Origin of the sequence: Actinosynnema sp. ALI-1.44, from assembly GCF_001984155.1 — a bacterium.
GTDB lineage: Bacteria > Actinomycetota > Actinomycetes > Mycobacteriales > Pseudonocardiaceae > Kibdelosporangium.
Genome location: NZ_MTQO01000054.1, coordinates 633,439 through 691,109, shown reverse-complemented (window position 1 = coordinate 691,109; position 57,671 = coordinate 633,439). Strand labels below are relative to the sequence as shown.

Here is a 57,671-nt window from a genome sequence, read left to right as displayed (position 1 = left end):
TGGCCGAGGCGGGCGTGATCCCCGGGCAGGCCGCTTCGGAAATCGCCGCCGTGCCTGCCGACTTCGACACGGCCGAACTCGGCAGGCAGGCTGTCAGCGTGGGCAATCCCGTTGTTCCCTTGGTGCGCCGGCTACGCGAACGCGTATCCGCCGACGCGGGCCGGTATGTCCACCTCGGTGCAACCAGTCAGGACATCATGGACACCGCGGCGATGCTGGTGGCCAAGAACGCTGTCGACGGCATGCTGGTTGATCTGAGCGCCGCTGCCGACGCCTGTGCTTCGCTCGCTCGTGAGCACCGCGACACCGTGATGATCGCGCGAACGCTGATGCAGCACGCGCTGCCGACGACGTTCGGGCTGAAGTGCGCCGGATGGCTTGTGTCGCTGGACGAGGCAGCGGAGAACCTGCGGCGCCTCCGGTTCTCCGCCCAGTTGGGTGGAGCGGTGGGGACGCTCTCGGTCTTCTCCGACACCGCTGTTCCCCGGTTGTTCGCCGCGGAACTGGGTCTGGACGAACCGGTGATCCCGTGGCACACCAACAGGACCCGGATGGGCGAACTGGCCGGGGCGTTCGGTGTGCTCGCCGGTGTGCTCGGCAAGATCGCCCTCGACGTCACGTTGCTGGCCCAGACCGAGGTCGGCGAGGTGGCCGAGTCGTCAGGCGGCGGGTCGTCCACGATGCCGCACAAGCAGAACCCGGTCCGGTCGGTGCTGATCACGGCCGCTGCCAAGCGGATCCCGGGGCTGGTGGCGACCATGCTCGCCGCGATGCCGCAGGAGCACGAGCGCGCGGCGGGTGCCTGGCACGCGGAATGGGAAACACTGAATTCACTGTGCGGAACGCTGAGCACAGCATGCGCACGGACCCGCGACCTGATCACAGGACTGCGGGTGGACCGCGACCGGATGCGTGCCAACGTGGACATGACCGGTGGCCTGGTGATGGCCGAGGCAGTCGTGACAGCGCTGGCGCCGAGCATGGGCCGCGCCACGGCATCCGAGGTCGTCACCGAACTGGCCACCTCCGGGCGGCCGTTCCGGGCGGCGCTGCTGGCCGACCCCCGGATCTCTCTGTCCGAAGAGGACATCGACAGGGCGCTGGACCCGGCCGGGTACCTGGGTTCGGCGAACGAGTGGACGGATCGGGCGTTGCGGCGATGAGCGACTTCGTGCAGTCATTGGAACGCGGTCTCGCGGTGATCCGGGCGTTCGACGCCGACCACCCGGAGATGACGCTCAGCGACGTCGCCAGGGTCACCGGCCTGACCAGGGCCGCGGCCCGCCGGTTCCTGCACACCCTGGTGGACCTCGGCTACGTGCGCAGCGACGGGCGACTGTTCGCGTTACGCCCCAAGGTGCTCGACCTCGGTTACTCCTACCTGTCCAGCCTGGGCCTGCCCGACGTGGCCCAGCCCCACCTGGAGAAGCTGGCGGGTGAGGTCCACGAGTCCTGCTCGGTCTCCGTGCTCGACGGCGCGGACATCGTCTACGTGGCGCGCGTACCCACCAAGCGGATCATGAAGGTGATGATCGACATCGGTACCCGCTTCCCGGCGCACGCCACGTCCATGGGCCGGATCATGCTCGCCGCCCAGGACCAGAGCTGGCTGGACTCGTTCCTCGGCGCGACACCGCTCACCCCGTTGACCGAACGAACCATCACCGACGTGACCGAACTCCGCGCGGAACTGGCCAAGGTGAGCGACCAGGGCTGGTGCATGGTCGACGAGGAACTGGAAAGCGGGCTGCGCTCCATCGCGGCCCCCATCCACAACCAGGGCAAAGTGGTGGCGGCCGTGAACATCTCCACCCACGTCAGCCGACCGGTCGAAAGCGTGCAGACGGACCTGCTCCCGGCACTGCTCGCCACAGCCAAATCAATCGAATCCGACCTGTCCACCGGTACCCCCTCGTGAGTACCTTCCCGGGTTCAAACCCTGGCAACACCCACGAGGGTCTACAGGAACCGGATGTCGCTGATCTTCCAGACGTCCCCGCTCTTCACCGCGCTCACCAACAGCTGAGCCGCGCCTGACTCGTGCTTGTCGCCCTTCACCAACTGCCGGTCGACGAACACCAGCAGTCGCGCCGAGTCCGGCCGCAGGTCCACCACACCGACCGACCGCACGGCCGTCGTCAGCACCTGCTTGTTATCCGTGGCCTCTTTCCTGGCCTGCTGGAACTGCGTGTTGTACTGCTCGATCGCCGCGCCGACCAGCACGTCCTGGGCGGCGACGGCAGTCCGGTCCATCTGACTCGGGTCGTACGAGAACACCGTGCGCAGCGTCCGACCGACCTGATCGGTCACGGCATTGGTCGCGGCCAGGTCGACCAACGCGACGTTCTCCGGCCCTCGCGGCCTCGCGACCGTGAACCACACGGTCAGGCACACACCGACGACGAGGACAGCCGCCGATATCCCCGCAGCGGTCGGCTTCACGTCCCGACCACCTCCAGCGCGCTGACCTTCCAGCCCGAGTCGGTCCTCGACAGGTCCACGTCCCACCGGGAAACGCCCGCGGTGGGCTGTGCGCCGTTCTGGCTCACGGACACCTCGACCGCGGCGATCACGTTCGCCGTCCCCGTGTAGGTGTTCATCGTGGTCACCGCCGCGCTGACAACCCGTGCCTTGGCAACGGTCTTCGTGCTCAACGTGGTCTGCCGGTCGGTTTCCCGGTTGCGGACGAGGCGGTCGAGCAACGGCCCGGTCGACGCCGCACGCCACCGGTCGAAGTCGGCGTCCAGGTTCTGGAAGTCCACTGTGTTCAACTCGACCACGTGCCGTTCGCCGACCGCGAGCACGTTGTCCCGTTGCTCGGCGATGTCCGCTTCGGCGCTGTTCGACGAGTTCCACCAGCGCCAGCCCGTGAACCCGGCAGCAGCCACCGCGAGCACCGCCAGCACAGCGAGGATACGACCGATCACCCGGGCAAACCTAGCAACTGGCCGATGTTCTGCAAACCACTCCCGCCCCGGTTCAGGCCGAGCACGCCGGGCATCTTCGGGGCCGGATTCGGCGTTCCACCGGGGGAAACGTGCTTGGGTACGCCCGCGAAGGGCGCGTTCTGGGCACCGCGCACGCCGACCGGGCTGTTGGGTGGCTCGGCGCAGTACGCGTTGCGGTTCACCGGACTGGGCTCGGTCTGGCTGGCGTTGCGCTGCTTCGTGCCCTCGTAGCCCTTCACGCACGGCGGCGGGTCGAAGAAGTTCAGCATGATGCCGAGGTGTCCGGTGCCGTCCGGTGCCGTGCTCGGGGTGAAGGCGGAGATCACCGGGTAGGCGACCATGAACTGCTCTATCGCGGCTGTCCGGCTGGTCGTCACCGTCGTGGTGGTCAGCAGGTTCGCGAACACCACACCCAGGTCCGGCCCCGACTTGCGCAGGATGTCCACCACGTCGTCCGCCACACCCGGGGTGACCTCGATCAGCTTGCGGATGTCCGGGTCGGACGTCTTGAGCTGCTCGGACAGCTTGCGCAGGCCCGAGCTGAACGCGATCAGCTTCTGCGCGTCGGCCTGCTGGCGTTCCAGCACCGTGCGGCCGGTGCTGAGCAGGCTCTTCGTCTGCGGCAGGTGTTGGGTCGCCGCGGTCGTGAACTGACCGGCCGAGTCCAGCAGCAACTGCAGGTCGGTGCCGGTCCCCGCGAAGGCGGTGTTCAGCTCGTCCACCACGGTCCGCAGCGAGTCGACCGGGACGCTGCGGACCAGGCCGTCCAGATTGGACAGCATGGTGTCGGTGGACGGCGGGATGCTCGTGCGCTCCTGGGTGATCACCGACCCTTCGGCCAGGTACGGCCCGCCGTCCCTGGCCGGCTGCAGGTCGACGTACTGCTCGCCGATCGCGGACCGGTTGGCCACGACGGCCTTCGTGTCCGCCGGGATCGACTGGTCGGAGTCCATCACCAGTTCCACGTCGATGCCGCGGTCGACCAGGTGCATCCGCCCGACCCGGCCGACGGTCACCCCGCGGTAGGTGACCTCGGCGTTGGTGAAGATCCCGCCCGAGTCGGGCAGTTGCACGGTCACGGTGTACCCGCTGCCGCCGAACAACCGGTCCAGGCCCGCGTACCGGGCCCCGGCGTAGGTCACGGCCACCACCGCGATCATCACGAACGCGACGATCCTGAGCCGCACGCCCCTGGTGAGCATCATCCGCCTCCCAGCAGCGTCCCCAGCAACCCGCCGAGCAGGCCCTGGTCGGGTTTGGGATTGCCGTTCTTCGGGATCAGGTCGGGGATGATCGGCACCGGGATCGGCAGCGGAAGCGGACCGGTGCCGTTTCCATCTGGCTTGTTGCCGTACGGCTGGCCCGGTGGCGCCAGCAGGGTCTGCCCGGAGTTGGACAGGTTGTTGATCATCTCGGTGAAGTCGAGGCTCAGCTTGGCGTCCACGTTGAAGTAGTCGCCGCGCACGGCGTTGACCGCGTACGACGGGTACGGGTACGTCACCAGGTAGTCCAGCGCGACCGGGAGTTTGTCCCCGGTCTCGACCAGCTTGCGCAGCGTCGGCTCAAGCAGCTTCAAATCCGCGACCAGGTCCTTCTTGCTGCGGTTCACGGTGTCGACCGCGACATCCGACAACGTGTCCAGCGCGGTGAGCATGCCGGTGAGCTGCGTGCGCTGCTGTTCGAGTACCTTCAACCCCGGCGACAAGTTGTCCAGCGCGTTGGTGAGGTTTCCGGTCTGCGCGACGAGCGTGCCCGACAGCTTGGCCAGACCGTCGATCGCGCGGACGATGCTGTCCCGTTGACCGTCCAAAGTCGACACCAACGTCCTGACGTTGGACAGCAGCTCCCGGATCTGCGCCTCGTTGCCCGACAACGCGTTGTTCATCTCACCGACGATCGTCCGCAACTGCTCGATGCCACCGCCGTTGAGCAGCATCGACAACGCCCCGAGGACCTCTTCGACTTCGGGATTGCGGTTCGTCCGGTTCAACGGGACGACAGCACCGTCGGTCAACCGGCCCTGCGGCTGCTCCCCGACGGGTTCGCGCAACTGGACGTACTTCTCCCCCAGCAGGCTCGACTGGCGCAGTTCGGCGCCCGCGTTGGCCGGCAGCGAAACGGCGCCGTTGACCACGAGCGTCACCAGCGCCATCTTGTTGTCCGGCGTCAGCTCGATCTTCGCGACCCGTCCGACGGCCACGTCGTTGACCTTGACGCTCGCCTGCGGCACGAGGTCGAGCACGTCACCGAACTGCGCGGTGACCTGGTAGGGGTGGTCGCCGATGTCCGCGCCACCCGGCAGCGGCGTGTTGTACAGCCCGCCGAAACCGCCCTCCGTGCATCCGGCGAGCAGCAGCGCCACGAGGACAAGGCCGATGCGTTTCATTTCCGCAGCACCTCGAGCAAGGGCACCGGCAGCGGCGGCAGTGTCCCGTTCTGCAGCGCGGTCAGGGTCTCCGCGACGGTCGGCAGTTTCAGCGTGCCGTCCAGCACCGGCGCCAGCGACTTGCAGACGTCGGTCAACGTCGCCGGGATTGCCTTCGGCGTGCCCTGCTCGATCAGGCGGCACACCATCAGGATCGGCGGGTGGGTGAACTCGTTGAGGTCCGCGCGGACGCCGATCGAGCCGGACGCCGCGTCGTAGGAGTTGACCAGGTTGGTCGCGCCGACCGGCGCGACGTCCAGTATCTCGGCGATCGCCCCGCGCTGGTCCACGAGCGCCTTCGTCACCCCGGTCAGCTTCTCCACATTGGACGCCAGCAGGTCCTTGTTCTCCGCGACGAACGACTTGACGTCCCCGAGCGCCACGGCGAGCGAGCTCAGCGCCTCAGCGACTTCCTCGCGGTCGTCGGCGAGGAACGTGCTGACGTCGGCCAGTCGTCCGTAGAAGTCGTGCACCGCCTTGTCGTTGTCGGCCAGTGCCTTGGTGAACTTGCCGAGGTTGTCCACGGTGGCGAACAGGTTGTCCTTGGACCCGGCGAGCGTGTCGGCGGCCGCGGCGAGTTGGCGGACCGTGTTGTTGAGGTTCTGCCCGTTGCCCTTCAGCGTTCCCGCCAGGGTGTCCAGCAGGTCCGAAACGGCGCCGTCCTTGTTGGCACCGTTGGGCCCGAGGTCGTTGCTCAGCTTGTTCACGCTGGCGTAGAGGTCGTCCAGTTCGACCGGCATGGCGGTGTCGGCGCGCTGGATCACCGCGCCGGACGCCATCACCGGGCCGTCGGTGTAGGCGGGCGCGAGCTGGACGTACCGGTCGCTGACCAGGGACGGCGCGACGATCACGGCCTTCGCCGACGCGGGCACCTGGACGCCCGAGTCGAGCACCATGTCGACCTTGACCTGCTCGCCTTCGGGTCGCACGTCGACGATCTCCCCGACGGGAACACCGAGCACGCGGACCGCCGAACCGGAGTACACACCGACTGTCTTGTCGAAGTACGCCGTGACCCGCGTCCCACTCGGTGCCCGCAGCAGCCACCAGATCGCGCCTGCCAGGAGCAGGCCGAGCACGCAGGCGAGCGCGACCACCCTGGCGGCGTTGAGCTGGCCCTGTGTTCGCACGGTCATCGGCCACCTCCGGTGAGCGGCGGCAGACAGCCATCCGGGTTGATCGTCAGCCCGTTCGTCTTGCCTGGCCCGAGGTTGATGTACGGCGGCAGCAGGCCGCACAGGTACCCCTCGAACCAGCGGCCGTTGCCGGTGGTGTTGGTGGAGATCCGGACGAACGGCGCGAGCGCGGCGAGCCCACGGCTCAGGTTGTCCTGGTTGCGCTGCAGCATCGCGGTCACTTTCTCCATCTGCTGCAGCGTGGGTTTGAGCTGCGTCCGGTTGTCGGCGACCAGGCCGCGCAACTCGTTCGACAGGTCGCGCGTTCCCCTGAGCAGCTGGTTGATCGCGTCCTTGCGGCGTTGGATCTCGGCCAGCAGCAGGTTGCCGTCGGTGATCAGCTTGACGATCTGGTCGTTGCGGGCGGCCAGCGTGCCGGAGACCTTGCCGGTGTTGGCGAGCAGCTCGGCGAGCGCCTTGTCCCGTGTGGAGATCGTCTTCGACAACGCCGACAGGCCGTCGAGCGCGCCGCGCATGTGCTCCGGGGTGTCCTTGAGCGCTTCCGTGACCACTTTGAAGCTGTCAGCCAGTTTCGCTGTGTCCAAATTGTTCACCGTCTTGCTCAGCTCGCCCAGCGCGGCGTTCACGTCGAACGGGGTCGTGGTGCGCGCGCGGGGGATCGTGTCGGCCGGGTCCTGCGCACCGGCGCCGTTGGGCTCCAGGGCCAGGTACTTCTCGCCGAGCAGGGTCTTGATGCCGATCGCGGCCCGCGTCTGGTCGCCGAGCCGGACGTCGCGGACCTTGAACCGCACCCTGACCTGGTTGCCTGCCAGCACCACAGTGGACACTTCGCCGACCTTCACACCGGCGATCTGCACCTCGTTGCCGTCGGCGAGCCCGGCGGCCTCGCTGAAGAAGGCGGAGTACGTGGTGCCGGTGCCGATGATCGGCAGGTCGTCGGAGAAGAACACCGCGAGGGAGGACAGCACGATGAGCGCCAGCGTCGCGGCGCCGACCGTGGCCTGGTTGCGTTCCTTGAGGGGCTTCACGCGCCGCACCTCTCCGGCATCTGCGTCGTCGGCACCGGCAGCAGCGCCATGTTCAGGTTCAGCCCTGAAATGCCGACGTTTCCGGACATCCGGCACAGGTAGAAGTTCAGCCAGCTGCCGTAGCTGACCGTGCGGGTGAACGTGTCTGCTCGCTGTTCGAGGCCTTTGAGCATGCCGTCGAGCAGCGGTTCCTGCTTGTTCAGGTTCTCCGACAACGTGCCGAGCAGGCCGATGTCCTGCTTGAGCGACGGCCTGGCCTGCTGCACCAGACCGGCCGTGGTGTCGGTGAGCGAGCCGAGCGCCGAGACCGCCTCACCGATCGGCTGCCGGTCGGCCGACAGCCCGGACACCAGCTGCTGCAGGCTCATGATCAGGTCGGACACCTGGTCCGTGCGGCCGTTGACGGTGCCGAGGACGTTGTTGAGGTTGTCGACCAGATCACCGATCACCTTGTCCCGCCCCGCGATGGTGGAGGTCAGCGTCGCGGTGTGCCGCAGGATGGCGTCGACGGTCCCGCCCTCGCCCTGTAGGACCTGGATGATCTCGAAGGCGAGCTTGTTGACGTCCTCCGGCTTCAGCGCCTGGAACAACGGCTGGAACCCGTTGAACAGCACAGTCAGGTTCAGCGCGGCCTTGGTGCGTTCCAACGGGATCGTCCCGCCCGGTGCCAGCAGCTCGGCACTGCCCGTGCCGGTGCCGAGCGCGAGGTACCGCTGGCCGACCAGGTTGCGGTACTTGATGGACGCGGTGGCCGACACGGGCAGCCGCCTGCCCGCGTCGATGTCGAACCGGACCTCGGCGTACCTGTCCTGCACGACCGACAGCGAATCGACCGTGCCCACCTTCACCCCGAGGATCCGCACGTCGTCACCGACCTTGAGGCCGGAGGCGTCGGCGAACCGGGCGCGGTAGGCCGACGTCGACCCGAAGTTGCTGTTGGCGATCGTCGCACCGAGCAGCGCGGTCAACGTGACGGTGACGACCGCGAACAGGGCCATCTTGACGATCGGCCCGGCGATGTTCCTCATTCGACAGTCACCTCCGCGCCCCGGTACACCGGCGCCATCAGGAAACTGGTCCACCGGGGCACGTCCTCCGGCGCCACGCCGACCTTCTGCGCCAGCAGTACCGACACCAGGTCGAGCTCCTGCGGCGTGTTGGCCACGCCCCCGGCCGCCTGCGGCGAGGTCGACCCGGGGATGATGCTGGTCGGGGCCTGGTTGCGCGGTGGCGGTGGTTTCACCGAACCGTCCTTGATCGGTCCGCCCGGCGGGTACTGCGGGAACACCGCGGGCAGCTTGACCTGTTCGTAGCAGCGAGGTCCGCGCTTGTCGTCGAAGCGCGGAGTGTCCACACCGGGCAGGTACTTGCCGCGGTTGCCGGTGAACTCCAGCGTCACGCGCATCATGTTCGGGTGTGCCTGGCCCTTGCCGAACGCCGCCTCCGCCGCGGGCACCCGGTCGGCGATCTGGCCGAGCATGCACGGGTACTCCGGCGCGTACCTGGCCAGCACCTCGAGCGTGGGGCGGGCCGTGACGACCAGGTTGACCAGATTGTTCTTGTTGACCTGGAGGAAGTTGCCGAGGTCGACCGACGCGTTGGTGACCGAGCCGAACAGCGTCCGCAGGTTCGCCTGCTCGTCCACGATCGTCTTCGTCGTCGTGGTCAGGTCCGACAACGCCTGCAGCAGGTCCGGCGCGGCCTGGTTGACCGTTCCCGAGACGGAAGCAAGCGCTTGGATGTCGGCGGTCAGGTCCGGCAGCGACGGGTTGATCTGCTTGAGGTACTCGTTGAGCTGCACCAACGTCCGGCCGAGCTGCTCGCCCCTGCCCTGCAGCGCGGTCGAGATCGAGTTCAGCGTCATCGCCAGCTTCTCCGGCTGCACGGCCTGCAGGACCGGCAGCACGTCGTTGAGCACGCGTTCCAGCTCGATCGCCGAGGAACTGCGGTCCTGCGGGATGACGGAACCCTCGGCCAGTCGCCTGGTCTCCGGCTGGGGCGGCAGTTGCAGCGCGACATAACGTTCACCGAACAGCGTCTTGGGCAGCAGTCGCGCGGAGACGTTGGCGGGGATGACGCCGACCTTGTCCGGCTGCAGCGCCAGGCCCAGCACCGCGTGGTCGCCCATCGCACGGATCGTGCGCACCTCGCCGACGACCATGCCGCGGACCTTGACGTCCGCGCCCTCCCGCATCTGGTTGCCGACCTTGTCGGTCTTCAGGCTGACCGTCACCACCGGCGTGAAGGCCTTGCGGTACCCGGCGATCGTCAGCGCGAGGAACAGCGCGATGATCACAAGGAACACCAGTCCCAGCAGGTGGTAGCGGTAGCGGGCGATCATCCGGCGATCCGCACGGTCGTCGTCGATCCCCAGATCGCGAGGCTGAGGAAAAAGTCCAAGATGGACAGCATGACGATCGCCGCGCGCACCGCGCGCCCGACCGCCACGCCCACTCCGGCGGGGCCGCCGGACGCGGTGTAGCCGTAGTAGCAGTGCGTCAGGATCACGACCACGCTGAACACGATCACCTTGAGGAACGACCAGAGCACGTCCTCCGGCGGCAGGAACAGGTGGAAGTAGTGGTCGTAGGTGCCGGCGGACTGGCCGTAGAAGTAGACCGTGACGGCACGGGAAGCCAGATAGGACGACAACAGGCCGACCGCGTACAACGGGATCACGGCCGCGATCCCGGCGAGCACACGGGTGGTCACCAGGTACGGCATGCTGGGCACGGCCATCGTCTCCAGCGCGTCGATCTCCTCGGAGATCCGCATCGCGCCCAGCTGCGCGGTGAAACCGCAGCCGACCGTCGCCGACAGCGCGAGCCCGGCGGAAAGCGGCGCCACCTCACGGGTGTTGAAGTAGGCCGACAGGAACCCGGTCAGCGCGCCCGTGCCGAGCTGGTTGAGCGACGAATAGCCTTGCAGGCCCACGATCGTGCCGGTGAACAGGGTCATCCCGATCATCACGCCGAGCGTGCCGCCGATGACCGCGAGCGCGCCCGTGCCGAAGCTGACCTCGGTCAGCAGCCGCAGGACCTCACGGGAGTATCGCCGAAGCGTGCGCGGCGCCCACAGCAACGCCCTGCTGTAGAAGGACAACTGCCTGCCCAGGCGCTCGAGCCCGTTGAACGGCCGCGCGGCGAGGTCCAAGATCGCCCCGCGGGGCTCTTGGTCTCGTGGTTGCACGGCTGTCATCAGAAGCCCTTCGGCGGCACGATCCGCAGGTAGATCCCGGTCAGCACGACGTTGATCAGGAACAGCAGGAGGAACGTGATCACCACGGCCTGGTTGACCGCGTCGCCGACGCCTTTCGGCCCGGCGGCCGGGTTGAGACCGCGGTAGGCCGCGATGACCCCGGCAACGAAACCGTACAGCAGCGCCTTGATCTCGCTGATCCACAGGTCCGGCAGCTGCGCCAACGCGTTGAAGCTGGCGAGGTACGCCCCAGGCGTACCGCCTTGCATGATCACGTTGAAGAAGTAGCCACCCATCGTGCCCACCACGCTGACCAGCCCGTTGAGCAACACGGCGACCACCATCGCGGCGAGCACCCTCGGCACGATCAGGCGTTGCACCGGTGACACGCCGAGCACTTCGAGCGCGTCGATCTCCTCGCGGATCTTGCGTGCGCCGATGTCCGCGCAGACCGCCGATCCGCCCGCGCCCGCGACCAGCAGCGCGGTGATCAGGGGGCTGGCCTGTTGCACGATCGCCAACGCGCTGGCCGCGCCGGTGAACGACTGCGCGCCGATCTGCTGCGTCAGCGAACCGAGCTGCAACGCGATCACCGCGCCGAACGGGATCGCCACCAGTGCCGTCGGCAGGATCGTGACGCTGGCGAAGAACCAGCACTGCTGGACGAACTCGCGGAACTGGAAGGGCCGCTTCGGGATGGCCCGCAGCACCTCCCATGCGAGCGTCGAGATCCGCCCCACCTGGCGCAGCGCGGCGACGCCCGGCGTCTTCGACCTCTTCGTGGTGGGAGTCATGAGGCTGTCAAAGTAGTGAGTGTGTCGCCGTGGCGCCACCGTCGGCGACGAATTCCGCTCCAGTGGAGTACGAACTCTCGTCGCTGGCGAGGAACACCTGCAGGTCCGCGATCTCCTCGGGTTGTCCGCACCGGCGCAACGGTACTCGCTTGCCCACCCTGGACACGTCGACTTCCACGCCCTCGACGGCCTCCCGGACCATCTGGGTGTCGATGACGCCGGGGTGGATGGAGTTCACCCGGATGTTCAGGTGGCCGAGTTCCACGGCCGCCGCCTTCGTCATCCCCCGCACCGCGAACTTGCTGGCGGTGTAGGCGATCAGGAAGGCCATCCCGCCGAGCCCCTCCACCGAGGACACGTTGATGATCGAGCCGCCCTTGGCGTCGGTCAGCGCCGGGATGACCGCGCGCATACCGAGGAACGTGCCGAACTGGTTGACCTTGATCACCCGTTCGTAGTCGGCGACCGTGGTGTCGACAATGGACCTCAGGTGCAGGATGCCCGCGTTGTTCACCAACACGTTCAGCGTGCCGAACTCGACGAGCGTCCGCTCGACCGCGGCGGCCCAGTCCCCTTCGGACGTCACGTCCAGGTGGTGGTACACCGCGTGTTCGCCGAGTTCGGCGGCGAGCTCCTTGCCCTGGTCGTCGAGGATGTCCGCGATGGCCACCCGCGCGCCCTCCGCGACGAACCGCCGTGCCGCCGCCGCGCCCTGTCCTCGCGCGGCGCCGGTGATCAGCGCGGTCTTCCCTGCCAGGCGGCCCATCACGTCATCACCTCGGTCAGCGGCGGGCCAGCCCTGAGGCCCATGTCGTCGCGATGTGGGAGCATCATGGCTCTCCTTCTAGGACAGTGACATCGTGTCGAGGCACGCGAAGGTCTTGTTCGGGTCGCGCTCCTCGAAGGCGTCGGTGAGATCGCCGAAGCTGGTGAACGTCTGCTCGACGGTGGGCGCGGCCATCAGCGCGACCGTTCCGCCGTGCACCACGAACACCTGTCCGTTGATCTTGTCCGCGGCGGGCGCTGCGAGGTGGGCGACGAACTCGCCCACGTGGTCCGGCGACAGCGGGTCGTCGCCGGTCGGTGCCTCTCCGAAGACGTCCACAGTCATCGACGTGCGGGCGCGCGGGCAGATCGCGTTCGCCCGGACCCCGTACTTGCCCAGCGACCGTGCGCTGGTCAACGTCAACGCGGTGATCCCGGCCTTGGCCGCCGCGTAGTTCGGCTGGCCGCCTGAGCCGAGCAGGAACGCCTCGGACGAGGTGTTGACTATCCGCGCGTACACCGGGCCACCGGACTGCTTGGACTGCGCACGCCAGTACGCGGCCGCGTTGCGCGACAACAGGAAGTGCCCGCGCAAGTGAACCTTCACGACGAGGTCCCATTCCTCGTCCGACATGCTGAACAGCATCCGGTCGCGGAGCACGCCCGCGTTGTTGACCAGGACGTGCAGCCCGCCGAACCGGTCGACCGCCGTCGACGTCAACGCGTCCGCCGTGTCCCGTTCGGACACGTCACCCTTGACGAACACCGCTTTGCCGCCGAGGTCCTCGATCTCGGCGACCACGTCGGACTCGGTGATGTCGCCGAGCACGACGTCCGCGCCCGCCCTGGCCAGCGCGACCGCCTCGGCCCGGCCGAGCCCGGCCGCGGCACCGGTGACCACCGCGACCTTTCCCTCAAGCGGCCTAGTCAACTCCACGGGCTCACTCCTCGTCGAGCGCTGCTGCGTCGCAGCTCACACTAGAATAGGTTCTCGAGCGTGACAAGTGCTCCGACCAGGAGAATCGCACCAAAATAAGGAACAGGTTCTAAATAAGTCCCGGCGCGCTCACCCTGTTCAACGACAATCACGCGAACAAAGTGACGCGTCATGTCGATGAGTTCCTCCCCCGTTCGACGTTCCATGTGAGTAGGGACGAACATCAGGGAGCAGTCATGAGCAAGGTTTTCGCGGGCGCGAGCATGTCACTGGACGGGTACGTCGCCGGGCCGGGCCAGAGCGGGTTCGACCACCTTTTCGCCTGGAACACCAACGGCGACGTCGAGATGTCGATCGGCGGATCCGGAACACGCCTGACACTGAGGATGTCCCAGGTGAGCGCCGGGCGGTACAGCGCGCTGCTCGAGTCGACCGGCGCACTGGTCGTCGGCCGTTTCCTGTACGACATGACCAACGCTTGGGGCGGGGAGCACCCGCTGCAGCGCCCCGTCGTCGTGCTCACCCACAACCCACCGGAGCACTCCTCCGAACACTTCACGTTCGTGACCGAGGGCATCGAGGCCGCCGTCGCCAAGGCCAAGGAACTGGCCGACGGCAGGAACGTCGGCCTCAACAGCGGCACCATCACCCGCCAGGCGCTGGACGCCGGACTGGTCGACGAGATCGAAGTAGACCTCGTTCCAGTGTTACTCGGCGGCGGCACACCGTTCTTCGGCGAGCTGGCAAAGGCCCCGGTCAAACTGGAAGGGCCGGTGTCCGTTCAGGAAGGTGTCGGCGTGACACACCTGCGCTACCTGGTCACCAAGGCCTGACCCAGGCTATGGTGAACTAGAACGTGTTTCACTCCTGGAGGTCGGATGCGGATCACCCACACGCCCGAGCAGGAGGCGCTGCGCCGTGAACTGCGCGAGTACTTCTCGGCGTTGATGACACCCGAGCGCAGGCAGGCCCTCGCCACGGAAGGCGGTGAGTACGGCGACGGGGCCGCGTACAAGGAAATCGTCCGGCAGATGGGCCAGGACGGCTGGCTGGCGCTCGGCTGGCCGACCGAGTACGGCGGCCAGGACCGGTCCGCCATGGACCAGCTCATCTTCAACGACGAGGCGGCGATCGCGGGCGCGCCGGTGCCGTTCCTGACGATCAACACCGTCGGTCCGACGATCATGCGGTTCGGCACGCCCGACCAGCGCGCGCGCTACCTGCCGGGCATCTCAGGCGGGCAGACGCACTTCTCGATCGGGTACTCCGAGCCGGAAGCCGGGACCGACCTGGCGTCGTTGCGCACCCGCGCGGTGCGCGACGGCGACGACTACGTGATCAACGGCCAGAAGATGTGGACCAGCCTGATCCAGTACGCCGACTACGTGTGGCTGGCCTGCCGGACCGACCCGGACGCGGCCAAGCACAAGGGCCTGTCGATGATCATCGTGCCGACCGGCGCGCCCGGATTCTCGTGGACGCCCGTGCACACCGTGTCCGGTGTGATGACCAGCGCGACCTACTACCAGGACGTGCGGGTACCCACGACGAACCTGGTCGGCACCGAGAACCAGGGCTGGTCGTTGATCACCAACCAGCTCAACCACGAGCGGGTCGCGCTGACCTCGTCGGCACCGATCCGCAACGCGCTGCGGGAGGTGGTCGAGTGGGCCCAGAACACCAAAACCGCCGACGGCAAGCGCGTGATCGACCAGGAATGGGTGCAGCTGCACCTCGCGCGCGTGCACGCCAAGGCGGAGTTCCTCAAGCTGATGAACTGGCGGATCGCCTGGGGCGTGGAGCATTCGCCGAAACCGGCGGACGCGTCCGCGACGAAGATCTTCGGCACGGAGTTCGCCACCGAGGCCTACCGCCTGCTGATGGAAGTGATCGGCACCAACGCCTACGTGCGCACCGGATCACGGGGCGAAGTGCTCGGCGGGCGCATCGAGCGGCTGCACCGAAGCGCGCTGATCCTCACGTTCGGCGGCGGGACCAACGAGGTGCAACGCGACATCATCGCGGGCGCCGACCTGAAACTCCCGCTGCACAAACGCTGACTTCGGCTGGAAAAGGACATCGATGGACTTCTCGTTCTCCGAGGCGCAGGTCGAACTCGGCAAGCTGACCCGGTCGATCATGGCGGCGCTGACCGACGAGCGGCTGCGCGCGGCCGAGTCGGGCGCCGACCGGTTCGACCCTGAACTGTGGGACTCCCTTGCCCAGGCCGGGATCCTGTCGGTGACCGACTTCGGGCTGCTCGAGCAGTGCAGTGTGCTCGTCGAACTCGGCCGCGCGGTCGCGCCCGTACCCTACCTGGCATCCGTCGTCGCCGCGTCAGCTCTGGAACGATTCGGCACGGCGGACAACGCGAACGCGATCCACACCGCCGCCTTGTCCGAAGACGAGGTGTACGCGGAACCGGCGGCGGACGGCTGGCGCCTGACCGGCAGCAAGTCCTGCGTTCCCGCGGGAGCGCTCGCCGAGGTGATCCTCGTCCCCGCTTCGTCGCCGGACGGGGTGAAGGTCCTTGTCGTCAAGCCGTCCGAAGTCGCGATCACCCGGCAGCGGATCGTGGACAGCGACAGCGAGGCCTGGCTCGACTTCGACGACGTGCCAGTGGATTCCACGCGGTTGCTCGGTGGCCAGGAGGTACTCGACTGGCTGCACACGCGGATGACCATCGGGCTGTGCGCGCTGCAGTTGGGAGTCACCGAACGCGCGCTGGAACTGACCACGGAACACGCGCGGACCCGCGTGCAGTTCGATCGGCCGATCGGCTCGTTCCAAGCCGTGGCACAACGGCTGGCGGACGCCTACATCGACGTCGAGGCGATCCGGTTGACGTTGTGGCAGGCCGCGTGGCGGGTCAGCGAAGGGTTACCGGCCGAGGTCGAGGTCGCCGCGGCGAAGTTCTGGGCGGCCGACGCCGGGCACAGGGTGGCCCACACCGCGGTGCACGTGCACGGCGGCATGGGCATCGACACAGATCACCCGTCGCACCGGTATTTCGTTGCCGCGAAACGCAACGAGTTCACGCTCGGCGGCGCCACCGCGCAGTTGCGCAAGATCGGCGCCGCGCTGGCGTCAACCCCTGCCTGACGTCAGCGACCGCGCGTGGCCGAGACGTAGTTCCCCGCGGCCGAACCCAGTGCGAGGATCAGGCCGATCAAGGGCATGATCGCGAAGATGACCGGGAACACCGCCAGTGCGTTCTTGATGCTTTCGAACTGCTCGGTGAACATCCCACCGGTGTCCGTGCCCAGGATGTTGATCAGGTAGTAGGCGCAGATCACCAGTTCCAGGATCGCGCCGACCACGTACAGCGTGCGGGACGTACCGGACATCAACTGGACCGCACCGAAGATCAGCAGGACCAGTCCGGCCAGCTGAGCCAATGCGAGCGCCCAGCTGGCCGCCGCGCTGGCGTCCTGGGCCGACGCCGTGCCGAACAGCGCCGAGAACAGGATGCCCGTGGTGATCAGGGTGATACCGGCCTGGATGAAGCCGAGCACCGCGGCACCGGTGACCGAGCCGGGCTTGGCGGTGGGCTGTCCGCCGTAACCGGTGCCGTAACCACCCGGCCCGCCCGGGTACTGCTGGTGCGCCGGGTACGCGGGCTGACCGCCCGGCGGTGTCTGCGGGTAACCGGACTGCGGCGGGGCGAAGCCCGGCATCGGTGACTGTTGGCCAGGGTGTTGTTGCTGGCCGTACTCATTGGACATGCGGCCTCCTCGGGGCACCGGGATGACGTCGCCGAGTATGTCGCCGGGTCAGGCGATTTCGTGACGTTTCACGCCAACTCAGCCCGCACAGCGGCCAATTGGCCGCCCAAGGCTGCCCTTCCGGGCACTTCGGTCACCGGATACATCACGATTCGGTCAGCGAATCCCCAGGTACCACTTGCTGTCCGGTCTGGTGAGCAACAGGGCCCCGGTGAGCGGGACAGCGAGCGCGAACGGGACCACAACCAGGCCGCTGGGGAAGAACGCGACCGCACACACCGCCGCGGCCGCCGCCTGCAGCAGGAAAGTCCCTTGGTACAGCGCCCAACCCTGACCGGTCATGATCACCACGCTTGCCACCATCATCAGGCCGCCGACAAGCAACTGAGCAACCAACAACACTTGGTATACCTTGTTGTCATACATCCACGGTGCGTCCATGAACACCAAGCCGGTCGTGCCGTACAGCAGCGACAGGATGCCGTGGACGAACCCCAGCATCGAAGCGACAGTGATCTTGGTCGGACGTCCCATACCGACCAACGATGCGTGGTTCCCGGCGTTCTTCCCAGCGTTTGCCCGGAAGTACGCACGCTGGAGCGCTCACATGTTCCTGAGCCGGTCCAGTGTCCGCTTCGTGTCAGCGATCAACTCCGCCATGATCTCGGCGACCGGGCGGACCGCCGACATCCGGCCGACGATCTGGCCGACCGGCATCGAGACCACCGCGGGGTCTCCCGCGTGGTTGATCCGGTTGTGCGCCTCGGCGACCAGCAGGTTCTGCAACGGCATCGGCAACGGTTCGGGCGCGTCGTCGGCCGCCCACGCGTCCGTCCACTTGGTCCTGAGCAGCCTTGCCGGTTTGCCGGTGTAGATCCGGGTCCGGACCGTGTCACTGGACGTCGCGCCCAGCAACGCCTGCTGCATCGCCGATTCGCCGAGCGACTGCGTGTACTCCGCCGTAGTGAGCCAGTACGAGCCCATCCAGACACCCTCGGCGCCCAGCGCCATGGCGGCAGCGACCTGACGGCCGCTGCCGATACCGCCAGCGGCGAGCACAGGCACGTCGACCGCGTCCACGATCTCCGGCACGAGCACCATCGTGGCGATCTCCCCGGTGTGCCCACCGGCTTCGTAGCCTTGGGCCACCACGATGTCCACGCCGTTGGCGACGTGGTTGCGCGCGTGCTCGGCCTTGCCCGCCAACGCGGCCACGAGAACACCGTGTTCGTGTGCCCGTTCGATGATGTCCGCGGGTGGTGATCCGAGGGCGTTCGCGATCAACTTCACCGGGTGTTCGAGCGCGACGTCGACATGCGACCGGGCCACGGAGTGCAGCCAACCGAGCACCCCGTCCCGGCCTTCGCCACCGATCGGTGGCACCCCGAGTCTGTGCAGCGTCCGCTCGACGAAGTCCTTGTGCCCCGGTGGGATCAGCTTGTCCAGGTCGAGCGCCGCGCCCTCGGTCGGGATCTTCGCGGGCATCACCACGTCGACGCCGTACGGTTTGCCGTCGGTGTTGGCGTCCATCCAGTCGAGGGCCTTGGCGAGGTCGGCCGCGTCGTTGAACCGCACGCAGCCCAGCACGCCGAGACCACCGGCCCGGCTGATCGCGGCGGCTACGTGTTCGGATGGCGTGAACCCGAAGATCGGGTGCTCGATGCCGAAGGTGTCACACAGCGATGTCCGCACTATTTCACCACTACCGTCGTGTGTTCGGTGGCTTCGTTCTCCTGCGCGTGCGCCTGCGCCCACCGGTAGTCCGGCTTGCCGCTCGGGGAGCGTTTGATCTCGTCGACCAACCACAGGCTGCGCGGCACCTTGTAGCCGGCGATCGCGCCACGAGCGTGTTCGTCCAGTTCGGACAGTGTCGGCGTCCTGCCGTCACGCGGTTGCACGACCGCGGCGACGCGTTGGCCGAAGCGCTCGTCCGGGACACCGATCACCAGCGCGTCGAAGACGTCGGGGTGCGACTTCAGCGCGCCCTCGACCTCCTCGGGGAAGATCTTCTCGCCGCCCGAGTTGACGCACATGTTGCCGCGTCCGAGGAGTGTGACCGTGCCGTCTTCCTCGACGCGCGCGAAGTCACCGGGAACCACGTACCGCTTCCCGTCGACCTCGACGAACAACGCCTTGGTCTTGGCCTCGTCCTTGTAGTAGCCGAGCGGGATGTGGCCGCCGCGGGCGAGCCTGCCGACGACTCCGGGCTCGACGGGCCGGTTGTCCTCGTCGATCACGGTGTTGTCCGCGTCGATCCTGACCCGGGGGCCGCCGCGGTGCTCGACTCCCCTTTGGACGATGCTGAGGCCGGAGAACCCGGCCTCGGACGACCCGATCGAGTCGGTGATCACCACGTTCGGCAGGGCGGCCAGGTACTGGTCCTTGACCGAGGGCGAGAACAACGCGGCCGTGCTGGCGATCGCGACGACGGAGGACGTGTCGTACTCGCGCTCCTGCAACGCCTCGATCATCGGCCGGGCCATCGCGTCCCCGGTGATCAGGATGACCTGCGCCTTGTGCTGTTCGATGGTGCGCCAGACCTCGTGCGCGTCGAACTGCGGGACGAAGACGACGGTGCCGCCGGAGAACAGGCTCTGGAACGTCGCCCATTGGGTGGCACCGTGGATCAACGGCGGGATCGGGAAGCGGACGAGGCTGTACTGCAGGCCGGTGTTGGCCTGCTGCCACTCGTCCTCGATCCGCGCGCCGGTCATGAAGTCGATGCCGCCGCCGAGCACACGCCACACGTCTTCCTGGCGCCACACGACACCCTTGGGATTACCCGTGGTGCCGCCGGTGTACAGGATGTAGGTGTCGTCCGGGCTGCGGGGCTCGAAGTCCCGGTCCGGGTGGCCCTCGCGGAGGGCTGCCTCGTACTCGCAGCCTTCGTAGTCCACACCGGAGTCATCGTCGACGACGATAACGTGTTTCAGTCTGTCGGTCCGCGCCGCCGCGACCTTGGCGGCGTCACGCCGCTCGTGCACAAGGGCGACCAGGTCGGCGTCGTCGAAGATGTACCGCAGTTCGCTGGCGACATAGCGGTAGTTGACGTTCACCGCGACCGCGCGGAGCTTGTACGCGGCCAGCATGGTCTCGACCGCCTGGACGGAGTTCCGCGAGTACACGCCGACGTGCGAGCCACGCCCAACGCCGTTGGCGGCCAGATGGTGCGCGAGCCGGTTCGCGCGCTGCTCCAACTCGGAATAGGTGACCCGGCGCTCGCCGCAGATCGCGGCGATCCGCTCGGGCACGACATCGACGGCGTGCTCCACGAGATCGGCGATATTGAAGGTCACCACCCCAAAGTAGAACATGTTATCGTTCTGAACAATCCCCCGTTCCGACCGGAAGGAAGTCGATGGACTGCCTGGTAGAGCGGCAAGGGCACGTGCTCATCGTGACCATGAACCGCCCGGATGCGCGAAACGCGTTGTCCGCGGAGATGATGTCGATCATGCGCGACGCCTGGGACGAAGTGGACAAGGACGACGCGATCAGGGCATGCGTCCTGACCGGGGCAAACGGAGCGTTCTGCGCGGGCGCGGACCTGAAGGCGATGACAGCCAGTCACCCGGGGGACAAGGCAGCGGACTGGGACCTCTCGGTGATCGAGCCCCTGTTGAAAGGCAGGAGGCTGACCAAGCCGCTGATCGCGGCGGTCGAAGGACCGGCGATCGCGGGCGGGACAGAGATCCTGCAGGCAACGGACATCAGGGTTGCCGGTGAAAGCGCCCGGTTCGGTGTGTCCGAGCCGAAGTGGGGCCTTTTCCCACTGGGCGGTTCGGCGGTCCGGTTGCCACGGCAGATTCCCTATACGGTCGCCTGTGACCTCCTGCTGACGGGACGGCACATCACAGCGACCGAGGCTCAGCGCATCGGGTTGATCGGTCACGTGGTGCCCGACGGACAAGCACTGCCGAAGGCGTTGGAACTCGCTGAGCTGATAGCAGCCAACGGGCCACTGGCGGTCAAGGCAATCCTCCGAACGATCCGCGAAACCGAAGCCATGCCGGAGAACGACGCCTTCAAGATCGACGCCCGGCTGGGCATAGCCGTCTTCCAGAGCGAGGACGCGAAGGAAGGACCCCGAGCTTTCGCGGAAAAGCGCAAGCCAAACTTCCAAGGCCGCTAAAAGCCCAGCGACAAGCCCGGGGCGCCGGACTGTCAATGCATAGGCGCAAAGCAACCCGCAACGGCCAGCGCGCAAGCGCAGGGGGTTTGCGGCCGCGCACCAGCGCAGGGGGTTTGCGGCTTGCGCGCAAGCGCAGGGGTGGGCTTCGGGGGTGTCTCCTGCCCGTCGGCCTGGGCGAAGCCAACCACGGGCTGTCAAGAGGTCGGCCTGCCCAGGAGCCCCGGCGATGGCGGTACCGATCCTCTTGATAGTCCGTGGTTCCCTGGGGCAGGTCGACGGGCAGGAGGCGCCCTCGCCTCGGGTACACACAACAGGATCTCGGCTGTGGGCAGGGAGTACACCCACCCCATCTCCTGCTTTGAGGTCTGCCACCCGGCGAGGGGCTATCTTTCCCCCGCAGCATCCGAGCCTTGACCAGGAGTAAGGCGTGGTCACCCGACCCGGAATACTCGAGATTCCGGGTCTGAAAAGACAAAAAGAAGGGGTCCCTCGCCGGGAGGCAGACCTCTGAGCAGGAGGTCTTCGCGCCGTGTTCCTCCCGGCGCATACTTTTCATGACCCGGGGTTCAGGGCGCGGGCGTCCCCTGCCCGTCGACCTGCCCCAGGGAACCACGGACTGTCAAGAGGATCGGTATGGCTGTCGCCGGGCTACTTTGGGTGGGCCGACCTCTTGACAGCCCGTGGTTGGCTTCGCCCAGGCCGACGGGCAGGAGACACCCCCGAAGCACCACTCTGCGCTAGCGCGCACGCCGCCTGCCCTGCGCTTGCGCGCACGCCGCCTGCTCTGCGCTAGCGCGCTGGCCGTGGGGGCTGGGTCTACCCGCTCGGTGACCAGGACCGGGCTGCGGTTGCTCTCCGCTAGCTGATTGCCCGTTAAGGCAAGTACTTGGCACGGATCTTTCGCTTATACAGCTTGCCGTTCGGGTCGCGTGGTAGTTCGTCGACATAGTCGATGCTTCGGGGCAGTTTGAACTTGGCGAGGCGTCCGCGTGCGTACTCCAGGAGTTCCTCTGTCAGTGCGTCGTCCGGGCTCACACCCGGCGCGGGCTGCACCACTGCCTTGATTTCCTCGCCCCAGTCCTCGTGGGGGAGGCCGAATACCGCTATGTCCGCGACCTTGGGGTGGACCGCGAGTTCTCCTTCTATCTCCGCCGGGTAGATGTTCACCCCGCCGGAGATGATCATGTCTGCCTTGCGGTCGTGCAGGTACAGGTAGCCGTCTTCGTCCAGGTGGCCGACGTCTCCCAGGGTGAACAGGTCGCCGACGCGGGATGCCAGCGTCTTCTCCTTGTCCTTGTGGTACTCGAAGCTCGAGGTTCCCATCTTCATGTACACCAGGCCTGGTTCGCCGACGGGCATGTCGTTGCCGTTGTCGTCCAGTACGCGTACTACCGAGCCTGGCCAGGCTTTTCCGACCGAGCCTGGTTTGCGCAGCCATTCCTCTGCCGAGATCGATGTCCCGCCGCCTTCTGTTGCCGCGTAGTACTCCACCACCACTGGGCCCCACCAGTCGAGCATTCGGCGTTTCGTCTCCAGTGGACACGGGGCCGCGCCGTGGATCATCACGCGTAGCGAAGACACGTCGTATCGCGAGCGCACGTCTTCCGGTAGGGCCAGCAGGCGGTGGAACTGGGTCGGCACCATGTGGCTGTGGGTCACCTTGTGGTCCTGGATCAGCCTCAGCATCTCCTCCGGGTCCCACTTCTCCATCAGGACCACTGTATGTCCCATTTGGATCGAGATGCCCGCGAAGTTCAGCACCGCCGTGTGGTACAGCGGCGAGCCGCAGATGTGCACGTGGTCGTCGAACGGTTTGATGCCGAATATCCCGAAGAACCACATCGACGCGGGTGGCACGTCATCGGGATCCGTTCCGGTCAACGGCCTCCGCACGCCTTTCGGGCGGCCGGTGGTGCCGGAGGTGTAGACCATCGGTGCGCCTGCCGTGCGATCGGCGGGACGCCCCGAACCCGCCGACGCGCCCAACGACTCCAACGGCGAGAAGCCCGGGATGTCACCGATCGCGAACTTCGCCGCGACTTTCCCGCCCGCCTCTGTCGCCATCTCGGTGAACCGCGAGTGCGCTATGAAGACCTTCGCCCCGCTGTCCTCGATGATGTACGCGACCTCCGGTCCGACCAGGTGCCAGTTCACCGGCACCACGTACAGGCCGGTCTGCAGCACCGCGAAGTACAGTGCCAACAGGTCCGCCGAGTTCGGCAAGGCCATCACGACCGTGTCACCCGGCGTCAGGCCGAGTTCCTGCAGTCCGCGGCCGTAGCGGTTGGCTCTTGCCGCCAGCTCCCCGTAGGTCACGACGGCGCCGTCCGGATCCACGACGGCGGGGTGATCGGGCAGGTCAGCGGCGATGTTCCAGAGCCCTATCGCGGTCATACCCGCAAATCTAGAACGTGTTACAGGTCGATACAAGGGCTATCCAGTGACCATTTGCCAGCCTCGCGATAACGTGTTTCACTTCCACTGTGACCTCGCTCAGCGCGCCGCTCAACGTCGAGTTCGACTACACCCGGTCACTCGGTCCGGTCCTCGGCAGGTTCATGACCGGCCTGCGCGACCGGCGGATCGAGGGCGTTCGCGGCGACGACGGCCGCGTGCACGTACCCCCGGTCGAATATGACCCGGTCACCGCGCGGAAACTCACCGAGTGGGTGGAAGTCGCCGCCGCGGGCACCGTCCGATCGTGGACATGGGTGTCTGAGCCCGACGACGGCCAACCATTGACACGCCCGTTCGCCTGGGCCCTGATCCAGCTCGACGGCGCGGATACGTCGATACTGCACGCGGTCGACGTCCCCAGCTCCGACGACATCCACACCGGCATGCGCGTCCGGGTCCGCTGGGCCACGGATCCCGTCGGCAGCATCCACGACATCGCCTGCTTCGAACCGGGTGAAGCCGTCGAAACGCAAGCGGGTCAAGGCGAAGCCGTCACGATGGTGACCACGCCCGTTCGGCTCGCCTACACGCACACGGCCTCAGCCGAGGAGACCCGTTACCTCAACGGTCTCCAGGAAGGGCGACTGCTCGGGCAACGCTGCCCGGCGTGCCAGAAGGTCTACATCCCGCCGCGTGGCGCGTGCCCGACCGACGGTGTGCCCACAGTGGACGAGGTCGAACTGCCGGATCACGGCACTGTCACCACGTTCTGCATCGTCAACGTGCCGTTCCTCGGCCAGCGCATCGCGCCGCCGTACGTCGCCGCGTACGTCTTGCTCGACGGCGCCGACATCGCGTTCCAGCACCTCATCCTCGGGTGTGACGCTTCGTCGGTGCGGATGGGCATGCGTGTCAAGGCTGTCTGGCGACCCCGTGCGGAATGGCAGCAGTCGCTGGCCAACATCGACCACTTCGAACCGAGCGGCGAGGCTGACGCGCCGTTCGAGACCTACTCCCAGCACCTGTGAGGCACCGGTGAGAGATGTCGCCGTAGTCGGTTTCGCCCAGGCGCCGGCCGTACGCGAGACGCACGGCACGACCAATGGCGTCGAGATGCTCGTACCGGTGTTCCACGAGGTGCTCGGCGGGCTCGGCTTGGCCAAGTCGGACATCGACTTCTGGTGCTCCGGATCGTCGGACTACGTCGCGGGCCGTGCTTTCTCGTTCATCGCAGCGGTTGACGCGATCGGTGCGTTCCCGCCGATCAACGAGTCGCATGTGGAGGCCGACGCGGCCTGGGCCTGTTACGAGGCGTGGGTGAAGATCCAGACCGGCGAGGTGGATGTCGCGCTCGTGTACGGATTCGGCAAGTCATCGGCGGGAAAGCTGCGCCGCGTGATGACCATGCAGCTCGACCCGTACACGGTCGCCCCGCTGTGGCCGGACTCGGTCAGCGTCGCGGGTCTGCAGGCGCGCGCGGGTCTCGATCAGGGCATCTGGACCGAGCAGCAGATGGCCGAAGTCGCCGTCCGCAGCCGGGCGGACGCGAAGTCCAACCCGCTGGCGCAGGTCAAGGGCGACGTGACGGTCGACGACCTGCTCACGCGACCCTACCTGGCTGATCCGTTGCGCAAACACGACTGCGCGCCGGTCACCGACGGCGCCGCCGCGCTCGTGCTCGCCGCCGAGGACCGGGCACGGGAGCTGGCCGAACGCCCGGCGTGGATCACGGGCATCGCGCACCGCGTCGACTCGGCGAACCTGGGTGGACGGGACCTGACCACGTCACCGTCGACGGTGGCCGCCGCCAGGGACGCGGGATTCGACAAGGTCGACGTCGCCGAACTGCACGCACCGTTCACCCACCAGGAGTTGTTGCTGCGCAACGCACTCGGGCTCAACGGGAGCAGGATCAACCCGTCCGGTGGCGCGCTGTGCGGCAATCCGATGTTCTCAGCCGGGTTGATCCGGATCGGCGAAGCCGCCAGGCAGATCAGCGGCGGCCATGCCGACCGCGCGTTGGCGCACGCCACCAGCGGACCCGCGCTGCAACACAACCTCGTGTGCCTGATGGAGGGACGGGACTGATGGCCGGACAACTGGCCGCGGTGATCGGGACCGGGCAGACGGACCACACCGCGAAACGCCTCGACGTCTCCATGGCCGGCTTGTGCCGTGAGGCGATCGACCGGGCACTGGCCGACGCGAACGTCGACTGGCCCGACATCGACGCGGTCGTCGTGGGCAAGGCACCGGACATGTTCGAGGGCGTGATGATGCCCGAACTGTTCCTCGCCGACGCCCTCGGCGCGGTCGGCAAGCCGCTGCTGCGCGTGCACACCGCCGGTTCGGTCGGCGGCTCGACCGCGAACGTCGCGGCGTCCCTGGTACAGGGCGGGGTGCACCGCCGGGTACTCGCGGTGGCGTTCGAGAAGCAGTCCGAGTCCAACGCCATGTGGGCGTTGTCCATCCCCACGCCGTTCACCATGCCGGTGCACGCGGGCGCGGGCGGATACTTCGCGCCGCACGTGCGCTCGTACATCCGCCGGGCAGGCGCGCCGGAGCACATCGGAGCGATGGTCGCGGCGAAGGATCGGCGCAACGGCGCGTTGAACCCCCATGCACACCTCAAACAACCCGACATCACCGTCGAATCGGTCCGGGCGTCCAAGATGCTGTGGGACCCCATCCGCTACGACGAGACGTGCCCGTCGTCGGACGGCGCCTGCGCGGTCGTCATCGCGGACGAGAAGTCGGCCGGTCCTGGCGCCGCGTGGATCACCGCGACCGCGATGCGCACCGAACCGACCACCTTCGCCGGGCGTGACCAGGTCAACCCGCAGGCGGGCCGGGACGCGGCGGCCGCGCTGTGGAAGCAGGCGGGCATCGACGACCCGCTCACCGAGGTCGACGCCGCCGAGATCTACGTGCCGTTCTCGTGGTTCGAGCCGATGTGGCTGGAGAACCTCGGGTTCACCGGGACCGGCGACGGCTGGAAGCTCACCGAGGCGGGCGAGACCGAGATCGGCGGCCTGCTGCCGGTCAACCCGTCGGGCGGCGTGCTGTCGTCCAACCCGATCGGCGCGTCGGGGATGATCCGGTTCGCCGAGGCGGCCATGCAGGTGATGGGACGTGCCGGGGCGCACCAGGTCGCCGACGCGAGGGTCGCTTTGGGGCACGCCTACGGCGGCGGGTCGCAGTACTTCGCGATGTGGGTCGTGAGCGCGGACAAGCCGAGCTGATCACCTGTCCGTGCAGGACCAGTAGATCTTCGCGGTCACCTTGTCCCCGTCTTCGGCCGACCAGTCTGTGAGGGTGATCGAACCGCTGCCGTTCTCCGCCATGGTGACTTCGGACTGTCCTTTGTCGCCCGTCGTGTAGGTCTTCGAGTTGACCTGGAGCGTCGCTTCCTTGAGCAGCGCGGCATCCGTGTAGGACGCCGGGCCGGAGTAGGCGATCGGGTCCTCGGTGAAGAAGTTCAGCGTCCGCTCGGAGTTGGTCACCTTGGGCAGCGCGAGTTTCCCCGCCGAGCCCGCCGCCCAGTCGGCGCAGCTCTTGTTGTTGAGTTCACTCAGCACCGTGAAGAAGTCCGTCGACAGCGTCTGCCCGCCGGCCACCTCCGCCTTGCCGCAGATCTCCACCGGCCCGCACGAGTTGTCCACCGCGGGCACGCCGGTCGACGCGGTCTTCGTCCCGGTCCGCATCGGGCCCTTGGACGCCGTCGTGGCAGGCGGTTCCGAGCTGGGTGTCGTGGTCACGGGCGACTGGGCGGTGCCGTTGCCCGAGCCGCACGCGGCCAGCAGCAGTCCACAACCGATGCCGAGCAGGATCCTTCGCATGGGTGCAGAATCCCCCTCGGGCACGCCCCGGCGAAACGGACTCCGGGGCGCCCGAAGAGGCATTCTCGATCACACGTAGGTGACCTGGAACTCCTTGAACCCGTTCAGCCAGCCCGAGCGCAGCCGCACCGGGTCCGCAGCCTTCGCGATGTTCGGCATGTGCTCGGCGATCGCGTTGAACATCAGGTCGATCTCCAGGCGGGCCAGGTTGGCGCCGATGCAGTAGTGCGCCCCCGTCCCACCGAAACCCAGGTGCGGGTTGGGGTCACGGCCGATGTCGAACTTGTACGGGTCGTCGAACACCTCGGGGTCGTAGTTCGCCGAGCTGTAGAACAGGCCGACGCGCTGACCCGCCTTGATCTCCACACCGGACAACTCGGTGTCCACTTTGGCCGTTCGCTGGAAGACCATCACCGGGGTCGCCCAGCGGACGATCTCGTCGGCCGCGGTCGCCGGGCGTTCGGCCTTGTACCGTTCCCACTGCTCGGGGTTGTTCAGGAACGCGTACATGCCGTGGGTGATCGCGTTGCGGGTGGTCTCGTTGCCCGCCACCGCGAGCAGCAGCACGAAGAAGCCGAACTCCTCGGAGGTCAGGTTCTCGCCGTCGATGTTGGCGTTGACCAAAGTGGTCACGATGTCGTGCGCCGGGCAGCGTTTGCGCTCCTCGGCCATGTTCCACGAGTAGCCGAGCAGTTCCGCCGAGGCGAGTTCCGGTTGGGACGCTTCCGGGTCGTCGTACGAGATCATCCGGTTCGACCAGTCGAACAGCTTGTGCCGGTCGTCCTGCGGCACACCCAGCAGTTCCGCGATGGCCTGTAAGGGCAGTTCACAGGCGACATCGAGGACGAAGTCGCCGGTTCCCTCCGTGACAGCGGTTTTCACGATCCGCTCGGCGCGGTCGGCCAGCGCGTCGCGCAGGCTGTTGATCGCGCGGGGCGTGAAGCCGCGCTGGATGATCGCGCGGACCTTGGTGTGCTGCGGCGGGTCCATGTTCAGCATGATCAGCCGCTGCGCCTCGATCTTGTCCCTGGTGATGTCGGGGCCGAAGCGGATGATCGCGGTGTTCTCACTGGTGGAGTAGACATCCGAGTTGCGGGACACCTCTTTGACGTCCTGGTGCCTGCTGACCACCCAGTACCCGTCGTCGTCGAACCCGCAGTCCCGGTTGGGTGTGCTGTTCCACCAGACGGGTGCGCAGCGGCGCAGTTCGGCGAATTCCTCATGCGGTAGCCGTGTGGCATAAACGTCGGGATCGGTGAAGTCGAAGCCTTCGGGGATCCTGGGTTCGGCCACGTCTGCCTCCTGAAGAGTCGTCCCCCACTACGGCGTGGAACACGTTCTATGGCCGATTAGAGCATACACCGTTAACTCAACGAAAGACCTGGCGCGGCATCAGTCTTGCTGATGACGAGAACGTGTTCTATTTTCGATCACGATGACCCCCTTGGGAGGAGCTCGGCGTGGGCAATGCGGTGATCGTTGAAGCGGTCAGGACACCGATCGGGAAACGGGGAGGTTGGCTGGCCGGGCTGCACGCGGCCGAGCTGCTCGGCGCGGCGCAGCGCGCGGTGGTCGAGCGCGCGGGGATCGACCCGGTGTTGGTAGAACAGGTCGCTGGTGGCTGCGTCACCCAGGCGGGTGAGCAGTCGAACAACATCACCCGCACGGGTTGGTTGCACGCCGGACTGCCACACTCGACGGGGTGCATGACCGTCGACTGCCAGTGCGGTTCGGCGCAGCAGTCGATCCACCTGATCACCGGCCTGATCGCGACCGGTGCGATCGACACCGGAATCGGGTGCGGTGTCGAGGCGATGAGCCGCGTCCCACTGCGCTCGAACCTCGGCACGGACGTGGGCAAGCCGCGCCCCGACGACTGGGGCATCGACCTGCCCAACCAGTACGAGGCGGCCGAGCGCATTGCCGTGCGGCGCGGCCTGAGTCGACAGGACGTGGACCAGTTCGGCGTGTGGTCGCAGGCGAAAGCCCGCAACGCCTGGGAATCCGGACACTTCACCGCCGAAATCGTGCCGGTCGCCGGAGTGGACAAGGACCAAGGCCTGCGCGACACGACACTGGACGGCCTCGCCGGACTGAAGCCCGTGCTCGACGGTGGCGTGCACACAGCGGGCACTTCGTCCCAGATCTCCGACGGCGCCGCGGCCGTCCTGCTCATGGACGAGGACCGTGCTCGCGCCCTGGGCCTGCGTCCACGAGCGCGAATCGTCGCCCAAGCGCTTGTTGGCGCTGAGCCGTACTACCACCTGGACGGCCCCGTGCAGGCGACCACGCGTGTCCTGGAACGCAGCGGGATGAAGATCGGCGACCTGGACCTCTTCGAGGTCAACGAAGCATTCGCGTCGGTCGTGATGTCCTGGACGAGCGTACACAAACCGGACACCGACCGCGTGAACGTCAACGGCGGCGCGATCGCTCTAGGACACCCCGTCGGGAGCACCGGAGCCCGCCTGATCACCACGGCGTTGCACGCCCTCGAACGCCGCGACGAGACATGCGCGCTCATCGCGATGTGCGCGGGCGGCGCCCTGGCCACCGCAACCATAATCGAGCGCATCTGAAAGACCCTCGTGAGTGTTTAGTCCGGTTGGAACAGGCCAGAACACTCACGACGGCGAGGTGTCAGTGGGGTGCGGGAATGTGACCAGTATGCCTGTCAACGCACGGTGGTCCGTACCCGACTGGCGCCGACCTACTGGTTGATCACGCGCTGAGCTCCGTCATCACCCTCGCCCGGTGGACCTGCCCGGTGCCCCACGCCGAATGCAGGGCCCGGACTTTGGTCAACCACAGGCTGAGGTCGTTCTCGGTGGTGTAACCGATGGCACCGTGGACCTGTAAAGCTGTGCGCGCGGCGCGGTACGCCGCATCGCCCGCGGCGATCTTCGCCGCGGAGGCCGGAAGCACGCCCAACGCGGCGCCGTACACCACCGGCCGGGCCAGCTCCAAGCCGACATGGACCGCGGCCAGGTGGTGCTTCACCGCCTGGTACGAACCGATTGGCTTGCCGAACTGGGTGCGTTGTTTGACGTACTCGACGGACTTCGCCAACAACGCGCGCCCCGCTCCCAACAACTGCGCGGCGCACGCGAGCACACCACGATCGAACGCTCCGGCCAACGGGCCGATCTCAGCTGTCGCGGTCACCTCGAACAACGCCCGGCACGGATCCACTGACGTGACACGCTTGCCAGGGACGGCGGCGAACAGCGTTCCGTCCTGCACCACGAACACGCGATCGGCCACGTCCGCGTCAACCGCATACGAAACGTGCGGCGGAATGGCCGTTGTGGCCAGTAACGCGCCATCCAGCCACTCCGGCAGAACCGCGATCGTTTCGATGGCCGGGCCGGGAATCGCGTGGTAGCCGATGGCCTCCATGACCACGACCATGTCCACAGGTTCGCCGTCCGTGGCGATGGTCGTCGCGCCGAGATCCGCCAGGTGCCGCCAGACAGCCAGGCCGGGTTCGTGGTTGCCCGTGGCCCATGCCCTGGCCGCATCGGACTTGGCGAGCAGCGCGTCCAGGGTGTCCGCGAACTGGGTCTGTTCTTCGGAAAGGGTGAATTTCATCGCGGTAGCCCCAATATCCGTTCGGCCACGACGTTGCGCTGGATCTCGTTCGTGCCCGCGTAGATCGGGCCCGCGAGCGAGAACAGGTAGCCGTCGAGCCAGTCACCGGTGGTCTCGCCTTCGCCGCCGAGCAGGTCCAGCGCCGTCTCGTGCATCGCGATGTCCAGATCCGACCAGAAGAGCTTGTTCACACTGGACTCCGCGCCGAGGCTGCCGCCCGACGCCAGCCGGGTGACAGTGCCGAAGGTGTACAGCCGGTACGCCTGCGCCCCGAGCCACGCGTCCACGACGCGGTCCCGTAACACCGGATCCGGTGAGGTTTCCCAGAGTTCGACCAGACGCCGCGCGGTTGCCAGGAACCGCCCGGGACTGCGCAACGACAGACCACGCTCGTTGCTCGCCGTGCTCATCGCGACCTTCCAGCCGTTGTCGACGTCGCCGATCACGTCGTCGTCCGGCACGAACACGTCGTCGAGGAAGATCTCGGCGAAACCCGGCTCACCGTCGAGCTGTGCGATCGGCCGCACGGTCACCCCGGGCGCCCGCAACGAGAACATGAAGTACGTCAGGCCGCGGTGGCGCTCCCCGGAGGTCCGGAACAGGCCGAACCCGCGGTCGGCGAACGTCGCCCGGGAACTCCACGTCTTCTGCCCGCTCAGCAGCCATCCGCCGTCGGTCCGCCGCGCGGCCGCCCGGATCGCGGCGAGGTCGCTGCCCGCCTCCGGTTCCGACCAGGCCTGGGCCCACACCTGTTCGGCGTTGGCCATCGTGGGGAGCAACCGGGCACACTGCTCGGCCGTGCCGTGCGCGAACAACGTCGGCGCCAGCAGGAAGATGCCGTTCTGACTGACCCGGGCGGGCGCACCCGCCGCGTAGTACTCCTCCTCGAAGACCACCCACTGGAGCAGGGACGCGTTCCTGCCGCCGAACTCCTCCGGCCACGACACCACCGACAGGCGTGCGTCGAAAAGCGTTCTCTCCCAGGCGCGGTGGGCTTCGAAGCCGTCGGCCGTGTCCATCGACGGCAGGTCGGCAGGCGTGTTCGCGGCGAGCCACGACCGGACTTCGGCCTGGAAGGCCAGGGTGGCGGCGTCGAGATCGAGGTCCATGGGCTACTTGCGTTCCTTCATCGAGCGGGCATCCATGCCCGCGAGGGAGTCCGAGGAGACCTCGGCGTTGTGCGCGTGGGCGAAGTGGTGCAGGCCGAACACCGAGTCCATCCCCGAACGCAGGCCCATCAGGTCCTCTGCCTGGTTCACGGCGCGTTTGGCGAGGGCGAGCCCGAACTGGGGCATCTCGGCGATCCGGCCGGCGAGCCCTAACGCCTCCTCGGCCAACGACTCCCGCGGCACCACCCGGCTGACCATGCCCCACTCCCGCGCCTGCCGGGCGGTGAACCGGTCGCCCGTGAAGAGCACCTCCTTGGCCGCGCGCGGGCCGAGCACCCAGGGGTGCGCGAAGTACTCCACGCCGGGGATTCCCATCCGTACGACGGGATCCGCGAAGAACGCGTCCTCCGACGCGACGATCAGGTCGCACACCCACGCCAGCATCAGGCCACCGGCGATGCACGCACCCTGCACCATCGCCACCGTCGGTTTGGGAATCTCCCGCCAGCGACGGCACATTCCCAGGTACACCTCCATTTCCCTGGCGTAGCGCTGGTCGCCGCCCGATCTGCCGACGTGGTCCCACCACATCACGGCCTTGCGCTCGAAGGACACGTCCACATCCCGTTCGGGCGTGCCTATGTCGTGCCCCGCCGAGAAGTGCTTGCCTTCCCCGGCAAGGACGATCACCTTGACCTCGGCGTCGTCGACCGCGCGGGTGAACGCCTCGTCCAGCGCGTACGTCATCGCCGAGTTCTGCGCGTTGCGGTACTCGGGCCGGTTCATCGTGACGATCGCGACCGGGCCCTGCCGCTCGTAACGGACGACGCTCATGACTCTCCCCTTAGGACTCGTTTCAGCACCTTGCCCGACGGGTTGCGCGGCAGCGCCGCGAGGAACTCCACCTGCCTTGGCACTTTGAAGTTTGCCAGCAGGGTCCGACAAAAACTGATGACGTCGTCCTCGGACAGGTCGACGCCACTTTTCCGGACGATGTGCGCCCTGCCGACCTCGCCGAGCCGGGCGTCCGGAACGCCGATCACCGCGGCCTCCGCGACGCCGGGCAACCGGGCGAGCACCTGCTCCACCTCAGCCGGGTAGACGTTGAAACCGCCGCAGATGTACATGTCCTTGATCCGGTCGGTGATGGTCAGATTCCCCGCCTCGTCGAGGTTTCCGAGATCACCGGTGTGCAGCCAGCCGTCGTCGTCGATGGCCGCCGCGGTCGCCTCCGGATCATCGAGGTAGCCGAGCATCACGTTCGGGCCGCGGACGAGGATCTCGCCGGTCGGGCTGATCCGGACCTCACATCCCGCGGCCGCGCGCCCGGCTGTCCTGGCGATGGTTTCCGCGCTGTCCGACGGGGAGCACAGCGTCACGACCGGGCATTCGGTCAGGCCGTACGCGGTGAGCACGGTGTCGCACAGCTCTTCCCGCATGCGTTCGACCAGCGTGATCGGGACGACCGCCGCGCCGGTGACCGCCAGCCTGATCCTCGGCGGGCTCGGCGAGTTATCCACAAGCGACTGGAAGATCGTGGGCGCACCCGGCAACACGCTGATACGTTCGGAAGAGATCAGCCGAATCGTCTCGGCGACGTCGAAAACGGCCTGGGGCACGATCGTCGCGCCCGTCAGCAGGCACGTCAGGATTCCTGCCTTGTAACCGAAACTGTGGAAGAAGGGGTTCACGATGAGGTATCTGTCGGAAGCACTGAGCTCGGTCCGCTCCGCCCAGGCCCGTGCGGTGGCGAGCGTCTGCGTCTGCGCGCTCATCGCGCCCTTGCTGCGCCCTGTGGTGCCGGACGTGTAGAGGATGTCGGCCACGTCGTCCGGCTGAGCGGGCGAATCGAAGGTGGCCTCCGGCCATTCCATCGGCATCCGGAAGATCCGCAGTCTCGACGCCAGCGTCGCGTCGGCCTCGAGCAGGTCGGCCTCCCGGTCCTTGCCGAGGAATTCGCCTTCCACGAACAACCCCCGCGCGCCGCTGCGGTTGACCACGTCCAAGGTCTCGGCAGTGGTGAAGCGGGTGTTGATCGGTACCAGTGTGGCACCCGCGTACAGCACACCGAGTGCTGACGTCACCCAGTGGTGCGTGTTCGGGCCGAAGATCGCGACCCGGTCACCCCGTGCGATTCCGCTCGAGTGCAGGCCGTACGCGACTGCCATCACGCGGTTGTGCAACTCGTGGAAGGTCAGCCGGACCTGTCCGTCGACCACTGCTTCGGCGTCGCCGAAGCGTTCGGCCGCTTCGAGGAGCGCGGCGGGAATGGTTTCTCGGCGCACACTCACCTCCTCAAGCAAGTGCTTGGTAGGCTAGCGTACGTGAACGGCGACTTCCGTCAACAGTTGCGCGCCTGGCTCGCGGAGAACCTCCGCGGCGAGTTCGCGGATCTGCGTGGTGCGGGCGGACCCGGCCGCGAGCACGAGCACTACGAGCAGCGCCGGGAATGGGACCGCACGCTGGCGAAGGCGGGCTGGAGTTGCCTTGGCTGGCCGGTGGAGCACGGTGGCCGCGGCGCGAGCACGCGGGACCAGGTGGTCTTCCACGAGGAGTACGCGGCGGCGAACGCGCCCGCACGCGTCAACCACATCGGAGAGGAGCTGCTCGGACCGACGTTGATCGCGTTCGGCACGCAGGCGCAGCAGGCCCGGTTCCTGCCGGGGATCCGCGCTGTCGAAGAACTCTGGTGCCAGGGGTACTCCGAACCGGGCGCCGGGTCCGACCTGGCGTCGGTGTCCACAACGGCCACACTGGACGGCGACGAATGGGTCGTCACCGGCCAGAAGGTGTGGACGTCGCTGGCACACGAGGCGGACTGGTGCTTCGTGCTTGCCCGCACCGAACCGGGCTCGCGCAGGCGGGAGGGCCTCTCGTACCTGCTGGTGCCGATGCGCCAACCGGGTGTGGAGGTCCGGCCGATCCGGCAGCTGACCGGGACGTCGGAGTTCAACGAGGTCTTCTTCGACAAGGCGCGCACAGCGCGGGACATGGTCGTGGGTGAGGTCGGCGACGGCTGGCGGGTGGCGATGGCGACGCTCGCGTTCGAGCGCGGCGTGGCCACGCTCGGCCAGCAGGTCGGTTTCCGGCGGGAGCTGGCCGCCTTGATCGATCTGGCCAAGCGGACCGGGGCGATCGACGACCCGGTGATCGCGCATCGGCTGGCGCGGTCGCGGGTCGGCCTCGATGTGATGCGGGCGCACGCGCTGCGCACGTTGTCGCGTGCGGACCCGGGTTACGAGGCGTCCGTGTCGAAGCTGGTGTGGGCGCGGTGGCACCGTGATCTCGGCGAACTCGCGATGCAGGTCCGCGGCCAGGCGTCGATCGTCGCCGAGAACGGCGACCTGGACGAGTGGCAGCGGCTGTTCCTGTTCAGCCGTGCGGACACGATCTACGGCGGTTCGGACGAGATCCAGCGCACGATCATCGCCGAGCGCGTGCTCGGCCTGCCGAAGGAGCCACGCCCGTGAACCAGCCACAAGGACACGACCTGCTCGCGGGCAAGACCGTCGTGGTGACCGCCGCGGCGGGCACGGGAATCGGCTCGGCCACCGCGCGGCGCTGTCTCGAAGAGGGCGCCAACGTGGTGATCAGCGACCACCACGAACGCAGGCTGGCCGAGGCGCTGGACGAACTGGAAGCCGAGCACGGCGGCCGGGTCGCCGCGCTGCGGTGCGACGTGACCGACGAGGAACAGGTCGGCGCGTTGGTGCACGGCGCGGTGAGCGCGTTCGGCCGGATCGACGTGATGATCAACAATGCCGGTCTCGGCGGCACCAGGTCGGTACTGGACATGACCGACGACGAATGGAGCCGGGTGCTCGACGTGACGCTCAACGGCACGTTCCGGTGCACGCGGGCGGCGCTGAAACGCATGGTGGACCAAGGCGGCGGCGGTGCCATCGTCAACAACGCCTCGGTCGTCGGCTGGCGAGCACAGCGCGGCCAGGCGCACTACGCCGCCGCCAAGGCCGGGGTCATGGCGTTCACCAGGTGTGCGGCGATGGACGCGGCCGAGCACGGGATCAGGGTCAACGCGGTGGCCCCGAGCCTGGCCGCGCACCCGTTCCTCGCCAAGGTGACCAGCGAGGACCTGTTGACCGAACTCGCCGGGCGGGAGGCCTTCGGGCGTGCCGCGCAGCCGTGGGAGGTCGCGAATGTGATGGTGTTCCTGGCCAGCGACTACGCCTCGTACATGACCGGCGAGGTGGTGTCGGTGAGCAGTCAGCACCCCTGATGAGGAGTTCGACCGTGAAGAAGGAACCAGGAGCGGGCGTGTCGGCGCGCCGCGCCGAGCTGCTGCGGCTGGCGGCGGAGATGTTCGCCGAGCGCGGGTTCCGCGCGACGACCGTGCGCGACATCGCCGACGCCGCGGGGATCCTGTCCGGCAGCCTCTACCACCACTTCGACTCCAAGGAGTCCATGGTGGACGAGATACTGACCGGCTTCCTCGGCGAGCTGTTCGGCCGGTACCGGCAGATCGTCGAGTCCGGCATGCCGCCGAAGGCGACGCTGGAGGCGATCGTGGTCGCCTCCCTGGAGAGCATCGACAAGCAGCACGCCGCGGTCGCGATCTACCAGAACGACGCCAAGCACCTCGCGACGTTCGACCGGTTCGGCTACATCGCCGAGCGCGGCGTCGAGTTCCGCAAGATCTGGGTCGGTGTGCTCGAGGAGGGTGTGCGGGCCGGTGCCTTCCGGCCCGACCTGGACGTCGAGCTCGTGTACCGGTTCATCAGGGACACCGTGTGGGTCGCCGTGCACTGGTACCGGCCCGGTGGCCAGCTGTCCGCGCAGGACGTGGCGGAGCAGTACCTCGGCATCCTGCTCGACGGCATCTCCACCCGCCGCCGCCCGGTGAAGGCACCCGCCCGCCGCCCATGAAACCCCGCATTCTCTGAAGGGAGAACCCGTGTCCGACGCGTACATCATCGACGCCGTACGCACGCCGGTCGGGCGGCGTGGTGGCGCGCTGTCCGGCGTGCACCCCGCCGACCTGGGGGCGCACGTGATCAAAGCGCTGTTCTCCGACAGCCCGATCGACCCCGGCGAGGTCGACGACGTCGTGTTCGGCTGCGTGGACACGCTCGGCCCCCAGTCCGGCGACATCGCGCGGACCGCGTGGCTGGCCGCGGGGTTCCCGGAAGACGTGCCGGGAGTGACGGTCGACCGGCAGTGCGGGTCGAGCCAGCAGGCGCTGCACTTCGCCGCACAGGCGGTGATGAGCGGCTCCGACCTGGTCGTGGCGGGCGGTGTGCAGAACATGAGCCAGGTCCCGATCGGTTCGGCCATGGTGGTCGGCGAGCAGTTCGGCTTCCCGACGCCGACGCACGGGTCGCGGGGCTGGGACCACCGTTACGGCACCGAGGAGATCAACCAGTTCCGCTCGGCGGACATGATCGCCGCCCGCTGGGAGCTGTCCCGGTTCGAGATGGAGGAGTTCGCCCTCGCCAGCCACCGGAAGGCCGCCGCGGCGCAGGACGCGGGCCGGTTCACCCGTGAGATCGTCCCACTGGGCGGGTTCGAGCACGACGAAGGGCCACGCCGGGACACCAGCCTGGCCAAGATGGCCAAACTCGCGCCGTTGCGGCCGGACGGAGTCGTGACAGCGGCGTTGTCGAGTCAGATCTCCGACGGCGCCAGCGCCGTGCTGATCGCGTCCGAACGCATGGTGTTGCGGCACAAGCTCACACCTCGTGCGCGTATCCACCACATGTCGGCCCGTGGTGCGGACCCCGTGTACATGCTGACCGCGCCGATCCGCGCGACGCGGCACGCGTTGGAGCGGGCCGGGATGAGCGTCTCGGACATCGACCTGTTCGAGGCCAACGAGGCGTTCGCGAGCGTGGTGCTGGCCTGGGCCAAGGAACTCAAGGTCGATCTCGACCGGGTCAACGTCAACGGCGGCGCCATCGCGCTCGGCCACCCGATCGGCGCGACCGGCACACGCCTGTTCACCACGTTGCTGCACGAGCTGGAGCGCACCGGTGGGCGGTTCGGTCTGCAGACGATGTGCGAGGGCGGCGGCCAGGCCAACGTGACGATCGTCGAGCGGCTCGGCTGACCTGGCCAGGCTGATGAGGCGAAAACGTTGGCCCATAAGGGCGAACGTCGAACCAGCCGGAACTGTCGGTGGCTGGGTCTATGGTGCGGAGCATGGGGTCATTGAAGCGAACCGTCACCGCACTGGCCATCACCAGCCTGGTAGTCCTGGCGCTCACACCGCCGGTCGCGGTCGCCGAGCAGCGTGTGTTGCGCGCTGACCAGGCCGTCGCGCGCCCGTGTCATGCTGCCCTCCTCGCCGGTGGAACTCCCGGCACCGACCGAAGAGAAGTGAGATCCACAGTAGACGGTCTGGTGCACGCGCGGCTCCGCGAACGGGAAGGCCCGGGCGGTGACTGGGATGTCGCCGTGTTCGCCAAGGCGGACGGGCGCGTGGTCGCGGCGTCCAGTGCGTTGCGCAGCCAGGAGCTGGCGGAGGGGGCCGTCAAGAAGGACCAGGTTCTGGTCGTTCAGGCATGCCGGTACGGCGGTGCGGCCCGAACAGTCACGTTGGGCCTCGATTTCCTCGCTGTGCCACCCGTCGGCCCGGCGGAACGCGCCGAGCTCGTGCGCGTCGAGACGCCACGACAGGCGGACAAAGGCAAGCTGATGGGCCTCGGTCTGGACGTGACCGAGAAGGCCGACGCGACAGGCGTCGTCGTGGTGCTCAACGGTGACGACGACCGCAAGAAGCTGCGAGACAGCGGCATGGGATACCAGGTTGTCGACGCCGATCTCGCCAAGACAACGCGGGCGTACGCGGAGGCGGACAAGGCGTACGCGTCGAGAACGGCGTCCTCCACGCTTCCGTCCGGACGTACGAGCTACCGCACGCTCTATGAGGTGAACTACGAGCTCAAGGAGCTTGCTCGGCGGAACCCGGCTCTGGCCAAGGCGGTCACCGCCCCGCATCCGACGCTCGAGGGTCGTGACGTCGTCGGTCTGGAGATCGCGCGGGACGTCGCGAACAGCGGAGACGGCAGACCTGTCTTCTTCCTGATGGGCGCGCACCACGCCCGCGAATGGCCCACAGTGGAACACTCGGTGGAGTGGGCGTACGAGCTGATCAACGGGTATGGGGCGGATGCGGAAATCCGGTCGCTGGTCGACAGGACGCGCAATCTGATCGTGCCGGTGGTCAACCCGGACGGGTTCTCCGTCTCCCGTGAGGGACGGCGCGGCGACTCGGGCGACAAGTTCGCCTACGAGTGGAAACGCAAGAACTGCAGCGTCCATGACTCGCCGCCGGAATACCGGACCGGCGTGTGCGCGGGAAACCCCGCGGGCTGGCGCCGTGGCGTGGACCCGAACCGCAACTACGGCGGGTTCTGGGGTGGCGCGGGCGCGGAGATGAGGTGGGACGGTGAGGGCTACCGGGGCCCGGGGCCGTTCAGCGAGCCGGAATCCCGCAACATCAGGGACATGGTGTCGACACGTCAGGTCACGAACCTGATCACGTTGCACACCTTCAGCAACCTGGTTCTCCGTCCGCCGGGCAACTCGGACGTGCAGTCGTCGGCCGACGAACCGGCGTACAAGGCCCTCGGCGACAAGATGGCCTCGCGCAACGGCTACGTCAGCCAACGGATCTGGGAGCTCTACACCGTGTCCGGCGGCACCGAGGACTGGTCGTACTGGGCGACGGGCGGCTTCGGGTTCACCTTCGAGATCGGCCACGAACACTTCCACCCGGCGTACGCCAACGCCGTGGTCGCCGAATACACCGGGACAGCGCCTGCCGCGGGCGCCGGCAAGGGCGGCAACCGACGCGCGTTCCTCGACATGCTCGGCAACACCGCGGACGCGTCGGCGCATTCCACAGTGGTCGGCAGTGCCCCGCGCGGCTACCAGCTCAAGCTCCGCAAATCCTTCCAGACCCCGACCTCGCCCGTGGTCCAACCGGACGGCGGCACGACGCCCCCGATCTACTACACCGACCGGCTGGAATCCACGCTGACCGCCCCCGGCGGGCGCTTCGAATGGGCGGTGAACCCGTCGACCCGCCCGTACGTCGGCGACCGGATCGGCCGCACACCACTGGCACCGGCCCAGCCAGGTTTCGCACTGGCGAACCCACCGGGCATGCCACCGGTGAACCCGGCCTTCCCCGCCGATCCGGCGGCCGAACGGATCCCCTTCACCATCAAGGGCTTACCCCAGCACGACAACGGCCAGGTCCGTGTGACGGTGTCTTCCAGGACCGCCAACGGCGACTGGGACGTGTACATCCTGGACGAGGACGGCCACATCGTCGGCGCCTCGGCCACGGACCCGCTGTACGCGGGAGTCCGTGAGCGGGCAGTCCTCCTGGACCCGGTGCCAGGCGACTACACCCTCGCCGTGGTGAACTATGGTCAGGCGGACCCAGCCAACCCAGAGGACTGGTCCGGCGCGGTCGAGTTCGTCCAACCCCAGCAACCCGTCCACGGCACCCGCGAGGCGTACACCCTCACGTGCGCCGACCGGTCCGGCAATCTGGTCGGAACCCGTGACGTGTTCGTCGACCGCGGCCAAACCACGGACGTCACTGGCGTCTGCGAACCCGCTCGACGAGGCAGGAGGTAGGCACAGACGGACTCCAGCCGGGCGAACGACCTCCCTCACGCCAACCCGGTGGCCTAGACGCGCTCGGCACAGTTGCTGCCCGAAACAAACAGCAGACGCCCAGCTCAACCACCTACAGGACGCTGCCTAGTCCGTTCGCTCCAACGGGTCCCAGTGTCCGGCGTAGCGCAGCAGGGACTGGGCGAGGTCCGGATGCGCTGCGGCCCAGGTGCTGTCGAACAGGTACCACTGCTGGTAGCCGAACGTGTCGTCGATGTGGATCGCCAGTTGGGCGAGGTGGTCGGTGACGTGCAGTTTGGACTGGTCCGGGTCGCGGCCGTCGGTCAGTTCGTGGTCGCGCGGTGGCCCTGGCCACGGGTCTTCGTTGAGGTTGAAGCCTGGCAGCGGTTGCAGCGGTCCAGCGCGGGGCCGACAGTGGTGTCGCCGGGTTCGGTCAATGGACCCTCGTAGTGGGACCTGTACACGAAGAACACCGCGAGAACATAGGCCGTTCATCCACGCCTGCCCGATTCTCCCGCGTTGACCGGGCAGGCGCGGATGCGATGGCCCGTGCCTGCCTGCGAGCACGGCCACGCGGGGCGGAACTCTAGCGGTGCTTGTTCACACCACCGTCGGTAGTGCCTACTTTCGGCGGCCCCAGCCGACCCCGTCGGTGACTTAAGGTCGGCCGGTCAGCTGGGTGGAGCGAGATGAGGTGCGAACCTATGGGGTCAAGACACAGATCCCCGTTGGCCTTGCGGACGGGGATCGCGCTGGGGGCCGCCGGCCTGGTGGTCTTCGGTGTCACTGTGCCGTCCGCGACCGCGGCGGACAACGTTCTGCGAGCCGGCGGGTCGGCCAACCGGGCCTGTTACGAGTCGATCCAGTCGCGGCGGGCGCAGGCGGTCGACCAGCGTGAGGTCACTTCGACCGTGGACGGGTTGATCCAGGCCCGGCTCGCGCCGCGCGACAACGCGGAAGGGGACTGGGACCTCGCGGTCTTCGACAAGGCGACCGGCAAGGTCGTGGCCGCGTCGTCGGCGTTGCGCAGCCGGGAACTCGCCGAGAGCTTCGTCAAGAAGGGACAGCAGCTCGTCGTGCAGGGCTGCCGGTACTCCGGCTCCGCACGGGCGGTCAACCTCGGCATCGACTTCCTCGCGCTGACCCCGCAGGGCACTGCGAGCGGAACACCGGAGCAGCCGCAGCGGGCGGAGATCGTGCGGGTCGAGACGCCGTCGCGCGCGGACAAGAACAAGCTCCTCGGGCTGGGGCTCGACGTCACCGAGAAGGGCGACGACACCGGCGTCGAGGTCGTCCTGGCAGACGACGCCGACCGCAAGACGTTGCGCGACAGCGGTATGCGGTCGACCACGGTCGACCCGGACCTGTCGAGGACCGCTCGGGAAGACGCCGCGAAGAACGAGGAGTACGCCGCCAGGACCCAGGCTTCCGGTCTGCCGTCCGGCCGTACCAGCTACCGGCACCTGTACGAGTACGAGTACGAACTCAAGGAACTGGCGCGCCGCAACCCGAAGCTGGTCAAGGCGTTCGTCCTGAACCACTCGTCGGTCGAGGGCAGGGACGTCACCGGTGTGGAGATCGCCACCGACGTGACCAACGCCGCCGACGGCAAGCCGGTCAACCTCATGCTCGGTGTGCACCACGCCCGTGAATGGCCGGCCAGTGAGCACGCCATCGAATGGGCGTACGAACTGGTCAACGGCTACCAGCGGGACCCGGCGATCAAGGCGCTGGTCGGCAAGACCCGCAACATCGTCGTGCCGGTCGTGAACGTCGACGGTTTCGCCATCTCCCGCGAGGCCGAGCCCAAGGGCGATTTCTCCCGTTTCGACTACGAGATGAAGCGCAAGAACTGCCAGGCATCCGACTCGCCGCCGCAGTTCCGCACCGGTGTGTGCAAGGCGAACCCGGCAGGCAAGGACCGCGGGACTGACCCGAACCGCAACTACGCCACGTTCTGGGGCGGCACCGGCGCGGGTGTCGGCTGGAACAGCGAGACGTTCCGCGGCGCCGGGCCGTTCTCCGAGCCGGAGACCCGCAACATCCGCGACCTCGTGTCGAAACGGCAGGTCACGAACCTGCTCACGCTGCACACGTCCGGCAACCTGATCCTCCGTCCGCCGGGCGTCGCCGACACCCGCCCGCCGTTGGACGAGCCCGTGCTCAAGGCCCTCGGCGACAAGATGGCGTCCCGCAACGGCTACCGCAGCATCCCGAGCTGGGGTCTGTACGACACCACCGGCACGACCGAGGACTGGTCCTTCTGGACCACCGGCGGCCTCGGCTACACGTTCGAGATCAACACCGCCGGTTTCCACCCGGCGTACCAGAACGCGGTGGTGGCCGAGTACACCGGCACGGCACCGGCTGCCGGTGCGGGCAAGGGCGGCAACCGTGCCGCGTTCCTCGACATGCTCGGCAACGCGGCCGACCCGGCGGCGCACTCGACGCTGATCGGTTCTGCTCCACGGGGCTACCAGCTCAAGCTGCACAAGACGTTCCAGACGCCGACCTCGCCGGTGCTGCAGCCGGACGGCTCGACCAAACCTCCGCTGTACGTCACCGACACGCTCGACTCGACGTACTCGTCGACCGGCGGGCGGTTCGCGTGGTCGATCAACCCGTCGACCCGTCCGTATGTCGCCGGACGGTACGGCCGTGAGCCGCAGGGCCCGAAGCAGGCGGCGGCGCCGCTGGCCAACCCGCCGGGAGTGCCCGCGGAGAACACCGGCTACCCGGGCAACCCGGTGTCGGAGAGCATGCCGTTCACCGTCAAGGGCCTGCCCGAGGTGGACAACGGCCGGTTCGACGTGATCGTGCAGTGGGCGAACCCGCAGACCGACTGGGACCTGTTCGTCTACAACTCGGCCGGTGAACTGGTCACGTCGTCCGCGGCCGGCGGCACGACGTCGGAGAAGGCGACCCTGTTCGACCCGCCGCCGGGCAACTACACGGCGGTGATGGTCAACTACGACCAGGTCGACCCGGCCAACCCGGACGACTGGGGCAACGGCAGGGTCGAGTTCTCCTCGCCGGTCCCGCCGACGTATGGCACCAGGGAGGCCTACACCCTCACCTGCACCAACCGCAACGGCAAGCTCGTCGGCATCGCCGATGTGTTCGCCGACCGCGGGCAGACCGTGGATGTCGGCGAAGTCTGCACCAACTCGGCGCGTGCCAACAAGGAACGCCGCCGCTGAACCGTGCGTGACCTGAGATCCAAACAGCGGCAGGCCAGGGTGGCCTGCCGCTGTTTCAGTCGCTGGGAGTCAGTCGCCAGGCGCCGTAGGGGTTGTGGAAGAAGTCGCCGTCTTCGTAGCGGTCGCAGGGATACCGGTGCATGAGCCAGCGCGGGGACCGCGGGCTGAGCCGGAATCCTTCGCCGTCCTGGATCCTGGTGGCGCGCTCCTCGGTCAGCAGGTAGCCGGCTACGCCGTCGGCGAGTTCGGCCCGCTCGTCCGGTGTCCCGGCCCGCGCGGTGGCGTCGATCTCGACCTCAGGTGCGCCGAGCAGGTGCATGCCGCAGGTGTAATACAGGCTGTCGTCCGAGATCAGCCGTTTGACGAACGCGCTGTGCAGCACGAGTTTCCCGAGCTCGTCGTCGGCGTCAGCCAGTTCGTCCGCGAGCGTGAGCCAACGGTCCCGGCCGTGCGCCAGCCCGTTGCTCTCGTTCTTCACCGCCGTGACACCGTTGTGCAGCAACGCGCCCGCCACGGCGAGGACACGCCGTGACACGTCCACGGAGGTGTCCGCTGTCATCGGGGGCGACAGCACGTAGGCCACGGAGTCGTGTTCGGCGACAGCTGCCCAGTCCTCGTCGGTGAAGCTGACCTCCGCCAGGCACGCCTTGAACGCGGCCACCATCCGTGGATCCGATTCGTTCTGGAAGTGCTCCCGGTCCACCGTGAACTCCGGCCCGCCGGAGCGGTGCACGACATCTTCGAGTTCCCCGATGCCGAGGCCCGGCCCGACGGCGCACAGGACATGACGTGGTTGGACGACATCCGCCACAACGAGCTCCGATCCCCTCAGGTGGAGCCCAGCGTAGAGGCGGCCTCGGCGGGCACCTGGTTGTGCGTACCCACCAGAAGCAAACAACAATCACCAGTAACACACCGTAATGACCCGTCGATGTCTAGATCCGGAAGAGTGGGATCCGATGTCTGCGCGACACGCGGGAGATAGCGCCCACATCTGAACGCAGCCAGTTCACCGATTCGTTATGCTTATCGGTCGGCCTACCTCTTGACGTCAGGAGTTCGATTGACCGTCCTGGACGAAAGTCAGCTGCTGCTCGATTCCGGAACGGTTGAGAACCCCTCAATCCTGTACTCGGGCGGCTCCACACCGCCCACGCGCACGCTCGTCGACATCCTGACAGCGACCGCGCGTCAGCACCCGAACGCCGCCGCTCTCGACGACGGCACGGCTGTGCTCACCTACCGCCAGCTCATGACCGAGGTCGAGGCCCGGCGCGACATCCTCGCCGACGAGGGCATCGGCGTCGGCGACCGCGTCGGTATCCGTGTCGAGTCCGGCACCGCCGAGCTCTACCTGGCGATCCTCGCCGTGCTCGCGGCCGGTGCCGCGTACGTCCCCGTCGACGCCGACGACCCCGATGAACGCGCCGAACTGGTCTGGGCCGAGGCCAAGGTCTGCGCCGTCATCGGGTCCCAGGGCGAGATCCGGCCGCTCAGCCCGCCCATGCGCTGCGGCACGGGCCCCGGCCCGGACGACGACGCCTGGATCATCTTCACGTCCGGCTCGACCGGCACCCCGAAGGGCGTCGCCGTCAGCCACCGCAGCGCTGCCGCGTTCGTCGACGCCGAAGCCAGGTTGTTCCTGCAGGAAGAGCCCATCGGACCGGCGGACCGCGTCCTCGCCGGGCTGTCAGTCGCGTTCGACGCGTCGTGTGAAGAGATGTGGCTCGCGTGGCGGCACGGAGCGTGCCTCGTGCCCGCTCCTCGCGCGCTTGTCCGTACCGGCATGGACCTGGGCCCATGGCTGCTGGAGCGTGAGATCACCGTCGTATCGACGGTGCCCACGCTCGCCGCGTTGTGGCCCGTCGAGGCGCTCGACGAGGTCCGGCTGCTCATCTTCGGCGGCGAGGCGTGCCCGCCTGAGCTGGCCGAACGTCTGGCCGTCGAAGGTCGAGAGGTGTGGAACACCTACGGCCCGACCGAGGCCACTGTCGTCGCGTGCGCCGCGCAGCTGACCGGTGAAGGCCCCGTCCGCATCGGCCTGCCGCTGGACGGCTGGGACCTCGCCGTCGTCGACCAGCAGGGCCGCCCTGTGCCGATGGGCGAGATCGGCGAGCTCGTGATCGGTGGCGTCGGCCTGGCCCGCTACCTGGACCACGAGAAGGACGCCGCGAAGTTCGCGCCGCTGGAGTCGCTTGGCTGGGAGCGCGCGTACCGCAGTGGTGACCTGGTCAAAGCCGAGGCCGAAGGTCTGCTGTTCATCGGCCGCGCCGACGAGCAGGTCAAGCTCGGCGGACGCCGGATCGAACTGGGCGAGGTCGACGCGGCACTCCAGGCGTTGCCCGGCGTGGCCGGTGCCGCTGCCGCCGTGCGCAAGACCAAGGCCGGCAACCAGGTGCTCGTCGGTTACGTCGTCGCCGAGAACTTCGACCAGGCCGACGCGCTGGAGCGGCTCAGGACGGCCCTGCCCGCGGCTCTGGTGCCGTTGCTGGCGGTCGTCGACACGTTGCCGACCCGTACGTCCGGCAAGGTGGACCGCAACGCGCTGCCGTGGCCGCTGAAGACCGTCACGACCGGCCTGTCCGGTACCGCGGGCTGGCTGGCCGAGCAGTGGACCGAGATCCTCGGCATCGGCGTGGAGAAGCTGGACGAGGACTTCTTCGCCCGCGGCGGCAGCAGCCTGGGCGCGGCGCAGCTCGTCTCGCTCGTCCGGCGGCAGTACCCGGGCCTGTCGGTGAGTGACGTCTACCAGCACTCCAAGCTCGGCCAGATGGCCAAGCGCCTGGACGAGCTGGGCGTGGCCACGACCACGAGCCGCACTGTCGAGCCGATGCCACGCGGCTTCTCCGTGGCGACGACCGCGTTGATGGCGCCGCTGCTGACGCTCGTCGGCGCGCGCTGGCTTGTCGCGCTCGCCGCGATCAACAACATCTTCTCGTTCTCGTGGGCGCCGACCATCTCGTGGTGGTGGGTCGGGCTCGGCTGGTTGCTGTTCGTCAGCCCCGTCGGCCGCCTCGGCATCGCCGCGGGCAGCGCCCGGTTGCTGCTGCGCGGCCTCAAGCCAGGCAAGTACAAGCGCGGCGGCAGCGTCCACCTGCGACTGTGGACGGCCGAGCGGATCGCCGGGCTGACCGGCGTGTCGAACCTGTCCGGTGCGCCGTGGATCACGTACTACGCCCGCGCGCTCGGGGCCAGGATCGGCCGTGACGCCGACCTGCACTCGGTGCCGCCGGTGACCGGGATGCTCAAGCTCGGCAAGGCGAGCGCGGTGGAACCAGAGGTCGACCTGAGCGGCTACTGGATGGACGGCGACCGCCTGCACATCGGCAAGATCCGGATCGGTGCCGGTGCCGTGGTCGGCGCCCGCAGCACGCTGTTCCCCGGCGCTCGCGTCGGCAAGCGCGCCGAGATCGCCCCAGGCTCGGCTGTGATGGGCGCGGTCCGCCCGGGGCAGCGTTGGGCCGGGGCTCCGGCGGTGAGGTCCGGCAAGCCTGGGCGGTCGTGGCCGTCAGCGCGTGCACCGCGCAAACTGCGCTGGGTCATCGCGTACGGCATCACGTCACTGCTGATGGGCATGTACCCGGTCCTCGGTGCCGTGCCGGGCTTGCTGGTGCTGTCGGCGTTCGTCGACGGTGGCCTGTCGAGCGTCCTGCTGGCCGTGCCGCTGGCGACAATCGCCGCCATGGGCAGCTTCGCCGCGCTGATCCTGGTGTCCGTGCGGTTGCTCGGTGTCGGGCTGCGCGCCGGGCACCACCCGGTGCACAGCCGGATCGGCTGGCAGGCCTGGGCGACCGAGCGCCTGATGGACCTGTCCCGGATCCTGCTGTTCCCGATGTACGCCAGCTTGTTCACGCCGGTGTGGCTGCGGCTGCTCGGGGCGAAGGTCGGCCGTCGCGTGGAGGCGTCGACCGTGCTGGCCATCCCGAAGATGACGACCATCCGCGACGGCGCCTTCCTCGCCGACGACACCATGGTCGCCACGTACGAGCTGGCCGGTGGCTGGGTGCGTATCGGTGAGGCACGCGTCGGCAAGCGGGCGTTCCTCGGCAACTCGGGGATGACCGCGCCTGGCCGTGCCGTCCCGAACGGCGGTCTGGTGGGTGTCCTGTCCGCGACGCCGAAGCGTGCCAAGGCGGGTTCGTCGTGGCTCGGTATGCCGCCGATGAAACTGCGGCGGACCGTGGCCGAGAGCGACGACAGCCGAACGTTCGATCCGCCGAAGCGACTCGTGCTCGCCCGCGCGTTGGTCGAGTTGTGCCGTGTCATCCCTGTGATGGCAGGTGTCGCGTTGGCCGTGCTCGCGTTGGCCGCGTTCAACGGTCTCGTCCTGCAGTTCGGCTGGGCAGTGGCCGCACTGCTGTCAGGCGGTGTGCTGTTCGGCGCCGGGCTCGTCGCGTGCGCGGTGACCACGGCCGCGAAATGGTTGCTTGTCGGGCGGTTCCGCGCGGTCGAGCATCCGCTGTGGAGCTCGTTCGTGTGGCGCAACGAGCTTGCGGACACGTTCGTCGAGGTGCTCGCCGGACCGTGGCTGGTCACGTCGGCCACCGGCACCCCGCTGCTCACCGGCTGGCTGCGCACCATGGGTGCGAAGATCGGCAAGGGCGTCTACCTCGATACGTACTGGCTGCCCGAGGCGGACCTGGTGTCGTTGGGCGACGGCGTCAGCGTCAACCGCGGCTGCGTGCTGCAGACGCACCTGTTCCACGACCGGATCATGAGCATGTCCGAGGTGTTGATGGACGACGGCTCGACGCTGGGCCCGCACGGCATCATCCTGCCCGGTGCGAAGGTCGGCGCCCGCACCACGATCGGTCCGGCTTCGCTCGTCATGCGCGGCGAAGGTGTCCCAGCCGACACCAGGTGGCTGGGCAATCCGATCTCCGCGTGGCCTACTTTTAGGTCGTGATCGACCCGTACCTGCCGGCTCACGGTGACCTGAGCTACCACGTTGAGCACTACGACCTGGAACTGGACTACCGGGTCGGTGCGGGCAGACTGTCCGGTAGAGCGAAGATCACGGCGGTGGCCACCACCGCGCTCACCCGGTTCACGCTGGACCTCGGCATGTTCAAGGTGAACCGGGTAACGGTGGACGGCAGGCCTGCCCGCTTCGCTCACCGCGCGCACAAACTGGCCGTGCAGGCGAAGATCGCCGCCGGGCAGCAGTTCACAGCGGAGGTGCGCTACGTCGGCAACCCCACACCGATCAACACCAGGCACTGGGGTGAGCTGGGCTGGGATCACCTGGAGGACGGCGTGCTGGTGGCCAGTCAGCCTGTCGGTGCTCCGTCGTGGTTCCCGTGCAACGACCGCCCCAGCGACAAAGCGACATATCGGATCTCGGTGACGACCGGGTCACCGTACCGCGTCGTCGCGAACGGTGACCTGATCGACGGCCGGGTGTCGGCGTCGACCACCACGTGGGTGTACCTGCAACTCGAGCCGATGGCGACGTATCTCGCCACCATTCAGATCGGACGTTACGAGTACTTGGAGCGTGCCGACGAACGCGTGCCGATGCGTGCCGCGTACCCCTTGCGCCTCATGGAGGGGTACGCGCATGACTTCGGCAGGCAGACCGACATGATGATCGCGTTCGAGCGGATGTTCGGGCCGTACCCGTTCAGCGCCTACACCGTCGTCGTCACCGACGACGATCTGGACATCCCGATCGAGGCACAGGGGATGTCGATCTTCGGCGCCAACCACGTCGACGGCCGTCGTGGCTACGAGCGCCTGGTGGCGCACGAGTTGGCGCACCAGTGGTTCGGCAACAGCGTGTCCATCGCGGACTGGCGGCAGATCTGGCTCAACGAGGGCTTCGCCGCTTATTCGGAATGGCTGTGGTCGCAGGCTTCCGGTGGTCAGTCCGCCGACGCGTTGGCCAGGGCGACGTGGACGAGGATCGCCAAGCTGCCGCAGGATCTCGTGCTCGCGGACCCAGGTGTCGAGCGGATGTTCGACGACCTGCTGTACAAGCGTGGCGCGCTGGCCGTGCACGCCTTGAGGTTGCGGCTGGGCGACGCGGCGTTCTTCGCGATGCTGCGGGACTGGACCACCCAGAACCGGCACGGCTCGGTGTCCATCGAGGACTTCACGCAGCACGCGCAGCGGCATTCGCCGCGCCCGCTCGGCGACCTATTCACCGCTTGGCTGTACCAGGCTCGCCTGCCCGAGCTTGGCTAGGACCGCTTCGGCTTCGGCGACGGTTTTCCTGATCACGTCGGCGCACGCGGGCAGGTCGTCCAGGCGGCCGACGACCTGCCCGGCGGCCAGCACGCCCGCGTCCGTCCGGCCTTCGACCAGACCGGCACGCAACAACACGGGCGTGTTCGCTGCCATGATCACCTGCGCCAGTGGCGTGTCCCGGCGCATCGACCAGCCCTCGCGGGCCATCGACGACCACGACAGGCCGCTGAGCTTCTTGAACCGCGCCGCGTTGGCCACGGCGGTCAGGAGCCCCCTGAACCGCCCGGATTTCTCCAGTTTCTCGACCAGTTCGGTCCTCAGGACCCGATGCGGCACGCCGTCCACACGCGTGGTGACGACCGTGCCGTCCAGGCCTTTGCCGAGGTAGAGCTGCTTGACCTCGTCTGGCACTGTGCTTTCCTTGGTCAGCAGGAATCGTGTGCCCATCGCGATTCCCGCCGCGCCGTAGGCCAGGGCGGCGGCCAGGCCACGGCCGTCGAAGAAGCCCCCGGCGGCGATGACGGGGATGTCCACCGCGTCCACAACGGACGGGATCAGCAGGGTGCTCGCGACCGAACCGGTGTGGCCGCCCGCTTCACCGCCCTGGGCGATCACCGCGTCCGCGCCCCACGCGGCGACTTTCTCGGCGTGCCGGACCGCGCCGACCGACGGGATCACCAGCGTTCCGGCGTCCTTGAGCTTCTTGATCAGGTCAGCTTTCGGTGCCCGCGCGAAGGACGCGACGCGGATCCGTTCCCTGATCAGCAGGTCGATGCGGGCGTCCGCGTCGACCGCGTCCGACCGGAGGTTGACGCCGAACGGCTTGTCTGTCCGGCTTTTGGTCTCCTGGATGGCTTTTTCGAGTTCCTCGTAGGTCATCGTCGCCGATGCCAGGATGCCGAGCCCGCCCGCCGCCGCGCTCGCCGCGACCAGCCGCGGCCCGGCGACCCACCCCATCCCCGTCTGCACCACCGGGTGCTCGACGCCGACCAGGCGCGTGAGGGCGGTTTTCACGCGCGTACCTCGCGATCTCGTTTGCTGTCCGGGTCCAGCACCGTCCTGATCAGTTCGAGCTCCTGCTCGCTCGGCTCCCGCGTGACAGCGGGCTCGTCGCGTGGCAACTCGAATCCGGTCTGGTCGTGCACTTCCTGCACGTCGACACCGGGGTGCACGGACGCGATCCGCATACTGCGATCGGGCGTGTCGAAGTCGAACACCGCGAGGTTGGTGACCACGCGGTGGATGTTGTGGAACGGCCCCGCGTCCTTGTCGTAACCGACGCCCGAGACCACGTCGACAGCGTCCACCATGACTCGCTTGCTGTGCCTGGGAACCCAGTAGCTGGTCTTGTTGTTCACCGTGTTGCCGGGCGCGCCGCGGAACCCGAGCAACTGCCTGGTCGGTTTGCCGTGGTCGCCGATCGCCGAGATGTTCTGGTTGCCGAACTTGTCGAGCTGGTTCGCGCCCATCACCACGTGCCTGGTGCCGTGTGCGACCACGTCGAAGACCTTGCGGTACGGTATCCAGCCCTCGACTCTGCCGTCCGCGGTCAGCAGGTAAGCCTCGCCGTCGGAGAGCAGCAGGTCGGGCTCGCTCGTCAGCCTGGCCAGCTTCGCACCGAGACCGGGGACGAAACCCATGGGGCTGGCCAGGATCTCGCCGTCCCCGGCGAACAGATCCGCGCACGCCGCCACGCACACCTCGGCCCTGGTCACTGCCATGAGCGCACCGCCTCCTGGTAGCCGTGCTCGCCGCCGGTCAGGAACCGGTCGGCGAAGGAATCCCAGTCCGCCTCGGCGTAGAGCCGCTGGAACTTCTCGTCCCGGGTGTAGTCCGGTGCGCAGCTGGTGAAGTGCGCGCCGTTGGGCGTTTCCACGACCCCGTCGACCATCATCCTGTTCAACAGCAAGGTCTGCACCGGGCCGTCGAACGTGTCCACCACCTGCTCACACGAGACGTACCGGCGCTTCGCGGCCAGGCAGAACAGGTCGTCGAAGTACGGGTCCGGGCCGAGGTACTGGGCGTTTCCGTGCCGGTCGGCCCGATTCATGTGCACCAGGGCGACGTCGAGGTGCAACGCGGGCATCGCCACGAGTTCTTCGCCGTCGTACGGGGATCGCACTGTGCGTAGTTCCGGGTTGGTCCGCATGACGTCCGAGCCGAGCCCGGCGCGGATCGGCAGGAACGGCAGCCGGTGCCCGGCGGCGAGCAGTCCACACTGGAACATGCCTTCGTCGAGCTCGGTCACGTCCAGACCGCCCGCCTGCCTTGCTTTCTGGAAGTACGGGTCGTAGGCGACGGTGTCGAGCGAGACGAACCCGTAGACCAGTTCGCGGATCTTGCCCGCGGCGGCGAGCAGGCCGACGTCGGGGCCGCCGTAGGACACGATCGTCAGGTCCCGTACCGGGGAGTCCAGGATCGCGCGGACGAGCGCCATGGGTTTGCGTCGCGAGCCCCAGCCACCGATGCCGATGGTCATCCCGTCGGACAGTTCCGCCACCACGTCGGACGGCGTCATCCGCTTGTCACGCATTGTTCGCTCCGTTGATGAAAGCGTCGCGTGCCTCGTCCGAGGCGCCGGTCAGGTTCAGTTCGAACGTGAAGCCTTGTTCGTAGCGGTAGCTGCGGTGCACCGGCTGCGGGTCGATCCCGTTGATCGCCTCTTTGGCGCGGCGGATCACGCGTGTGTCCTTCGCCGCGATCTCGTCGGCCAGGGTGCGTGCCGCTTCGTCGAGCTTGTCGCGTGGCACGACCTCGTAGACCGATCCGTGGTGGTGCAGTTGGGCGGCGTCGATGTTCCTCGCCGTGTAGTACAGGGTTCGCATCAGGTGCTGGGGGACCAGCCTGGCCAGGTGGGTGGCCGCGCCGAGCGCGCCTCTGTCTACTTCGGGCAGTCCGAAGTAGGCGTCTTCCGCGGCGATCACGATGTCGCTGTTGCCGACGAGGCCGACGCCGCCGCCGAGGCAGAACCCTTGAACGGCCGCGATGACCGGCACCGCGCAGTCGTACACAGCTCCGAAGGCCGCCGCGCAGCCGCGGTTGGCGCCGATCAGCGCGTCGTGGCCGGTGGACCGCTGCATTTCCTTGATGTCCACGCCCGCGCAGAAGCCTCTGCCCTCGGCGCGGAGTATCACCACGCGAGTTTCCGGGTCGTCGCCCGCCGCGGTGATGGCCGTGGCGAGGTCGAACCAGCCCTGGACCGGTGGCGCGTTCACCGGTGGGAAGTCGATGGTGACCCGGGTGACGCCGGGGCCCGCCCGGTTGCTGGTGATCCCCATGGACCCTTCTTCCTAACCTAGCGATTGCTTGGTAACTTATCAGGACCGGGAGCCCATGAGAAGGAGTCAGGCGTGCACCTCGCACTCGAAGGCTCGGTGGTCCTGGTGACCGGCGGCGCGCGTGGCGTCGGACTCGGTGTCACGCAGGCGTTCCAGTCCGCCGGGGCGACCGTGGTCATCTGCGGCCGCACGCAGCCGGCCGATCCGGTCGCGGACTTCGTCGCGTGCGACATCCGGGACGTCGAGCAGATCGACGCCATGGTCACGTCGGTCGTCGACCGCTACGGACGGTTGGATGTCCTGGTCAACAACGCAGGCGGCGCACCCGTCGCCGACACGGCCACGGCATCGCCCCGGTTCCACGAGGCTGTCATCCGGCTCAACCTCGTAGCGCCCCTGCTGGTCTCGCAGCGCGTGAACACCGTCATGCAACAGCAGGACAGCGGCGGCTCGATCGTGATGATCAGCAGTATCAACGGATCTCGCCCCGCTCCGCAGTCGGTCGCCTACGGCGCGGCCAAAGCGGGCGTGAACAACCTGGCAGCGAGCCTGGCGGCGGAATGGGCGCCCAAGGTGCGCGTCAACTCCCTCGCCGTCGGCATGGTCCGCACCGACATCACCGAAGACGCCTTCGCCGACGTCCTCGCCGAATCGGCCGCCGCTGTCCCCTTGGGACGCTTGGCCGAACCTGCCGAGGTCGGTGCGTGCGCGGTGTTCCTGGCTTCTCCGCTGGCTTCCTACGTCACCGGCGCGACCCTGCTCGTGCACGGCGGGGGTGAACTGCCCGTCTACTTCTCTAGGGAGACGCCTTGAGCAAGCTCTGTTCTGGCCGCGTTGTCATCGTCACCGGGGCGGCGCGGGGAATCGGCCGAGCGCATGCTTTGGCGTTCGCGGCCGAGGGCGCGCACGTCGTGGTGAACGACTACGGCGTCGGCCTGGACGGGTCGGGCGCTTCCGCGGGTCCCGCGGCCGACGTGGTCGCGGAAATCGAGGCAGCGGGTGGCTCAGCCGTCGCGAACAACGACGACGTGGCCTCGTGGGACGGCGCCGCTCGGCTCGTCGAGACAGCCGTGCAAACGTTTGGCCGACTCGACGTGCTGGTCAACAACGCGGGCTTCCTGCGTGACCGCATGCTGGTGACCATGGCCGAGGAGGAATGGGACGCGGTCGTCCGCGTGCACCTCAAGGGCCACTTCGCCACCGTGCACCACGCCGCGGCGCACTGGCGCGCGGCGGCCAAGTCCGGTGCGCTCCCGGACGCCCGCGTGATCAACACCAGTTCCGGCGCGGGTCTGCTCGGCAGCGTCGGCCAGGGCAACTACAGCGCGGCGAAGGCGGGAATCGTGGGGCTGACGCTGGTCGCGTCCGCCGAACTGGCCCGCTACGGCGTGACCGTGAACGCGATCGCGCCCGCTGCCCGCACCCGGATGACCGAGCAGACGTTCGCGTCCACCATGGCCGCGCCTGAGGGCGGGTTCGACGCGATGGCACCGGAGAACGTCTCGCCGCTGGTGGTCTGGCTCGGCAGCGTGGAATCCCGCGAGGTCACCGGTCGAGTTTTCGAAGTGGACGGTGGACGGATCTGCCTCACCGAAGGCTGGCGCCCCGGGCCCACCGCCACCAAACCCGCACGCTGGTCGCCCGCGGAGCTCACGCCCGTGGTCAAGCACCTCCTGGCACAGGCAAACCAACCGCTGCCAGTGTACGGAACCTCGTGAGTGTTCAGGAGGGTTCGGCATAGCGCGCCGACGGCTGCGGCAAGTGGGCCCACTCGCCGGGTTCGCCCGCGCGGCCATGCGATGCCGCTCGGCGGAGCCGAACAGGTCAGCGCAAGGCCGCGAGCAACATCGGGAATGACCGGTGCAGCGCCCGCTGCCAGTAGGGCCAGGAGTGCGTGCCCGGTCCGTAGAAGTCCGTGATGACGCGGACGTGCTTGGCGCGTAGGCGTTCGGCCACCGCGGCCGACTGCATGCCGAGGAACTGCTCGGAGCGGTCGAAGCCTGTGCCCGGTGGGTCGAGCGGGCCTGGTTCGCCGTTGCCGGTGGCCAGGTAGACGGGGATGCCGCGCAGCCGCCCGGCCAGGTCGTACGGGTTGTGCGCGGCCCAGACGTCGGCCTGCGCCTCGGGGTCTCCCCACAGGGCCAGCGGGTCGCCGCCGGCCTGCCGGACGAGCCCGGCGACCACGTCGGTGCCGATCTTGCCCTGGAATGTCGTGTGGACAAGGCCGCTGTACGACGCCGCGGCCTTGAAGAACCCGGGATGCCTTGCGGCGTAGGACAACGCGCCGAACCCGCCCATGGACAGGCCGGCGGCCACGCGGTCGTGACCGGACCGGTACCCGCGTTCGACCAGACGCCTGAGTTCCTTCAGGTGGAAGGTTTCCCACGCCGGTCCGGTCAGCCAGTCCGAGTAGAACCCGGCCGGTCCGCCTTCCGGCATGACAATCAGGACATTGGTGTTGGCGGTGAACTCCTCGACGTCGGTCATGGTGGTCCATGACCGGTGACCGTTGTTGCCGTCACAACACCCGTGCAACAGGTACAGGGTCGGCCAGGTGCGATACGGCGCACGCCGGTAGTCCTTGGGCAGCAGCAGCCGCACGCCGACTTCGCGTCCGACGGCCTTTGAACGCACGGTCAGCTCCAGCAGTCGTTCGCTGAGTTGCTGTTCGCGCACGACCGTGGCGCCGCCGGTGCTTGCCGCTGCGGGCGCACTGACGAGAACTCCACTGACGAGAACGCTGAGGAACAGCACCAAAGACAGCAGCAGTCCGCGCAATCGCATGCTCGACCTCCGTCGGTCCGGCACCGTGTTCCCAACTTGGCTGCCTGCCGGTTACCTGTCAACCATGTTGTCCGTTAGCGGACATAACGGCTTGGCACGATGTCACCCGCGCCCTGGCCGAACACCGGTCCGGTTGACACAATCACCGGATTGTCCGGTTCAGGGAGGTCCGGTGACTTCATCGTCCGTGGTGACCACGGTGTTCCTGCCGATCGCCCTCGGGGTGATCATGCTCGGCCTGGGGATGTCCCTGACTGTGCAGGACTTCAAACGCGTGGCGGCCGTGCCGAAGGCGACCGCGGTCGCGCTGGCGTGTCAGGTCCTGCTGCTGCCCGCGATCTGCCTCGGCCTGATCCTGCTGTTCGACCTGGCGCCGACGCTGGCCGTGGGGATGATGTTGCTCGCCGCGTCGCCCGGCGGCACCACGGCGAACCTATTCAGCCACCTGGCCGGGGGCGACGTCGCCTTGAACATCACGCTGACCGCGATCAACGCGGTGATCGCGGTGGTGACGCTGCCGATCGTGGTGAACCTGTCGCTGACCGGGTTCATGCCCGGCAGCGGGGAACTCGGCCTGCAGTTCGACAAGATGCTGCAGGTGTTCGCGATCGTGCTGGTGCCGGTGGCGATCGGGATGCTGGTCCGGCGCCGGTTCACCGCGTTCGCCGACCGGACGCTCAAGCCGCTCAAGGTGGCCGCGATCGTGTTCATGGCCGCCACGATCGCCGTCGCGGTGTTCCAGGAACGGGCGAACATCGGCTCGTACGCGCAGTCGGTCGGCACGATCGCGTTGCTGTTCTGCGTGATCAGCCTCGCCGTCGGGTACGCCGTGCCGCGCCTGCTCAAAGTCGGCCGGCGCCAGTCGATCGCGTCGTCGATGGAGGTCGGCATTCACAACAGCACGCTGGCCATCACGATCGCGCTCAGCCCAGCGTTGTTGAACAACCCTCAGATGGCTGTTCCGGCCGCGGTGTACGGCGTCGTCATGTTCATCCCGGCGGGGATCTTCGCGTTCTGGCTGAGCAGGCGAACCGCGCCGCGGGAAAGCCCCGTCGGCTGAGCAGCGGTCTCCGTACCTTGACGAGCTCCGGGCTGTCCGTCTAATTTTCTATGGACGAACAGTTAATTCCGAATTGCGGAATCCCCGGAGCCGCGTATGTCGGTCGAAATCATCTCGATACTGGTTCTCGTCGCGGTGTTCGTGCTGGGCACCACGCTCTCGATCAACATGGGCGTACTGGCGTTCGTCGCCGCCTTCGCCGTCGGCACGCTGGTCGTCGGCAAATCCACCGACGAGATCGTCGGCGGTTTTCCGAGCAATCTCTTCGTGATCCTCGTCGGTGTCACCTACCTGTTCGCCATCGCCAGGAGCAACGGCACGGTGGACTGGCTGGTGACCGTCGCCGTCCGGGTGGTCGGCGGCCGGGTCGTGGCGATCCCGTGGATTATGTTCCTGATCACGGCCGTGCTGACCGCGTTCGGCGCGGTGGTGCCCGCCGCGGTCGCGATCGTCGCGCCGATCGCGATGGGCTTCGCCACCAGTTACAAGATCAACCCGGTGCTGATGGGCCTGCTCGTGATCAACGGCG

Annotated in this window: 52 protein-coding genes (2 of these 52 only partly in view); 22 read left to right on the top strand and 30 right to left on the bottom strand. The window is 67.8% G+C overall.

From position 1 onward, the window contains the following. Both pcaB and ALI144C_RS50155 read left to right on the top strand, forming a co-directional pair. A protein-coding gene (pcaB, locus tag ALI144C_RS50160; RefSeq protein WP_076994343.1) for a 3-carboxy-cis,cis-muconate cycloisomerase crosses the window boundary here: on the top strand, positions 1-1,163 show its 3' portion. 85 nt of this gene lie to the left of the window's left edge; only the last 1,163 of its 1,248 coding nucleotides appear in the window; the start codon falls outside the window, past its left edge; it ends in the stop codon at positions 1,161-1,163. Next, positions 1,160-1,918, top strand: coding sequence for an IclR family transcriptional regulator (locus tag ALI144C_RS50155; protein ID WP_076994342.1), 759 nt, complete (start codon positions 1,160-1,162; stop codon positions 1,916-1,918). Before pcaB ends, ALI144C_RS50155 begins: the two co-directional genes overlap by 4 nt. A 41-nt stretch (positions 1,919-1,959) precedes the next feature. Here the strand turns inward: ALI144C_RS50155 and ALI144C_RS50150 are convergent, their stop codons facing one another. From ALI144C_RS50150 to ALI144C_RS50095, 12 genes are all read right to left on the bottom strand, one after another. Then, positions 1,960-2,442: a hypothetical protein gene (locus tag ALI144C_RS50150; RefSeq protein WP_083754082.1), complete on the bottom strand. Its 483-nt coding sequence runs from the start codon at positions 2,440-2,442 to the stop codon at positions 1,960-1,962. Further along, entirely contained in the window at positions 2,439-2,927 is a 489-nt protein-coding gene (locus tag ALI144C_RS50145; protein WP_076994341.1) for a hypothetical protein, read from the bottom strand. The genes ALI144C_RS50150 and ALI144C_RS50145 overlap by 4 nt, the downstream gene beginning before the upstream one ends. Further along, positions 2,924-4,150 carry an MCE family protein gene (locus ALI144C_RS50140; protein WP_076994340.1) on the bottom strand — a complete coding sequence of 409 codons (1,227 nt, stop codon included), beginning with the start codon at positions 4,148-4,150 and terminating at the stop codon, positions 2,924-2,926. Before ALI144C_RS50140 ends, ALI144C_RS50145 begins: the two co-directional genes overlap by 4 nt. Then, positions 4,150-5,334 carry an MCE family protein gene (locus tag ALI144C_RS50135; protein ID WP_076994339.1) on the bottom strand — a complete coding sequence of 395 codons (1,185 nt, stop codon included), beginning with the start codon at positions 5,332-5,334 and terminating at the stop codon, positions 4,150-4,152. The genes ALI144C_RS50140 and ALI144C_RS50135 overlap by 1 nt, the downstream gene beginning before the upstream one ends. Beyond that, the gene (locus ALI144C_RS50130) at positions 5,331-6,509 is read right to left on the bottom strand and encodes an MCE family protein (RefSeq protein ID WP_076994338.1); all 1,179 of its coding nucleotides are present in this window, start codon (positions 6,507-6,509) and stop codon (positions 5,331-5,333) included. The genes ALI144C_RS50135 and ALI144C_RS50130 overlap by 4 nt, the downstream gene beginning before the upstream one ends. Continuing rightward, positions 6,506-7,537, bottom strand: coding sequence for an MCE family protein (locus tag ALI144C_RS50125; protein WP_076994871.1), 1,032 nt, complete (start codon positions 7,535-7,537; stop codon positions 6,506-6,508). The genes ALI144C_RS50130 and ALI144C_RS50125 overlap by 4 nt, the downstream gene beginning before the upstream one ends. Next, positions 7,534-8,565 (bottom strand): MCE family protein, encoded by a 1,032-nt coding sequence (locus ALI144C_RS50120; protein WP_076994337.1) that lies wholly within the window; start codon positions 8,563-8,565, stop codon positions 7,534-7,536. Before ALI144C_RS50120 ends, ALI144C_RS50125 begins: the two co-directional genes overlap by 4 nt. Continuing rightward, positions 8,562-9,878 carry an MCE family protein gene (locus tag ALI144C_RS50115; protein WP_076994336.1) on the bottom strand — a complete coding sequence of 439 codons (1,317 nt, stop codon included), beginning with the start codon at positions 9,876-9,878 and terminating at the stop codon, positions 8,562-8,564. The genes ALI144C_RS50120 and ALI144C_RS50115 overlap by 4 nt, the downstream gene beginning before the upstream one ends. Continuing rightward, positions 9,875-10,735: an MlaE family ABC transporter permease gene (locus ALI144C_RS50110; protein ID WP_076994335.1), complete on the bottom strand. Its 861-nt coding sequence runs from the start codon at positions 10,733-10,735 to the stop codon at positions 9,875-9,877. The genes ALI144C_RS50115 and ALI144C_RS50110 overlap by 4 nt, the downstream gene beginning before the upstream one ends. Next, positions 10,735-11,529: an MlaE family ABC transporter permease gene (locus ALI144C_RS50105; RefSeq protein WP_076994334.1), complete on the bottom strand. Its 795-nt coding sequence runs from the start codon at positions 11,527-11,529 to the stop codon at positions 10,735-10,737. The genes ALI144C_RS50110 and ALI144C_RS50105 overlap by 1 nt, the downstream gene beginning before the upstream one ends. Positions 11,530-11,536: 7 nt before the next feature. Further along, entirely contained in the window at positions 11,537-12,295 is a 759-nt protein-coding gene (locus ALI144C_RS50100) for a glucose 1-dehydrogenase (RefSeq protein WP_076994333.1), read from the bottom strand. A gap of 78 nt (positions 12,296-12,373) precedes the next feature. Continuing rightward, positions 12,374-13,225 (bottom strand): 3-oxoacyl-ACP reductase, encoded by an 852-nt coding sequence (locus tag ALI144C_RS50095; RefSeq protein ID WP_076994870.1) that lies wholly within the window; start codon positions 13,223-13,225, stop codon positions 12,374-12,376. A gap of 242 nt (positions 13,226-13,467) precedes the next feature. Between ALI144C_RS50095 and ALI144C_RS50090 the strand changes: the two genes are divergently transcribed. From ALI144C_RS50090 to ALI144C_RS50080, 3 genes are read left to right on the top strand one after another with little or no spacing between them, the layout of a single operon-like run. Continuing rightward, positions 13,468-14,064 (top strand): dihydrofolate reductase family protein, encoded by a 597-nt coding sequence (locus tag ALI144C_RS50090; protein ID WP_076994332.1) that lies wholly within the window; start codon positions 13,468-13,470, stop codon positions 14,062-14,064. 45 nt (positions 14,065-14,109) lie between these two features. Continuing rightward, complete coding sequence (locus tag ALI144C_RS50085; protein ID WP_076994331.1) at positions 14,110-15,291, top strand: acyl-CoA dehydrogenase family protein; 1,182 nt, start codon at positions 14,110-14,112, stop codon at positions 15,289-15,291. A gap of 22 nt (positions 15,292-15,313) precedes the next feature. Beyond that, a complete protein-coding gene (locus tag ALI144C_RS50080) occupies positions 15,314-16,333 on the top strand; it encodes an acyl-CoA dehydrogenase family protein (protein WP_076994330.1) in 1,020 nt (339 codons plus the stop codon). 2 nt (positions 16,334-16,335) lie between these two features. Here ALI144C_RS50080 and ALI144C_RS50075 read toward each other — a convergent pair whose 3' ends face one another. The 4 genes from ALI144C_RS50075 to ALI144C_RS50060 all read right to left on the bottom strand — a co-directional run bounded on the left by ALI144C_RS50075 (position 16,336) and on the right by ALI144C_RS50060 (position 20,252). After that, positions 16,336-16,956 carry a hypothetical protein gene (locus tag ALI144C_RS50075; RefSeq protein ID WP_076994329.1) on the bottom strand — a complete coding sequence of 207 codons (621 nt, stop codon included), beginning with the start codon at positions 16,954-16,956 and terminating at the stop codon, positions 16,336-16,338. A 156-nt stretch (positions 16,957-17,112) separates the two neighbouring features. Continuing rightward, positions 17,113-17,490, bottom strand: a complete 378-nt coding sequence (locus tag ALI144C_RS50070) for a hypothetical protein (RefSeq protein WP_076994328.1) — start codon at positions 17,488-17,490, stop codon at positions 17,113-17,115. A gap of 69 nt (positions 17,491-17,559) precedes the next feature. After that, positions 17,560-18,648: an NAD(P)H-dependent flavin oxidoreductase gene (locus ALI144C_RS50065; RefSeq protein ID WP_076994327.1), complete on the bottom strand. Its 1,089-nt coding sequence runs from the start codon at positions 18,646-18,648 to the stop codon at positions 17,560-17,562. Beyond that, positions 18,648-20,252 carry an acyl-CoA synthetase gene (locus ALI144C_RS50060; RefSeq protein WP_193441293.1) on the bottom strand — a complete coding sequence of 535 codons (1,605 nt, stop codon included), beginning with the start codon at positions 20,250-20,252 and terminating at the stop codon, positions 18,648-18,650. Before ALI144C_RS50060 ends, ALI144C_RS50065 begins: the two co-directional genes overlap by 1 nt. Before the next feature lie 62 nt (positions 20,253-20,314). Between ALI144C_RS50060 and ALI144C_RS50055 the strand changes: the two genes are divergently transcribed. Further along, a complete protein-coding gene (locus tag ALI144C_RS50055) occupies positions 20,315-21,088 on the top strand; it encodes a crotonase/enoyl-CoA hydratase family protein (protein ID WP_076994325.1) in 774 nt (257 codons plus the stop codon). 873 nt (positions 21,089-21,961) lie between these two features. Here ALI144C_RS50055 and ALI144C_RS50050 read toward each other — a convergent pair. Beyond that, positions 21,962-23,482, bottom strand: a complete 1,521-nt coding sequence (locus tag ALI144C_RS50050; protein ID WP_076994324.1) for an acyl-CoA synthetase — start codon at positions 23,480-23,482, stop codon at positions 21,962-21,964. Between the two features lie 89 nt (positions 23,483-23,571). Here ALI144C_RS50050 and ALI144C_RS50045 point away from each other — a divergent pair, with 89 nt between their 5' ends. Genes ALI144C_RS50045 through ALI144C_RS50035 form a run of 3 tightly spaced genes read left to right on the top strand, consistent with a single transcriptional unit; the run spans position 23,572 to position 26,727 of the window. Beyond that, complete coding sequence (locus tag ALI144C_RS50045) at positions 23,572-24,513, top strand: Zn-ribbon domain-containing OB-fold protein (RefSeq protein WP_237774691.1); 942 nt, start codon at positions 23,572-23,574, stop codon at positions 24,511-24,513. 7 nt (positions 24,514-24,520) lie between these two features. Next, on the top strand, positions 24,521-25,573 hold the full coding sequence (locus tag ALI144C_RS50040; protein WP_076994322.1) for a thiolase domain-containing protein: 1,053 nt from the start codon (positions 24,521-24,523) through the stop codon (positions 25,571-25,573). Beyond that, complete coding sequence (locus ALI144C_RS50035; protein ID WP_076994321.1) at positions 25,573-26,727, top strand: thiolase domain-containing protein; 1,155 nt, start codon at positions 25,573-25,575, stop codon at positions 26,725-26,727. The genes ALI144C_RS50040 and ALI144C_RS50035 overlap by 1 nt, the downstream gene beginning before the upstream one ends. Here the strand turns inward: ALI144C_RS50035 and ALI144C_RS50030 are convergent, their stop codons facing one another. Next, a complete protein-coding gene (locus ALI144C_RS50030) occupies positions 26,728-27,324 on the bottom strand; it encodes a hypothetical protein (RefSeq protein ID WP_076994320.1) in 597 nt (198 codons plus the stop codon). Positions 27,325-27,393: 69 nt separating this feature from the next. Beyond that, entirely contained in the window at positions 27,394-28,617 is a 1,224-nt protein-coding gene (locus tag ALI144C_RS50025) for a cytochrome P450 (protein WP_076994319.1), read from the bottom strand. Positions 28,618-28,784: 167 nt separating this feature from the next. On the opposite strand from ALI144C_RS50025, the gene ALI144C_RS50020 reads away from it, so the two are divergent. Continuing rightward, on the top strand, positions 28,785-29,903 hold the full coding sequence (locus tag ALI144C_RS50020; RefSeq protein WP_076994318.1) for a steroid 3-ketoacyl-CoA thiolase: 1,119 nt from the start codon (positions 28,785-28,787) through the stop codon (positions 29,901-29,903). Positions 29,904-30,045: 142 nt separating this feature from the next. Here ALI144C_RS50020 and ALI144C_RS50015 read toward each other — a convergent pair whose 3' ends face one another. From ALI144C_RS50015 to ALI144C_RS50000, 4 genes are read right to left on the bottom strand one after another with little or no spacing between them, the layout of a single operon-like run. Then, entirely contained in the window at positions 30,046-30,915 is an 870-nt protein-coding gene (locus ALI144C_RS50015) for an acyl-CoA dehydrogenase family protein (protein ID WP_076994317.1), read from the bottom strand. Then, positions 30,912-32,024, bottom strand: a complete 1,113-nt coding sequence (locus ALI144C_RS50010) for an acyl-CoA dehydrogenase family protein (protein ID WP_076994316.1) — start codon at positions 32,022-32,024, stop codon at positions 30,912-30,914. The genes ALI144C_RS50015 and ALI144C_RS50010 overlap by 4 nt, the downstream gene beginning before the upstream one ends. Before the next feature lie 3 nt (positions 32,025-32,027). Beyond that, entirely contained in the window at positions 32,028-32,858 is an 831-nt protein-coding gene (locus tag ALI144C_RS50005; protein ID WP_076994315.1) for an enoyl-CoA hydratase, read from the bottom strand. Then, positions 32,855-34,309 (bottom strand): FadD3 family acyl-CoA ligase, encoded by a 1,455-nt coding sequence (locus ALI144C_RS50000; RefSeq protein WP_076994869.1) that lies wholly within the window; start codon positions 34,307-34,309, stop codon positions 32,855-32,857. The genes ALI144C_RS50005 and ALI144C_RS50000 overlap by 4 nt, the downstream gene beginning before the upstream one ends. 39 nt (positions 34,310-34,348) lie before the next feature. Between ALI144C_RS50000 and ALI144C_RS49995 the strand changes: the two genes are divergently transcribed. The 5 genes from ALI144C_RS49995 to ALI144C_RS49975 all read left to right on the top strand — a co-directional run bounded on the left by ALI144C_RS49995 (position 34,349) and on the right by ALI144C_RS49975 (position 40,631). Further along, positions 34,349-35,494, top strand: coding sequence for an acyl-CoA dehydrogenase family protein (locus ALI144C_RS49995; protein WP_076994868.1), 1,146 nt, complete (start codon positions 34,349-34,351; stop codon positions 35,492-35,494). Beyond that, positions 35,491-36,261: an SDR family oxidoreductase gene (locus ALI144C_RS49990; protein WP_076994314.1), complete on the top strand. Its 771-nt coding sequence runs from the start codon at positions 35,491-35,493 to the stop codon at positions 36,259-36,261. Before ALI144C_RS49995 ends, ALI144C_RS49990 begins: the two co-directional genes overlap by 4 nt. A gap of 14 nt (positions 36,262-36,275) precedes the next feature. Then, the gene (locus ALI144C_RS49985) at positions 36,276-36,908 is read left to right on the top strand and encodes a TetR/AcrR family transcriptional regulator (RefSeq protein ID WP_269086745.1); all 633 of its coding nucleotides are present in this window, start codon (positions 36,276-36,278) and stop codon (positions 36,906-36,908) included. 28 nt (positions 36,909-36,936) lie between these two features. Beyond that, the gene (locus ALI144C_RS49980) at positions 36,937-38,088 is read left to right on the top strand and encodes an acetyl-CoA C-acetyltransferase (RefSeq protein WP_076994312.1); all 1,152 of its coding nucleotides are present in this window, start codon (positions 36,937-36,939) and stop codon (positions 38,086-38,088) included. 92 nt (positions 38,089-38,180) lie between these two features. Further along, positions 38,181-40,631, top strand: coding sequence for a M14 family zinc carboxypeptidase (locus ALI144C_RS49975; protein WP_076994867.1), 2,451 nt, complete (start codon positions 38,181-38,183; stop codon positions 40,629-40,631). A 126-nt stretch (positions 40,632-40,757) separates the two neighbouring features. Here ALI144C_RS49975 and ALI144C_RS49970 read toward each other — a convergent pair whose 3' ends face one another. After that, positions 40,758-41,204 (bottom strand): hypothetical protein, encoded by a 447-nt coding sequence (locus tag ALI144C_RS49970; RefSeq protein ID WP_143231392.1) that lies wholly within the window; start codon positions 41,202-41,204, stop codon positions 40,758-40,760. A 131-nt stretch (positions 41,205-41,335) separates the two neighbouring features. On the opposite strand from ALI144C_RS49970, the gene ALI144C_RS49965 reads away from it, so the two are divergent. Beyond that, on the top strand, positions 41,336-43,831 hold the full coding sequence (locus tag ALI144C_RS49965) for a zinc carboxypeptidase (RefSeq protein ID WP_143231390.1): 2,496 nt from the start codon (positions 41,336-41,338) through the stop codon (positions 43,829-43,831). A 55-nt stretch (positions 43,832-43,886) separates the two neighbouring features. Here the strand turns inward: ALI144C_RS49965 and ALI144C_RS49960 are convergent, their stop codons facing one another. Further along, entirely contained in the window at positions 43,887-44,642 is a 756-nt protein-coding gene (locus ALI144C_RS49960; protein WP_076994309.1) for a DUF4261 domain-containing protein, read from the bottom strand. A 261-nt stretch (positions 44,643-44,903) separates the two neighbouring features. Here ALI144C_RS49960 and ALI144C_RS49955 point away from each other — a divergent pair, with 261 nt between their 5' ends. Next, the gene (locus tag ALI144C_RS49955) at positions 44,904-48,737 is read left to right on the top strand and encodes a Pls/PosA family non-ribosomal peptide synthetase (RefSeq protein ID WP_076994866.1); all 3,834 of its coding nucleotides are present in this window, start codon (positions 44,904-44,906) and stop codon (positions 48,735-48,737) included. Then, entirely contained in the window at positions 48,734-50,017 is a 1,284-nt protein-coding gene (locus ALI144C_RS49950) for a M1 family metallopeptidase (protein WP_076994308.1), read from the top strand. The genes ALI144C_RS49955 and ALI144C_RS49950 overlap by 4 nt, the downstream gene beginning before the upstream one ends. Here the strand turns inward: ALI144C_RS49950 and ALI144C_RS49945 are convergent. From ALI144C_RS49945 to ALI144C_RS49930, 4 genes are read right to left on the bottom strand one after another with little or no spacing between them, the layout of a single operon-like run. Next, complete coding sequence (locus tag ALI144C_RS49945) at positions 49,970-51,034, bottom strand: NAD(P)H-dependent flavin oxidoreductase (RefSeq protein WP_076994307.1); 1,065 nt, start codon at positions 51,032-51,034, stop codon at positions 49,970-49,972. The genes ALI144C_RS49950 and ALI144C_RS49945 overlap by 48 nt on opposite strands. After that, the gene (locus tag ALI144C_RS49940; protein WP_076994306.1) at positions 51,031-51,741 is read right to left on the bottom strand and encodes a CoA-transferase subunit beta; all 711 of its coding nucleotides are present in this window, start codon (positions 51,739-51,741) and stop codon (positions 51,031-51,033) included. The genes ALI144C_RS49945 and ALI144C_RS49940 overlap by 4 nt, the downstream gene beginning before the upstream one ends. Further along, entirely contained in the window at positions 51,732-52,553 is an 822-nt protein-coding gene (locus tag ALI144C_RS49935) for a CoA transferase subunit A (RefSeq protein ID WP_076994305.1), read from the bottom strand. Before ALI144C_RS49935 ends, ALI144C_RS49940 begins: the two co-directional genes overlap by 10 nt. Continuing rightward, the gene (locus ALI144C_RS49930) at positions 52,546-53,298 is read right to left on the bottom strand and encodes an enoyl-CoA hydratase family protein (RefSeq protein ID WP_076994304.1); all 753 of its coding nucleotides are present in this window, start codon (positions 53,296-53,298) and stop codon (positions 52,546-52,548) included. The genes ALI144C_RS49935 and ALI144C_RS49930 overlap by 8 nt, the downstream gene beginning before the upstream one ends. 72 nt (positions 53,299-53,370) lie before the next feature. Between ALI144C_RS49930 and ALI144C_RS49925 the strand changes: the two genes are divergently transcribed. Further along, positions 53,371-54,111: an SDR family oxidoreductase gene (locus tag ALI144C_RS49925; RefSeq protein WP_076994303.1), complete on the top strand. Its 741-nt coding sequence runs from the start codon at positions 53,371-53,373 to the stop codon at positions 54,109-54,111. Next, entirely contained in the window at positions 54,108-55,016 is a 909-nt protein-coding gene (locus ALI144C_RS49920; protein WP_076994302.1) for an SDR family oxidoreductase, read from the top strand. Before ALI144C_RS49925 ends, ALI144C_RS49920 begins: the two co-directional genes overlap by 4 nt. Positions 55,017-55,122: 106 nt before the next feature. Here ALI144C_RS49920 and ALI144C_RS49915 read toward each other — a convergent pair whose 3' ends face one another. Then, complete coding sequence (locus ALI144C_RS49915; protein WP_076994301.1) at positions 55,123-56,082, bottom strand: alpha/beta hydrolase; 960 nt, start codon at positions 56,080-56,082, stop codon at positions 55,123-55,125. A 172-nt stretch (positions 56,083-56,254) separates the two neighbouring features. Here ALI144C_RS49915 and ALI144C_RS49910 point away from each other — a divergent pair, with 172 nt between their 5' ends. After that, positions 56,255-57,142, top strand: coding sequence for a bile acid:sodium symporter family protein (locus ALI144C_RS49910; RefSeq protein ID WP_237774690.1), 888 nt, complete (start codon positions 56,255-56,257; stop codon positions 57,140-57,142). 96 nt (positions 57,143-57,238) lie between these two features. Beyond that, positions 57,239-57,671, top strand: the beginning of a protein-coding gene (locus ALI144C_RS49905) for an SLC13 family permease (RefSeq protein WP_076994300.1). 836 nt of this gene lie beyond the right edge of the window; 433 of the gene's 1,269 nt are visible here — the first part of the coding sequence; the start codon lies at positions 57,239-57,241; the stop codon falls past the right edge of the window.

What these genes read in the sequence shown, in the direction of transcription:
- ALI144C_RS50090 (WP_076994332.1), top strand. Translation starts at nt 13,468, where the DNA reads ATGAGCAAGGTTTTCGCGGGCGCGAGCATGTCACTGGACGGGTACGTC.
- ALI144C_RS50055 (WP_076994325.1), top strand. Translation starts at nt 20,315, where the DNA reads ATGGACTGCCTGGTAGAGCGGCAAGGGCACGTGCTCATCGTGACCATG.
- ALI144C_RS50015 (WP_076994317.1), bottom strand. Translation starts at nt 30,915, where the DNA reads ATGAAATTCACCCTTTCCGAAGAACAGACCCAGTTCGCGGACACCCTG.
- ALI144C_RS50075 (WP_076994329.1), bottom strand. Translation starts at nt 16,956, where the DNA reads ATGTCCAATGAGTACGGCCAGCAACAACACCCTGGCCAACAGTCACCG.
- ALI144C_RS49940 (WP_076994306.1), bottom strand. Translation starts at nt 51,741, where the DNA reads ATGGCAGTGACCAGGGCCGAGGTGTGCGTGGCGGCGTGCGCGGATCTG.
- ALI144C_RS50085 (WP_076994331.1), top strand. Translation starts at nt 14,110, where the DNA reads ATGCGGATCACCCACACGCCCGAGCAGGAGGCGCTGCGCCGTGAACTG.
- ALI144C_RS50100 (WP_076994333.1), bottom strand. Translation starts at nt 12,295, where the DNA reads ATGGGCCGCCTGGCAGGGAAGACCGCGCTGATCACCGGCGCCGCGCGA.
- ALI144C_RS50105 (WP_076994334.1), bottom strand. Translation starts at nt 11,529, where the DNA reads ATGACTCCCACCACGAAGAGGTCGAAGACGCCGGGCGTCGCCGCGCTG.
- ALI144C_RS49930 (WP_076994304.1), bottom strand. Translation starts at nt 53,298, where the DNA reads ATGGGGATCACCAGCAACCGGGCGGGCCCCGGCGTCACCCGGGTCACC.
- ALI144C_RS50080 (WP_076994330.1), top strand. Translation starts at nt 15,314, where the DNA reads ATGGACTTCTCGTTCTCCGAGGCGCAGGTCGAACTCGGCAAGCTGACC.
- ALI144C_RS50135 (WP_076994339.1), bottom strand. Translation starts at nt 5,334, where the DNA reads ATGAAACGCATCGGCCTTGTCCTCGTGGCGCTGCTGCTCGCCGGATGC.
- ALI144C_RS50120 (WP_076994337.1), bottom strand. Translation starts at nt 8,565, where the DNA reads ATGAGGAACATCGCCGGGCCGATCGTCAAGATGGCCCTGTTCGCGGTC.
- ALI144C_RS50140 (WP_076994340.1), bottom strand. Translation starts at nt 4,150, where the DNA reads ATGCTCACCAGGGGCGTGCGGCTCAGGATCGTCGCGTTCGTGATGATC.
- ALI144C_RS50110 (WP_076994335.1), bottom strand. Translation starts at nt 10,735, where the DNA reads ATGACAGCCGTGCAACCACGAGACCAAGAGCCCCGCGGGGCGATCTTG.
- ALI144C_RS49935 (WP_076994305.1), bottom strand. Translation starts at nt 52,553, where the DNA reads ATGCGTGACAAGCGGATGACGCCGTCCGACGTGGTGGCGGAACTGTCC.
- ALI144C_RS50030 (WP_076994320.1), bottom strand. Translation starts at nt 27,324, where the DNA reads ATGCGAAGGATCCTGCTCGGCATCGGTTGTGGACTGCTGCTGGCCGCG.
- ALI144C_RS49915 (WP_076994301.1), bottom strand. Translation starts at nt 56,082, where the DNA reads ATGCGATTGCGCGGACTGCTGCTGTCTTTGGTGCTGTTCCTCAGCGTT.
- ALI144C_RS49965 (WP_143231390.1), top strand. Translation starts at nt 41,336, where the DNA reads ATGGGGTCAAGACACAGATCCCCGTTGGCCTTGCGGACGGGGATCGCG.
- ALI144C_RS50005 (WP_076994315.1), bottom strand. Translation starts at nt 32,858, where the DNA reads ATGAGCGTCGTCCGTTACGAGCGGCAGGGCCCGGTCGCGATCGTCACG.
- ALI144C_RS50155 (WP_076994342.1), top strand. Translation starts at nt 1,160, where the DNA reads ATGAGCGACTTCGTGCAGTCATTGGAACGCGGTCTCGCGGTGATCCGG.
- ALI144C_RS50115 (WP_076994336.1), bottom strand. Translation starts at nt 9,878, where the DNA reads ATGATCGCCCGCTACCGCTACCACCTGCTGGGACTGGTGTTCCTTGTG.
- ALI144C_RS50130 (WP_076994338.1), bottom strand. Translation starts at nt 6,509, where the DNA reads ATGACCGTGCGAACACAGGGCCAGCTCAACGCCGCCAGGGTGGTCGCG.
- ALI144C_RS50010 (WP_076994316.1), bottom strand. Translation starts at nt 32,024, where the DNA reads ATGGACCTCGATCTCGACGCCGCCACCCTGGCCTTCCAGGCCGAAGTC.
- ALI144C_RS49975 (WP_076994867.1), top strand. Translation starts at nt 38,181, where the DNA reads ATGGGGTCATTGAAGCGAACCGTCACCGCACTGGCCATCACCAGCCTG.
- ALI144C_RS50035 (WP_076994321.1), top strand. Translation starts at nt 25,573, where the DNA reads ATGGCCGGACAACTGGCCGCGGTGATCGGGACCGGGCAGACGGACCAC.
- ALI144C_RS50050 (WP_076994324.1), bottom strand. Translation starts at nt 23,482, where the DNA reads ATGACCGCGATAGGGCTCTGGAACATCGCCGCTGACCTGCCCGATCAC.
- ALI144C_RS50070 (WP_076994328.1), bottom strand. Translation starts at nt 17,490, where the DNA reads ATGGGACGTCCGACCAAGATCACTGTCGCTTCGATGCTGGGGTTCGTC.